Annotated in this window: 49 protein-coding genes (2 of these 49 only partly in view); 25 read left to right on the forward strand and 24 right to left on the reverse strand. The window is 73.1% G+C overall.

Annotated features, from left to right (window positions below):
- Positions 1 to 730: the 5' portion of an SDR family oxidoreductase gene (locus ACFYUZ_RS25410; RefSeq protein WP_389312853.1), read on the reverse strand. It extends 47 nt beyond the left edge of the window; the window shows 730 of its 777 coding nt (coding positions 1–730); the start codon lies at positions 728 to 730; its stop codon lies off the left edge, out of view.
- Positions 731 to 808: 78 nt separating this feature from the next.
- Here ACFYUZ_RS25410 and ACFYUZ_RS25415 point away from each other — a divergent pair, with 78 nt between their 5' ends.
- The 5 genes from ACFYUZ_RS25415 to ACFYUZ_RS25435 all read left to right on the forward strand — a co-directional run bounded on the left by ACFYUZ_RS25415 (position 809) and on the right by ACFYUZ_RS25435 (position 4,921).
- Positions 809 to 1,588 (forward strand): enoyl-CoA hydratase family protein, encoded by a 780-nt coding sequence (locus tag ACFYUZ_RS25415; RefSeq protein WP_389312857.1) that lies wholly within the window; start codon positions 809 to 811, stop codon positions 1,586 to 1,588.
- A 14-nt stretch (positions 1,589 to 1,602) separates the two neighbouring features.
- Positions 1,603 to 2,451, forward strand: a complete 849-nt coding sequence (locus tag ACFYUZ_RS25420; protein WP_389313179.1) for a CoA transferase subunit A — start codon at positions 1,603 to 1,605, stop codon at positions 2,449 to 2,451.
- A complete protein-coding gene (locus tag ACFYUZ_RS25425; RefSeq protein ID WP_389312859.1) occupies positions 2,448 to 3,221 on the forward strand; it encodes a CoA-transferase subunit beta in 774 nt (257 codons plus the stop codon). The genes ACFYUZ_RS25420 and ACFYUZ_RS25425 overlap by 4 nt, the downstream gene beginning before the upstream one ends.
- An 11-nt stretch (positions 3,222 to 3,232) precedes the next feature.
- On the forward strand, positions 3,233 to 4,282 hold the full coding sequence (locus tag ACFYUZ_RS25430; RefSeq protein ID WP_389313181.1) for an NAD(P)H-dependent flavin oxidoreductase: 1,050 nt from the start codon (positions 3,233 to 3,235) through the stop codon (positions 4,280 to 4,282).
- A 93-nt stretch (positions 4,283 to 4,375) separates the two neighbouring features.
- Positions 4,376 to 4,921: a VOC family protein gene (locus ACFYUZ_RS25435; protein ID WP_389312861.1), complete on the forward strand. Its 546-nt coding sequence runs from the start codon at positions 4,376 to 4,378 to the stop codon at positions 4,919 to 4,921.
- 150 nt (positions 4,922 to 5,071) lie between these two features.
- Here ACFYUZ_RS25435 and ACFYUZ_RS25440 read toward each other — a convergent pair whose 3' ends face one another.
- From ACFYUZ_RS25440 to ACFYUZ_RS25455, 4 genes are read right to left on the reverse strand one after another with little or no spacing between them, the layout of a single operon-like run.
- On the reverse strand, positions 5,072 to 6,229 hold the full coding sequence (locus tag ACFYUZ_RS25440) for an acetyl-CoA C-acetyltransferase (RefSeq protein ID WP_389312863.1): 1,158 nt from the start codon (positions 6,227 to 6,229) through the stop codon (positions 5,072 to 5,074).
- Between the two features lie 33 nt (positions 6,230 to 6,262).
- Positions 6,263 to 6,856: a TetR/AcrR family transcriptional regulator gene (locus tag ACFYUZ_RS25445; RefSeq protein ID WP_389312865.1), complete on the reverse strand. Its 594-nt coding sequence runs from the start codon at positions 6,854 to 6,856 to the stop codon at positions 6,263 to 6,265.
- Positions 6,853 to 7,641 (reverse strand): SDR family oxidoreductase, encoded by a 789-nt coding sequence (locus ACFYUZ_RS25450; protein ID WP_389312867.1) that lies wholly within the window; start codon positions 7,639 to 7,641, stop codon positions 6,853 to 6,855. Before ACFYUZ_RS25450 ends, ACFYUZ_RS25445 begins: the two co-directional genes overlap by 4 nt.
- Positions 7,638 to 8,804: an acyl-CoA dehydrogenase family protein gene (locus ACFYUZ_RS25455; RefSeq protein WP_389312869.1), complete on the reverse strand. Its 1,167-nt coding sequence runs from the start codon at positions 8,802 to 8,804 to the stop codon at positions 7,638 to 7,640. The genes ACFYUZ_RS25450 and ACFYUZ_RS25455 overlap by 4 nt, the downstream gene beginning before the upstream one ends.
- Positions 8,805 to 8,849: 45 nt before the next feature.
- On the opposite strand from ACFYUZ_RS25455, the gene ACFYUZ_RS25460 reads away from it, so the two are divergent.
- From ACFYUZ_RS25460 to ACFYUZ_RS25480, 5 genes are all read left to right on the forward strand, one after another.
- The gene (locus ACFYUZ_RS25460) at positions 8,850 to 9,707 is read left to right on the forward strand and encodes an enoyl-CoA hydratase (protein ID WP_389312871.1); all 858 of its coding nucleotides are present in this window, start codon (positions 8,850 to 8,852) and stop codon (positions 9,705 to 9,707) included.
- Entirely contained in the window at positions 9,707 to 10,876 is a 1,170-nt protein-coding gene (locus tag ACFYUZ_RS25465; RefSeq protein ID WP_389312873.1) for an acyl-CoA dehydrogenase family protein, read from the forward strand. The genes ACFYUZ_RS25460 and ACFYUZ_RS25465 overlap by 1 nt, the downstream gene beginning before the upstream one ends.
- The gene (locus ACFYUZ_RS25470; protein WP_389313183.1) at positions 10,876 to 11,862 is read left to right on the forward strand and encodes an acyl-CoA dehydrogenase family protein; all 987 of its coding nucleotides are present in this window, start codon (positions 10,876 to 10,878) and stop codon (positions 11,860 to 11,862) included. The genes ACFYUZ_RS25465 and ACFYUZ_RS25470 overlap by 1 nt, the downstream gene beginning before the upstream one ends.
- Before the next feature lie 102 nt (positions 11,863 to 11,964).
- Positions 11,965 to 13,338, forward strand: coding sequence for an MFS transporter (locus ACFYUZ_RS25475; RefSeq protein ID WP_389312874.1), 1,374 nt, complete (start codon positions 11,965 to 11,967; stop codon positions 13,336 to 13,338).
- Positions 13,335 to 14,411 (forward strand): acyl-CoA dehydrogenase family protein, encoded by a 1,077-nt coding sequence (locus tag ACFYUZ_RS25480; protein WP_389312876.1) that lies wholly within the window; start codon positions 13,335 to 13,337, stop codon positions 14,409 to 14,411. Before ACFYUZ_RS25475 ends, ACFYUZ_RS25480 begins: the two co-directional genes overlap by 4 nt.
- 327 nt (positions 14,412 to 14,738) lie before the next feature.
- On the opposite strand, the gene ACFYUZ_RS25485 is transcribed toward ACFYUZ_RS25480, so the two are convergent.
- From ACFYUZ_RS25485 to ACFYUZ_RS25495, 3 genes are all read right to left on the reverse strand, one after another.
- Entirely contained in the window at positions 14,739 to 15,344 is a 606-nt protein-coding gene (locus ACFYUZ_RS25485; RefSeq protein ID WP_389312878.1) for a SpvB/TcaC N-terminal domain-containing protein, read from the reverse strand.
- A gap of 129 nt (positions 15,345 to 15,473) precedes the next feature.
- A complete protein-coding gene (locus ACFYUZ_RS25490; protein WP_389312880.1) occupies positions 15,474 to 16,688 on the reverse strand; it encodes a glycosyltransferase in 1,215 nt (404 codons plus the stop codon).
- A gap of 81 nt (positions 16,689 to 16,769) precedes the next feature.
- Positions 16,770 to 17,705: a zinc-binding dehydrogenase gene (locus ACFYUZ_RS25495; protein WP_389312882.1), complete on the reverse strand. Its 936-nt coding sequence runs from the start codon at positions 17,703 to 17,705 to the stop codon at positions 16,770 to 16,772.
- A gap of 76 nt (positions 17,706 to 17,781) precedes the next feature.
- Here ACFYUZ_RS25495 and ACFYUZ_RS25500 point away from each other — a divergent pair, with 76 nt between their 5' ends.
- Entirely contained in the window at positions 17,782 to 18,429 is a 648-nt protein-coding gene (locus tag ACFYUZ_RS25500; protein ID WP_389312884.1) for a TetR/AcrR family transcriptional regulator, read from the forward strand.
- A gap of 310 nt (positions 18,430 to 18,739) precedes the next feature.
- Positions 18,740 to 19,168 carry a hypothetical protein gene (locus ACFYUZ_RS25505; protein ID WP_389312885.1) on the forward strand — a complete coding sequence of 143 codons (429 nt, stop codon included), beginning with the start codon at positions 18,740 to 18,742 and terminating at the stop codon, positions 19,166 to 19,168.
- Positions 19,169 to 19,252: 84 nt separating this feature from the next.
- On the opposite strand, the gene ACFYUZ_RS25510 is transcribed toward ACFYUZ_RS25505, so the two are convergent.
- Positions 19,253 to 19,888, reverse strand: a complete 636-nt coding sequence (locus ACFYUZ_RS25510; protein WP_389312887.1) for a hypothetical protein — start codon at positions 19,886 to 19,888, stop codon at positions 19,253 to 19,255.
- Positions 19,889 to 19,898: 10 nt separating this feature from the next.
- The gene (locus ACFYUZ_RS25515; RefSeq protein WP_389312888.1) at positions 19,899 to 20,588 is read right to left on the reverse strand and encodes a class I SAM-dependent methyltransferase; all 690 of its coding nucleotides are present in this window, start codon (positions 20,586 to 20,588) and stop codon (positions 19,899 to 19,901) included.
- A gap of 299 nt (positions 20,589 to 20,887) precedes the next feature.
- Between ACFYUZ_RS25515 and ACFYUZ_RS25520 the strand changes: the two genes are divergently transcribed.
- Positions 20,888 to 22,486 (forward strand): hypothetical protein, encoded by a 1,599-nt coding sequence (locus ACFYUZ_RS25520; RefSeq protein ID WP_389312890.1) that lies wholly within the window; start codon positions 20,888 to 20,890, stop codon positions 22,484 to 22,486.
- A 392-nt stretch (positions 22,487 to 22,878) separates the two neighbouring features.
- Positions 22,879 to 26,238 carry a S8 family serine peptidase gene (locus ACFYUZ_RS25525; RefSeq protein ID WP_389312892.1) on the forward strand — a complete coding sequence of 1,120 codons (3,360 nt, stop codon included), beginning with the start codon at positions 22,879 to 22,881 and terminating at the stop codon, positions 26,236 to 26,238.
- A gap of 56 nt (positions 26,239 to 26,294) precedes the next feature.
- Here the strand turns inward: ACFYUZ_RS25525 and eno are convergent, their stop codons facing one another.
- Positions 26,295 to 27,602 carry a phosphopyruvate hydratase gene (gene eno / locus ACFYUZ_RS25530; RefSeq protein ID WP_389312894.1) on the reverse strand — a complete coding sequence of 436 codons (1,308 nt, stop codon included), beginning with the start codon at positions 27,600 to 27,602 and terminating at the stop codon, positions 26,295 to 26,297.
- 173 nt (positions 27,603 to 27,775) lie between these two features.
- Between eno and ACFYUZ_RS25535 the strand changes: the two genes are divergently transcribed.
- Positions 27,776 to 28,198 carry a MarR family winged helix-turn-helix transcriptional regulator gene (locus ACFYUZ_RS25535; protein ID WP_389312895.1) on the forward strand — a complete coding sequence of 141 codons (423 nt, stop codon included), beginning with the start codon at positions 27,776 to 27,778 and terminating at the stop codon, positions 28,196 to 28,198.
- Here ACFYUZ_RS25535 and ACFYUZ_RS25540 read toward each other — a convergent pair.
- The 5 genes from ACFYUZ_RS25540 to ACFYUZ_RS25560 form a co-directional block, all read right to left on the reverse strand.
- Positions 28,195 to 29,145: a nucleoside hydrolase gene (locus ACFYUZ_RS25540; RefSeq protein ID WP_389312897.1), complete on the reverse strand. Its 951-nt coding sequence runs from the start codon at positions 29,143 to 29,145 to the stop codon at positions 28,195 to 28,197. The two genes, ACFYUZ_RS25535 and ACFYUZ_RS25540, sit on opposite strands and share 4 nt — an antisense overlap.
- A gap of 269 nt (positions 29,146 to 29,414) precedes the next feature.
- Positions 29,415 to 30,605 carry a cytochrome P450 gene (locus tag ACFYUZ_RS25545; RefSeq protein WP_389312899.1) on the reverse strand — a complete coding sequence of 397 codons (1,191 nt, stop codon included), beginning with the start codon at positions 30,603 to 30,605 and terminating at the stop codon, positions 29,415 to 29,417.
- A gap of 160 nt (positions 30,606 to 30,765) precedes the next feature.
- On the reverse strand, positions 30,766 to 32,244 hold the full coding sequence (locus tag ACFYUZ_RS25550; protein ID WP_389312901.1) for an APC family permease: 1,479 nt from the start codon (positions 32,242 to 32,244) through the stop codon (positions 30,766 to 30,768).
- Between the two features lie 111 nt (positions 32,245 to 32,355).
- A complete protein-coding gene (locus ACFYUZ_RS25555) occupies positions 32,356 to 33,723 on the reverse strand; it encodes an aspartate aminotransferase family protein (RefSeq protein ID WP_389312903.1) in 1,368 nt (455 codons plus the stop codon).
- Between the two features lie 54 nt (positions 33,724 to 33,777).
- Positions 33,778 to 35,250 carry an aldehyde dehydrogenase family protein gene (locus tag ACFYUZ_RS25560; protein WP_389312905.1) on the reverse strand — a complete coding sequence of 491 codons (1,473 nt, stop codon included), beginning with the start codon at positions 35,248 to 35,250 and terminating at the stop codon, positions 33,778 to 33,780.
- A gap of 244 nt (positions 35,251 to 35,494) precedes the next feature.
- Here ACFYUZ_RS25560 and ACFYUZ_RS25565 point away from each other — a divergent pair, with 244 nt between their 5' ends.
- Positions 35,495 to 36,112, forward strand: coding sequence for a TetR/AcrR family transcriptional regulator (locus tag ACFYUZ_RS25565; protein ID WP_389312907.1), 618 nt, complete (start codon positions 35,495 to 35,497; stop codon positions 36,110 to 36,112).
- Between the two features lie 39 nt (positions 36,113 to 36,151).
- On the opposite strand, the gene ACFYUZ_RS25570 is transcribed toward ACFYUZ_RS25565, so the two are convergent.
- The 6 genes from ACFYUZ_RS25570 to ACFYUZ_RS25595 all read right to left on the reverse strand — a co-directional run bounded on the left by ACFYUZ_RS25570 (position 36,152) and on the right by ACFYUZ_RS25595 (position 42,201).
- The gene (locus ACFYUZ_RS25570) at positions 36,152 to 37,078 is read right to left on the reverse strand and encodes a LysR family transcriptional regulator (protein WP_389312909.1); all 927 of its coding nucleotides are present in this window, start codon (positions 37,076 to 37,078) and stop codon (positions 36,152 to 36,154) included.
- A gap of 78 nt (positions 37,079 to 37,156) precedes the next feature.
- Positions 37,157 to 38,599 carry an aspartate ammonia-lyase gene (locus tag ACFYUZ_RS25575; protein WP_389312911.1) on the reverse strand — a complete coding sequence of 481 codons (1,443 nt, stop codon included), beginning with the start codon at positions 38,597 to 38,599 and terminating at the stop codon, positions 37,157 to 37,159.
- A gap of 30 nt (positions 38,600 to 38,629) precedes the next feature.
- Positions 38,630 to 39,781, reverse strand: coding sequence for a M20 family metallopeptidase (locus ACFYUZ_RS25580; protein ID WP_389312913.1), 1,152 nt, complete (start codon positions 39,779 to 39,781; stop codon positions 38,630 to 38,632).
- Between the two features lie 8 nt (positions 39,782 to 39,789).
- Positions 39,790 to 40,464, reverse strand: a complete 675-nt coding sequence (locus tag ACFYUZ_RS25585; protein ID WP_389312915.1) for a DUF1028 domain-containing protein — start codon at positions 40,462 to 40,464, stop codon at positions 39,790 to 39,792.
- Positions 40,461 to 40,928, reverse strand: coding sequence for a RidA family protein (locus tag ACFYUZ_RS25590; protein WP_389312917.1), 468 nt, complete (start codon positions 40,926 to 40,928; stop codon positions 40,461 to 40,463). The genes ACFYUZ_RS25585 and ACFYUZ_RS25590 overlap by 4 nt, the downstream gene beginning before the upstream one ends.
- Before the next feature lie 10 nt (positions 40,929 to 40,938).
- The gene (locus tag ACFYUZ_RS25595; RefSeq protein WP_389312919.1) at positions 40,939 to 42,201 is read right to left on the reverse strand and encodes a flavin-containing monooxygenase; all 1,263 of its coding nucleotides are present in this window, start codon (positions 42,199 to 42,201) and stop codon (positions 40,939 to 40,941) included.
- Between the two features lie 479 nt (positions 42,202 to 42,680).
- Between ACFYUZ_RS25595 and ACFYUZ_RS25600 the strand changes: the two genes are divergently transcribed.
- The 3 genes from ACFYUZ_RS25600 to xdhC are packed head-to-tail and all read left to right on the forward strand — an operon-like array spanning position 42,681 to position 47,333.
- Positions 42,681 to 44,150 (forward strand): xanthine dehydrogenase small subunit, encoded by a 1,470-nt coding sequence (locus tag ACFYUZ_RS25600; protein ID WP_389312920.1) that lies wholly within the window; start codon positions 42,681 to 42,683, stop codon positions 44,148 to 44,150.
- Positions 44,147 to 46,522 (forward strand): xanthine dehydrogenase molybdopterin binding subunit, encoded by a 2,376-nt coding sequence (xdhB, locus tag ACFYUZ_RS25605; protein ID WP_389312922.1) that lies wholly within the window; start codon positions 44,147 to 44,149, stop codon positions 46,520 to 46,522. Before ACFYUZ_RS25600 ends, xdhB begins: the two co-directional genes overlap by 4 nt.
- Position 46,523: 1 nt before the next feature.
- Entirely contained in the window at positions 46,524 to 47,333 is an 810-nt protein-coding gene (gene xdhC / locus ACFYUZ_RS25610) for a xanthine dehydrogenase accessory protein XdhC (RefSeq protein WP_389312925.1), read from the forward strand.
- Between the two features lie 436 nt (positions 47,334 to 47,769).
- On the opposite strand, the gene ACFYUZ_RS25615 is transcribed toward xdhC, so the two are convergent.
- Entirely contained in the window at positions 47,770 to 50,613 is a 2,844-nt protein-coding gene (locus tag ACFYUZ_RS25615; RefSeq protein WP_389312927.1) for a BTAD domain-containing putative transcriptional regulator, read from the reverse strand.
- A gap of 278 nt (positions 50,614 to 50,891) precedes the next feature.
- Here ACFYUZ_RS25615 and ACFYUZ_RS25620 point away from each other — a divergent pair, with 278 nt between their 5' ends.
- The 6 genes from ACFYUZ_RS25620 to ACFYUZ_RS25645 all read left to right on the forward strand — a co-directional run bounded on the left by ACFYUZ_RS25620 (position 50,892) and on the right by ACFYUZ_RS25645 (position 55,181).
- Positions 50,892 to 51,332 carry a VOC family protein gene (locus tag ACFYUZ_RS25620; RefSeq protein WP_389312928.1) on the forward strand — a complete coding sequence of 147 codons (441 nt, stop codon included), beginning with the start codon at positions 50,892 to 50,894 and terminating at the stop codon, positions 51,330 to 51,332.
- Positions 51,333 to 51,697: 365 nt separating this feature from the next.
- Entirely contained in the window at positions 51,698 to 52,573 is an 876-nt protein-coding gene (locus tag ACFYUZ_RS25625) for a DUF1684 domain-containing protein (protein WP_389312930.1), read from the forward strand.
- Positions 52,574 to 52,648: 75 nt separating this feature from the next.
- Positions 52,649 to 52,873: an e9imm peptide gene (locus tag ACFYUZ_RS25630; protein ID WP_389312932.1), complete on the forward strand. Its 225-nt coding sequence runs from the start codon at positions 52,649 to 52,651 to the stop codon at positions 52,871 to 52,873.
- Positions 52,874 to 53,286: 413 nt separating this feature from the next.
- Positions 53,287 to 53,523 carry a hypothetical protein gene (locus ACFYUZ_RS25635; RefSeq protein WP_389312934.1) on the forward strand — a complete coding sequence of 79 codons (237 nt, stop codon included), beginning with the start codon at positions 53,287 to 53,289 and terminating at the stop codon, positions 53,521 to 53,523.
- Between the two features lie 471 nt (positions 53,524 to 53,994).
- A complete protein-coding gene (locus ACFYUZ_RS25640; protein WP_389312936.1) occupies positions 53,995 to 54,576 on the forward strand; it encodes a hypothetical protein in 582 nt (193 codons plus the stop codon).
- 293 nt (positions 54,577 to 54,869) lie between these two features.
- Positions 54,870 to 55,181 (forward strand): hypothetical protein, encoded by a 312-nt coding sequence (locus tag ACFYUZ_RS25645; protein ID WP_389312938.1) that lies wholly within the window; start codon positions 54,870 to 54,872, stop codon positions 55,179 to 55,181.
- 181 nt (positions 55,182 to 55,362) lie between these two features.
- Here the strand turns inward: ACFYUZ_RS25645 and ACFYUZ_RS25650 are convergent, their stop codons facing one another.
- On the reverse strand, positions 55,363 to 56,054 hold the 3' portion of the coding sequence (locus ACFYUZ_RS25650) for a hypothetical protein (RefSeq protein WP_389312939.1). 385 nt of this gene lie beyond the right edge of the window; 692 of the gene's 1,077 nt are visible here — the last part of the coding sequence; its start codon lies beyond the right edge, outside the window; the stop codon is at positions 55,363 to 55,365.

Consider the following 56,054-nt stretch of genomic DNA (forward strand, 5'->3'; position numbering starts at 1 on the left):
CGCCGTGGACGAGCAGGCTGGCGCCGGTGATGTAGGCGGCCTTGTCGGAGGCGAGGAAGGCGCAGGCGTCCCCGATGTCGGCGGGTTCGGCGAGCCGGCCGAGCGGCACGGTGCGGCCGACGGAGGCGATGCCGTCCTCGTCGCCGTAGTGCAGGTGGGACAGTTCGGTGCGCACCATGCCGGGGACGAGCGTGTTGACCCGGACCAGCGGCGCCCATTCCACCGCCATGGACCGGGCGAGGTTGTCGAGGCCGGCCTTGGCGGCGCCGTAGGCCGCGCTGCCCGGTGAGGGACGGGTGCCGCTGACGCTGCCGATCATGATGATGGAACCGCCGCCGCGTTGGAGGCGCATCACCTCGTACGCGGCGAGGGAGGCGGTCAGCGGCGCGACGAGGTTCAGTTCGATGACGCGGGCCTGTTGCTCGGCGCTCCCGTCGCCGAGCATCCGGAACGGGGTTCCCCCGGCGTTGTTGACCAGGACGTCCAGCCTTCCGTGGTCGTCGCGGACCCGGGCGAAGAAGTCCGCGACGGCGGCCGGGTCGCGCAGGTCGACGGGGAGGAAGCGGGCCGTGCGCCCCGCCGCCTGGACGGGCTTCCCGGGGGCCCGTCGCGCGCAGGTCACGACCTCCGCGCCGGCTTCGAGCAGGGCTCGGGCGATTCCGGCGCCGACGCCCCGTGTGCCGCCGGTGACGACGGCGACGGTTCCCGACAGATCGATGGTGACTGCCAATGGACACCTCCCGCAGCGTGCGAACCGCTGCTATCTTCCACCTAACAAACGTTTGGTGGAAAGGTAGCTGATCTGCTCATGGGTGTCTCCACCTCCGCCCCCGACAAGGGCGTCGCCGTCGTCACCGTCGACTTCCCCCCGGTCAACGCCCTCCCCGTACGGGGCTGGTACGACCTCGCCGCGGCGGTGCGCGCCGCCGGCGCCGATCCCGAGGTGCGCTGCGTCGTGCTCACCGCGGAGGGCCGCGGCTTCAACGCCGGCGTCGACATCAAGGAGATCCAGCGCACGGCCGGACACGACGCCCTCCTGGGCGCCAACCGCGGCTGTTACGAGGCCTTCGCCGCCGTCTACGACTGCGAGGTGCCGGTGGTCGCCGCCGTGCACGGCTTCTGCCTCGGCGGCGGCATCGGCCTGGTCGGCAACGCCGACGCGATCGTCGCCTCCGAGGACGCGGCCTTCGGCCTGCCCGAGCTGGACCGGGGCGCGCTCGGCGCGGCCACGCACCTCGCCCGGCTCGTCCCGCAGCAGCTGATGCGGGCCCTCTACTACACCTCGCGCACGGTCACCGCCGAGGAGCTGCACCGGCACGGCTCGGTCTGGCGGGTCGTCCCGCGCGAGCGGCTGCTCGACGCGGCGCTCGAACTCGCGCGGGAGATCGCGGCCAAGGACGGACAGCTGATCCGGCTCGCCAAGGCCGCGATCAACGGCATCGACCCGGTGGACGTCCACCGCAGCTACCGCTTCGAACAGGGCTTCACCTTCGAGGCCAGTCTCAGCGGTGTCGCCGACCGGGTCCGCGACACCTTCGGCAAGGGCAGCACCGTCGACACGGACGACACGGACGAGGAGCAGTCGTGAGCAGGGACAAGACGATGACCGCCGAGGAGGTCGTGGGACGGCTCCGGAGCGGGATGACGATCGGCATCGGCGGCTGGGGCTCGCGCCGCAAGCCGATGGCGCTGGTACGGGCCCTGCTGCGGTCCGACGTCACCGACCTGACCGTGGTCTCGTACGGCGGCCCGGACATCGGGCTGCTCGCCGCGGCCGGGAAGATCCGCAAGCTGGTCGCGGCCTTCGCCACGCTCGACTCCGTGCCCCTGGAGCCGCACTTCGGCGCGGCCCGGCAGCGCGGCGCCTTCGAGCTGGTGGAGCTGGACGAGGCCATGCTCATGTGGGGCCTGACCGCCGCCGTGCACCGGCTGCCCTTCATGCCCATCCGGGCCGGACTCGCCTCGGACGTGATGACCGTCAACCCCTCGCTGCGGACCGTCACGTCCCCGTACGACGACCGCGAGGAGCTCGTCGCCGTCCCCGCGCTGCGGCTGGACGCCGCGCTCGTCCACCTCAACCGCGCCGACGCGCAGGGCAACGGCCAGTACCTGGGGCCCGACCCGTACTTCGACGACCTGTTCTGCGAGGCCGCCGACGCCGCGTACGTCTCCTGCGAGCGGATCGTGGAGACCTCGGAGCTGCTCAAGGACGCGGGACCCCAGTCGCTGCTGCTCAAGCGGGCCTTCGTCGACGGCGTCGTCGAGACGCCGAACGGCGCGCACTTCACCTCCTGCGCCCCCGACCACGACCGGGACGAGGCCTTCCAGCGCGCCTACGTGAAGGCGGCCCGGGACCCGGAGGCCTGGCGGGAGTTCACCGCCCGGTTCCTGTCCGGCGACGAGGACGCCTACCAGGCCGCGGTCGCGGCGTTCCACGAGGAGGAAGCATGAGCGGCACCGAGACCCCCACGACGGCGACCCGGGCCGAGTACTGCGTCGTCGCCTGTGCCGAGGCCTGGCGGGACGCGGGCGAGGTCCTGGCCAGCCCCATGGGCACCGTCCCGATGATCGGCGCCCGCCTCGCGAAGCTCACCTTCGCCCCCGAGCTGCTGCTGACCGACGGGGAGGCGCTGCTCATCGCCGACGTGCCGGCGGTCGGCGCCGCGCCCCGGGTGGTGGAGGGCTGGCTGCCGTACCGCCAGCACCTGGCCATGGTCGCCACCGGGCGCCGGCACGTGATGATGGGCGCGAGCCAGCTCGACCGGTACGGCAACCAGAACATCAGCTGCATCGGCGACTGGGCGCGGCCGAAGCGCCAGCTCCTCGGCGTGCGCGGCGCGCCGGTCAACACCCTTAACAATCCGACCAGTTACTGGGTCCCCAAGCACTCGACGCGCGTCTTCGTGGAGCGGGTCGACATGGTCTGCGGCGTCGGCTACGACCGGGCCGCCGCGGCGGGCCCCTCCGCGACCCGCTACCACCGCCTCCCGGACGTCATCAGCGACCTGGGCGTCTTCGACTTCGAGACCCCGGACCGCACCATGCGGCTGCGCTCGCTGCACCCCGGCGTCACCGTCGAGCGGGTTCGGGAGGCCACCGGCTTCGCGCTGACCGTCCCCGACGAGGTGCCGTACACCCGCGAGCCCACCGCCGAGGAACTGCGGCTGATCCGCGAGGAGATCGACCCGAAGGGGCTGCGCGACCGGGAGGTCCCCTCGTGAGCGACGCCACGATTCCCACCCGCCTCACCGAGCTCGTCGGGGTGCGCCACCCCGTCGTGCAGACCGGCATGGGGTGGGTGGCCGGTCCCCGCCTGGTCTCGGCCACCGCCGAGGCCGGGGCGCTCGGCATCCTGGCGTCGGCGACGATGACCGTCGACCAGCTCCGCTCGGCGGTGCGCGAGGTGAAGTCCCGCACGGACGCGCCCTTCGGCGTGAACCTGCGCGCGGACGCCGGGGACGCGGGCGAACGCGTCCGGATCATCATCGACGAGGGCGTGAAGGTCGCCTCGTTCGCGCTCGCGCCGTCCCGTGAGCTGATCGCCCGGCTCAAGGACGCGGGGGTCGTCGTCATCCCCTCCATCGGGGCCAGGCGGCACGCCGAGAAGGTCGCCGCGTGGGGCGCCGACGCGGTGATCGTGCAGGGCGGGGAGGGCGGCGGCCACACCGGCAGCGTCGCCACCACCGTCCTGCTCCCGCAGGTCGTGGACGCCGTGGACATCCCGGTCGTCGCGGCCGGCGGCTTCCACGACGGTCGCGGCCTGGTCGCGGCCCTCGCGTACGGCGCGGCCGGGATCGCCATGGGCACGCGCTTCCTGCTCACCTCCGACAGCACGGTCCCCGACGCGGTGAAGGCCCGCTACCTCGCGGCGGCCGTCACGGACGTCACCGTCACCACCAAGGTGGACGGACTGCCGCACCGGATGCTGCGCACGGAGCTGGTCGACGCGCTGGAGCGCTCGGGCCGGGCCGCCTCGCTGCTGCGGGCGGTCCGGCACGCCGCGGCCTTCCGGCGCGACTCCGGCATGAGCTGGGCGCAGATGGTCCGGGACGGCCTGGCGATGAAGCACGGCAAGGACCTGACGTGGAGCCAGGTCCTGCTGGCCGCCAACACCCCGATGCTGCTCAAGGCGTCCATGGTCGAGGGCCGCACCGACCTGGGCGTGATGGCCTCCGGTCAGGTCGCGGGGCTGATCGACGACCTGCCGTCCTGCGCCGAGCTCGTGGACCGGCTGATGAAGGAGGCCCGCGCCGCGCTCCAGGCGCTGCCCGCCCGGGACTGACCCGACGCACACGGGTCCGCCGGGGTGCTTTCACCCCGGCGGACCCGTGTCGCTCCACCCGAACCGCACCGCACCTATCCGAACGGAACCGCCATGCCGATCCAACGGCTGAACCACGCCGTCCTCTTCGTCTCCGACCTGGAGCGCAGCCTCGCCTTCTACCGCGACGTCCTCGGGTTCCGGCCGCTTCCGCAGGCGTTCCCCGGGGCGGCCTTCCTCCAGGCGGCGGGCTCCGCCAACGACCACGACCTCGGTCTGTTCCAGTCCCCGGAGCGCGGTCCCGGGCACGCCACCGGGCGGGTCGGCCTGTACCACCTGGCCTGGGAGGTGGACACCCTGGCCGAGCTGCGGCGCATGCGGACCCGCCTCGCGGAGGCGGGCGCCCTGACGGGGGCGAGCAACCACGCCTCCACCAAGGCGCTCTACGCCCGGGACCCGGACGGCATCGAGTTCGAGGTCTGCTGGCTGGTCCCGGACGCGGCCGTCGCCGGCGAGCTCTCGGCGATGACCTCGCCCACCCGGCCCCTCGACATCGAGGCGGAGATCGAGGCGTACGGCGCGGAGACCCCCGGCGGTCCCCGCACCGATCACACGGTCTGGCAGCGGCTCTTCGGCTCGGGCGTCACAGGCGCTCGATGATCGTCACGTTCGCCTGACCACCGCTCTCGCCCCTCGGCCCCTCCCCGACGGCCCCCTCGCGCCGCTCGGCCCCAGGGGGCCTCCCGGGCTTCGGGAGCCCGCGCCGGCCTCCGGCCGGACGGTCCGGGGCCGGCGCGGGGACCTCGTCCGTCAGAGGCGCTCGATGATCGTCACGTTCGCCTGACCACCGCCCTCGCACATCGTCTGGAGGCCGTAGCGGCCGCCGGTGCGCTCCAGTTCGTGGAGGAGGGTGGTGGTCAGCTTGGTGCCGGTGGCGCCGAGGGGGTGGCCCAGGGCGATGGCCCCGCCGTTGACGTTGACCTTCTCCGGGTCGGCGCCGGTCTCCTTCAGCCAGGCGAGGACGACCGAGGCGAAGGCCTCGTTGATCTCCACCAGGTCGATGTCGTCGAGCGTCATCCCGGCCTTCTTCAGCGCGTACGCCGTCGCCGGGATGGGGGCGGACAGCATCCGGATCGGGTCCTCGCCCCGCACCGACAGGTGGTGGACGCGGGCGCGCGGGGTCAGCCCGTGTTCGCGTACGGCGCGTTCCGAGGCGATCAGCATCGCCGAGGCCCCGTCGGAGACCTGCGAGGAGACCGCTGCGGTCAGCCGGCCGCCCTCGACCAGCGCCTTCAGGCCGGCCATCTTCTCCAGGGTGGTGTCGCGGCGCGGGCCCTCGTCGGTGGTGACGTCCCCGTACGGGACGATCTCGCGGTCGAAGCGGCCCTCGTCGATCGCGCGGGCGGCCCGCTGGTGCGAGCGCAGGGCGAACTCCTCCATGTCCCGGCGGGAGATGTCCCACTTGGCGGCGATGAGCTCGGCGCCGTGGAACTGGTTGACCGGCTGGTCGCCGTAGCGGGCGCGCCAGCCCTCGGAGCCGGCGTACGGGCCCTCGGTCAGGCCGAGCGGGTCGGCGGCCTGGCGGCTGGCGAAGGCGATCGGGATCATCGACATGTTCTGCACGCCGCCCGCGACCACCAGGTCCTGGGTGCCGGACAGGACGCCCTGCGCGGCGAAGTGCAGGGCCTGCTGGGAGGAGCCGCACTGCCGGTCCACGGTGGTGCCGGGCACCTCCTCGGGGAGTCCGGCGGCCAGCCAGCTGGTGCGGGCTATGTCGCCGGCCTGCGGGCCGACGGTGTCCAGGCAGCCGAAGACGACGTCCTCGACGGCGGCCGGGTCGGCGCCCGAACGCTCCATGAGCGCCTTCAGGACGTGTGCTCCGAGGTCGGCCGGGTGAACGGCGGACAGTCCGCCGTTCCGCCTGCCGACCGGGGTGCGGACCGCTTCGACGATGTAGGCCTCGGCCATGACGGCTCCTTCTTCTCTGTCCACGATGTCATGTCATGTACGGGTGGCGGGGGCGATGCCCTCCAGGACCATCGACAGGTACTGGCGGGCGATCTCCTCCGGGCTGTGCTGTCCGCCCGGCCGGTACCAGGACGCCGCGACCCAGACGGTGTCGCGCACGAAGCGGTAGGTGAGCCGGACGTCGAGGTCCGTGCGGAAGACCCCGGCGGCCACGCCGCGCTCCAGGGTCCTGAGCCAGGCCTCCTCGAACCTCCGCTGGGAGCCGGCGAGATAGCCGAAGCGCGGCTGCTCCCGCAGGTGCCCGGACTCCTTCTGGTAGATGGCGACGGCGGCGCGGTGCCGATCGATCTCCCGGAACGATTCGGTGACGAGGGCCTCCAGGGTCTCCCGGGGGCCGAGCAGGGCGGCGAGCACGGCGTCGTACCGGGCCCACAGCTCGTCCAGGAAGGCGCGGAGGATCTCGTCGAGCATCGACTCCTTGGAGTCGAAGTGGTAGTAGAGGCTGCCCGCGAGCAGGCCGGCCGCGTCGGCGATGCGGCGGACGGTGGTGGCGTCGTACCCCTGGGCGGCGAAGACCTCGGCCGCCGTGTCCAGGATCTCGCGGCGCCGCTCCGGCGCCGGTCTCACGGGTGCTGGCTGCTGACGGAGAGGACCTCGCCCGTCAGGTACGAGGAGTAGCCGCTGGCCAGGAAGACGATCACGTTGGCCACCTCCCACGGTTCGGCGTGGCGTCCGAAGGCCTCGCGGGAGGTCAGCTCCTCCAGGAGTTCGGGGGTGGTGACCTTCACCAGGTGGGGGTGCATGGCCAGGCTCGGGGAGACGGCGTTGACGCGCACGCCGTACTCGGCGGCCTCCAGGGCGGCGCAGCGGGTGAGCGCCATGACGCCGGCCTTGGCGGCGGCGTAGTGGGCCTGTCCCTTCTGGGCGCGCCAGCCGATCACCGAGGCGTTGTTGACGACGACTCCCCCGGCGCCCCCGGCCTTCATCCGGCGCAGCGCGGCGCGGGTGCAGCGGAAGGTGCCGTTGAGGGTGACGTCGAGGACCTTGTCCCACTGTTCGTCGGTCATGTCGACGAGGTCGGCGGTGCCGCCGAGGCCGGCGTTGTTGACGACGATGTCGAGGCGTCCGTGGCGTTCGGCGGCGAGGTCGAACAGGGCGGCGACCTGGGTCTCGTCGGTGACGTCGCAGGGCAGGGCGGCGACGCGGTCGGAGCCGAACTCGGCGGCCAGCTCGGCCTCGGACTCCTTGAGCCGGCGGGCGTGGGCGTCGGAGAGGACGACCCGCGCGCCCTCCTCCAGGAGCCGCCGGGCGGTCGCGCCGCCGATGCCGGCGCCGGCGGCGGCGGTCACGACGGCGCCGCGGCCGGCGAGCAGGCCGTGGCCCGGCACGTAGGGGGGTGGTGTGCCGGTCATGGGCGGACCTCCTTGGGCAGGCCGAGGACGCGCTCGGCGATGATGTTCCGCTGGATCTCGTTGGAGCCGGCGTAGATGGTGTCGGAGCGGGAGAAGAGGTAGAGCCGCTGCCAGTCGGTGAGGTCGTACGGCTCGCCGTCCGCCAGCATCCCCGCGGCTCCGCAGACGTCCATGGCGAGCTCGCCGAGCTCCCGGTGCCAGGTGGCCCAGAAGATCTTCCCGATGGAGGCCTCGGGGCCGGGGGCTCCGGCGGCGACGCCGTCGAGCATGCGCAGGGCGTTGAAGCGTATGGTCTCCAGGCCGATCCAGGCGCGGGCGATGCGGTCGCGGATCAGCGGGTCGGCGGCGGCGCCGTTGCGCTTGGCCAGTTCGACGACGGCTTCCAGCTCGCGGCGGAAGCCGACCTGCTGGCCGAGGGTGGACACGCCCCGCTCGAAGCCGAGGGTGGCCATGGCCACCCGCCAGCCGTCGCCGGGGGCGCCGACGACGTGGGAGGCGTGGGTGCGGGCCCCGTCGAAGAAGACCTCGTTGAACTCCGAGGTGCCGGTCAGCTGGACGATGGGCCTGATCTCGACTCCGGGCTGGTCCAGGGGGACGAGCAGGTAGGACAGGCCGTGGTGGCGGGTGGAGCCGGGTTCGGTGCGGGCGACGACGAAGCACCAGTCGGCCTCGTGCGCGAGTGAGGTCCAGACCTTCTGGCCGGTGACCACCCAGTCCTCGCCGTCCCGTTCGGCGCGGGTGCGCACGTTGGCCAGGTCGGAGCCGGCGTCCGGCTCCGAGTAGCCCTGGCACCACTGCTCCTCGACGGTGACGATCTTCGGGAGGAAGCGCTCGCGCTGTCCGGGCGTGCCGAAGGCGATGAGGGTGGGCCCCAGGAGCTGCTCGCCGATGTGGCTGACGCGGGCGGGGGCGTCGGCGAGGGCGTACTCCTCGTGGAAGGCGACCTGCTGTTCCAGGGTCGCGCCCCGTCCGCCGTACTCCTCGGGCCAGCCGACGCAGGTCCATCCCGCCGCGGCCATGTGCCGCTCCCAGGCGAGGCGTTCGGCGTGCGCCTCGTGCTCCCGTCCGGGGCCGCCGCGCCCGCGCAGGGCGGCGAACTCGCCCGTGAGGTTGGCGCCCAGCCAGCCGCGGACCTCTCTGCGGAACTCCTCGACGTTGCTCATGGCCGTACGTTAACCTACCAAACACTTGTTAGGGAAGGAGGGCGGATGTCCGCTGCCCGCACCGCATCCACGGCCCCGGTCCGCTACGAACGCCTCGGCCCGGTGGCCGTCGTCACGATGGACCGGCCCGATTACCGCAACGCCCAGAACTCCGCGATGACGTACGCCCTCGACCGCGCCTTCTACCGCGCGGCCGACGACGACGAGGTCAAGGTCGTCGTGCTCGCCGGAGCCGGGAGGCACTTCTCCGCCGGCCACGACATCGGCACCCCCGAGCGGGACGCCCACCTGCCGTTCGACCGGCGCGCCGGACTCTGGTGGGACCACTCGGACAAGCAGGGGGCGGAGAGCCGCTTCGCCCGCGAGTCCGAGGTCTACCTCGGCATGTGCCGCCGCTGGCGCGAACTGCCCAAGCCCATGATCGCGTCGGTGCAGGGCGCCTGCGTCGCGGGCGGCCTGATGCTCGCCTGGGTGTGCGACCTCATCGTCGCCGCCGAGGACGCGTTCTTCGCCGACCCCGTCGTCCGCATGGGCATCCCCGGCGTCGAGTACTTCGCCCACCCCTGGGTGATGCCGCCGCGCATCGCCAAGGAGTTCCTCTACACCGGAGACCGGATGGACGCCCGGCGCGCCTACGAGGTCGGCATGGTCAACCGGGTCGTCCCGCCCGGGGAGTTGGCGGAGCGGACCATGGAACTGGCCTCCCGGATCGCCGAGATGCCCCGCATGGGCCTGGCGCTCACCAAGCGCGCCGTCAACCAGGCCGAGGACCTCCAGGGCCTGCACACCGGCATGGACTCGGTCTTCGGGCTGCACCACCTCGCCCACGCGCACAACGCCGAGACCGCCCCCGACGCACTGGGCGGCATGGACATACGCGCGATGAAGGCGGCGGGTGCCTGATGGACCTCGACTTCACCGCGGCGGAGGACGCCTTCCGGGCCGAGGCCCGCGCCTGGCTCGCCGCCCACGTGCCCGACGTCCCGCTGCCCTCCCTGGAGACGGCGGAGGGCTTCGCCGCCCACCGGGAGTGGGAGCGGACCCTCTTCGCCGACCGCTGGTCGGTGGTCTCCTGGCCCGAGGAGTACGGCGGCCGGGGCGCCTCGCTCCTCCGGTGGCTGGTCTTCGAGGAGGAGTACTACGCGGCCGGCGCCCCCGGCCGGGTCAGCCAGAACGGCATCAACCTCCTCGCCCCCACCCTCTTCGAGCACGGCACCGCCGAACAGCGCGCCCGCGTCCTGCCCCCCATGGCGAGCGGCGAGGTCATCTGGGCGCAGGCCTGGTCCGAACCGGAGTCCGGCTCCGACCTCGCCTCGCTGCGCTCCACGGCCGAACGGACCGACGGCGGCTGGCTCCTGCGCGGCCAGAAGACCTGGTCGTCCCGGGCGGCCTTCGCCGACCGCGCCTTCGGCCTCTTCCGCAGCGACCCCGAGGCCGCGAAGCCGCACCAGGGCCTGACGTACCTGATGTTCCCGCTGGACGCCGACGGGGTGACCGTGCGGCCCATCGGGCGTCTCGACGGGAAGCCCGCCTTCGCCGAGCTCTTCCTCGACGACGTGTTCGTGCCCGACGAGGACGTCATCGGAACTCCCGGGCAGGGCTGGCGGGTCGCGATGAGCACCGTCGGCAACGAGCGGGGGCTCACCCTGCGCAGCCCCGGCCGGTTCACGGCCGCCGCCGAACGCCTCACGGCACTGTGGCGGGAGACCGCCGACCCCTCCGACACCGCGCTGCGCGACCGGGTCGCCGACGCGGTCATCGGCGCCCGCGCCTACCGGCTGTCCGCCTACGCGGGCGTCTCGCGGCTCGCCGCCGGAGGCTCGATCGGCGCCGAGTCCAGTCTCAACAAGGTCTTCTGGTCCGAGCTCGACATCGCGCTCCACGAGACCGCGCTCGACCTGCTCGGCCCGTACGGGGAGCTGGCCGACGACGCCGACGACGCGCCCGCGCACGGCGGCTGGGCCGAGGGCCACACCTTCTCCCTCGCCGGCCCCGTCTACGCCGGCACCAACGAGATCCAGCGCGACATCATCGCCGAGCGGCTGCTCGGCCTCCCGAAGGGACGCCGGTGATGCGGTTCCTCCTCGACGACGAGCAGCGGGAGTTCGCCCGCTCCCTCGACGGCATGCTCACCGCGGCCGACACCCCCGCGGCCGTACGGGCCTGGGCGGCGGGCGACACGGCACCCGGCCGTGCGCTGTGGGCGCGGCTCGCGGAGGCCGGCGTGTTCGCCCTCGCCGTGCCGGAGCGGCACGACGGACTCGGCCCGCTGCCGGTCGAACTGGCCGTCGCCTTCACCGAGCTGGGCCGCCACGCCGTGCCCGGCCCCGTGGTGGAGACGGTCGCCGCGGCGGCGCTCCTCGACCGGCTCGACGACGACGCGACCACGGCCCTGCTGCCGCGGATCGCCTCGGGAAAGACGGTCGTCTCCCTGTGCCTCCGGGCCGCCGGAAGCCCCTACGCCCTGGACGCGGACACGGCCGACGCCGTGCTCGTCGTCGAGGGCGACACCGTGCGCCTGGCGGAGACGGCCGGCCCCGTCCAGACCTCGGCCGACCCCGCGCGCCGCCTCGCCCGTCCGCTCGGCGGAGCCGTCCTGGCGCGGGGCCCGGCCGTGGCCGCCGCCGCCGCGCACGCCGCCGACGTCGCCGCCCTGGCCACCGCCGCCCAGTCCCTCGGCCTCGGCCGCGCCCTGCTCGACCGGACCGTGGAGTACGTGAAGCAGCGCACCCAGTTCGGGGTCGCCATCGGCTCCTTCCAGGCGCTGAAGCACCGTCTCGCCGACACGCTCATCGCGCTGGAGTTCGCCCGGCCGCTGCTCCACTCGGCCGCCCTGGCCCTGGCCGAGGGGGCGTCCCACGCCTCCGCCGAGACCGCCGCGGCGAAGGTCACGGCGGGCGAGGCCGCGTACGCCGCCGCCCGCACCGCCCTCCAGCTCCACGGGGCCGTCGGCTACACGGAGGAACTGGACCTCGCCCTGTGGATCCGCAAGGCCCGCCCCCTCCGCGACGCCTGGGGCACCCCCGCGGCCTGCCGCGCCCGCGTCCTCGCGTCCTGAACGGGGCCCGCTGCCCGGACCGGGCAGCGGGCCCCGGTTCCCCCTCCGCTCATCGGTCCCCCTTTCATCGGTCCCCCTTCCCCACCGCACCCGGGAGCCAGCGTGTCCCCCGCACCGTCCCCGCACACCCCCGAGAGATCCTCCGACCCCGCCCTGCTCCGCAGGGTGGCGCTGTCGAGTCTGCTCGGCACCGTCATCGAGTACTACGACTTCCTGCTCTACGGCACGATGGCCGCGCTCGTCTTCGGCGAGCTGTTCTTCCCCGAGTCCGATCCCGCCGTCGGCACGATCGCCGCCTTCGGGACGCTCGCCGCCGGCTATGTGGCGCGCCCGCTCGGCGGCGCCGTCTTCGGCCACTTCGGCGACCGGCTCGGCCGCAAGTCCATGCTCGTCCTCACCATGGCCCTCATGGGCGTGGCGAGCTTCCTGATCGGCGTCCTCCCCACGTACGGGACGATCGGCGTCGCCGCCCCCGTGCTCCTGGTGCTGTTCCGCGTCGTCCAGGGCGTCGCCATCGGCGGGGAATGGGCCGGCGCGACGCTCATGGTCGTCGAGCACGCCGCCCCCCGGCGCCGCGGCCTGTGGAGCGGCGTGATGCAGATGGGGTCCCCGATCGGCTTCCTGCTCTCCACGGTCGCCGTCACCCTCACCTCGCTGCTCCCCCGCGCGTCCTTCCTGACCTGGGGCTGGCGCGTCCCGTTCCTGTTCAGCGCGGTGCTCCTCGCCATCGGCCTCTACGTGCGCGTCAGCGTCACGGAGAGCCCGCTCTTCCAGCGGGCGGCACGGGAGCGCGAGACCGGGGCGGCTTCCGGCGTCCCGCTGGCACAGGTGCTGCGCGGGCCCCGCACCCTCGTCCTCGCGTGCGCCGTGGGCATCGGCCCCTTCGCCCTGACGGCGCTGATCAGCACGTTCATGCTCACCTACGCCACGACCATCGGATACGCCACCTCCGAGGTGATGACCGGGCTCCTCTTCACCTCGGTCACGGGCCTCGTGTCCATCCCGCTCTTCTCCGCGCTCTCCGACCGCGTCGGCCGCCGGGCCGTCGTCCTCGCCGGTGCGGCGGGCGTCGTGCTGCTCGCCTTCCCGGTCTACGCCCTGGTCGACACGCGCACCCCCGCGCTGCTGATCCTCGGCATGGTCCTCGGCCAGGTGGTGCAGTCCGCGATGTACGCCCCGCTCGGCCCGCTGCTCTCGGAGATGTTCGGCACCCGCGTCCGCTACACCGGCGCCTCGCTCGGCTACCAGCTGGCCGCGCTGATCGGGGGCGGATTCACCCCGGTGTTCGCCGGCGGCCTGCTCTCCGACGACGCCCGGAGCGCTCCCCTCGCGGTCCTCGCCGTCGTCTGCGGGCTCGTGACCGCGCTCGCCGTCTGGCGGACGGCCGAGACGCGCGGCCGGGACCTCTCGGCGGAGGACCCGGCGGCGGCCGAGCCGCCCCGCACCCGACCGGCATCGAGAGGAGCAGAGGCATGAGGCTGACGGAGGAACAGGAAGAACTGCGGTCCGCCGTACGGGCCGTGCTCGAACGCCACACGGGCGAGGCGGCCTGGCGGCCGCTGACCGAGCAGATCGGCGTCGCGGGGCTCGCCGTCCCCGAGGAGTACGGCGGCGCCGGGTACGGGGCCCGCGAGGTCCACGTGGTGCTGGAGGAGCTGGGACGGGAGCTGAGCCCCGTCCCGTACCTCGGCTCCGCGGTGCTCGTGGTGCAGGCGCTGCTCGCCTCCGGTGACGCGGCGGCGTGCGCGCGGCTGCTGCCGGACCTGGCCTCGGGGACCGTGGTGGGAGCCCTGGCGTGGGCCGAGCGCGGTTCCTGGGACCCGTCGGCCGTACGGGCCGAGGCCGCCCCCGGGCCCGGCGGGAGCTGGCGGATCACCGGGACCAAGGAGCACGTCCTCGACGGCGCGGAGGCCGGGATCCTGCTCGTGGCCGCCCGGTCGGGGGCGGGCGTCTCGCTCTTCGAGGTGCCGGTGGACGGCGCGGGCGTGGACCGGGGGGCGGCCGTGACGATGGACTCCACCAGGACGCAGGCGCGGGTGGTGCTGACGGCGGCGGAGGGCCGGCTCGTGGGGGCGGAGGGGGAGGGCGAGCGGGTGCTCGCGCACGTCCTCGACCTGGCGTGCGCGGCGCTCGCCGCCGAACAGGTCGGCGCCGCCGCGCGCTGCCTCGAGATCACGCTCGCCTATGCCGGGGAGCGGGTCCAGTTCGACCGGCCCATCGGCTCCTTCCAGGCGGTCAAGCACCGCCTGGCGGACGCGTACGTCCTGGTCGAGTCGGCGCGCTCGGCCGCGCTCGCCGCCTCCTTCGCCGCCGCCGGGGACGACCCGGAGCTCACCCGCCGCGCGGCCGCCGCCAAGTCCGCCTGCTCGGAGGCGTTCTCGGCGGTGGCGGGCGAGATGATCCAGTTGCACGGCGGCATCGGCATCACCTGGGAACACGACGCCCACCGCTACTTCAAGCGGGCGCACGGCGCGGCGCAGCTCTTCGGCCCCCCGGCCTGGCACCGTGCCCGCCTGGCGGCCGATCTGGGGCTGCCGGTGACGGGGTGACGTGAAGAGGCCCGCCGCGGCACCGCGGCTTCCGGGACGGGACGCCGCCCGCCACCGTGCCGGGGATCACCCCCGGCACGTGGCAACCGGCCCGGGACATGCCGTACGCGGGGTTCTGGGCCCAGCCGGCCGACGCGGCGGCCGTGCTCGGCGACGACGGGGTGCTGATCGCCGGCGGTGAGGACGGGCGGCGCCTGCCGACCGACAGCAGCACGGTCCTCACCCCGTCGACCGGCGTCTGGACGTCCGCGCCGCCGCTCCGGCAGGCCCGCCGCCTGCACACCCTGCCCCGGCTGGAGAGCGGCGGCATCCTGGCGGTCGGCGGCATCAGAGCGGGCCCCGGAGTCCCCCCGGTCGGCCTGGCCACGGCCGAGCTGTACGACCCCGACAGCCGGCGGTGGACGCGGGTGCGCGCCCCGATGACGGACGCCCGGTTCGGGCACCCGGCGGTGCGGCTGGAGGACGGCCGGGTCCTCCTGGTCGGCGGGGCGCTCGCGGTGGGGCGGGGCGGCTACGCGGCGCTCGGCCACTGCGAGCTGTTCCACCCGGGCGACGCGGCCTGGACGCCGACCGGCATCCAGGGAGCCCGAGGCTCCAGCCGAGGCCGAAGGGCCCGTTGCCCGCGCCCGAGTCGTAGCCGAGCGCCGGGTCCGGTCCGCATCCCGAACGCCCCGGGGTGGCCGCGACCGGCACGGTCAGGGCGCCCGCGCCGGTCACCGGATCGGCCGCGAACTTCTCGCCGATCCCCTTGATCGCCCCACCGCCCTTCGGCAGGGACACGGTGGGCGGGGACGGCGGTGCGGGGGCGGGCGAGGACGTGGATGCGGACGCGGATGCGGATGCGGGCACGGACGCGGGCGCCCTCGTGGGGCCGGGTCCGCCGGCGGCCGCGCCCGACACGGATGCGCTGCTGACGGCCACCACAACCCCCACGTGATCATCGGCCCAGGTGCACGGAAAGCCGGTACACCGATGCTTTCTTCCGCATCACCGACGTACACGTCATTCGAAGCACGCCCCGCACCCCGCACGCCGGAGTGCGCCGCACGCGCCCCGTCGGCTTCATCCGGCGCCTTCCGAGCCGAGGTGGGCGAGCAGGGCGGCGGCGCCGTCCTCCGCGGCGATCCCGTGGGCGAGTTCGGCCGCGCGGCGGCGGTGGGACGGCTCCGACAGACAGGCCGTGATCGCGTCGCCGAGGGCCTCGGCGGTCAGGGCGTCGAACGGCACGGGCCGCGGGGCGACCCCCAGGGCGTGCAGCCGGGCCGACCAGAACGGCTGGTCGTACAGGAAGGGGACGGGCACGGCGGGCACACCGGCCCGCAGTCCGGCCCCGGTGGTGCCCGCCCCGGCGTGGTGGACGACGGCGGCGGTGCGCGGGAACAGCCAGTCGTGCGGGACGTCGCCGACGGCGAGGACGTCGTCGCCGTACCCGTCCAGTTCGGCCCACCCCGCCTGCACCACCGCGCGCACGCCGGCACGCCGGACCGCCGCGGCCACCAGCTCGCTGAGCCGCTCCCCCCGGCCCGCCGCCATGCTGCCGAACCCGATGAACACCGGGGGCGGACCGGCCTGGAGGAAGTCGACCAGGTCGGCCGGGGGATGCCAGTGGTCCGGCCGCGCGGACCACCAGTAACCCGTGACGTCGACCCCGGACGGCCAGTCCGCGGGGCGGGGCACCACCAGCGGGCTGTAGCCGTGGAAGACCGGCCGGATGTCCCCCGGCGCCGAGGACGTGCCGGCGGGCAGTCCGAGGCGGTCGCGCAGCCGGGTCACGGCTCCCGCGAAGGCCCCGTCGGCGCGCTTCAGCACGTCCCGGCCGGCGGCGAGGTTGCCCTCCGGCCCCAGGTCGTCGGTGCTCCGCGCGTGGGGCAGCGGGAACTCCCGGGTGGCGAACGCCGGTACGAGGTAGGTGCCGACGACGGGGACGCCGAACGCCTCGCCGGCCGTGCGGGCCAGGGGCGCCGGGCCGGAGGGGGTGAGCAGCAGGTCGGCGCCGCCCGCCACGGCCTCCGCCACCCCGTCGGCGAGCCCCTCCGCGTACGCCCTGGTCAAGGCCCGGGCCTCCTCCCTGGAGGCCGCCCGGGCCCAGTCCCGGATCAGCGCCTGCGGGTCTCCCGGCACGATCCGGTGCTCGAGGCCGCACCCGCCGAGGAGCGCGGCGAAGGACGGGTGGGCGGCGACGGCGACCTGATGGCCGGCGTCGAGCAGGCGCCGCCCGAGGCCGGTGAAGGGTGCGACGTCGCCACGGGATCCGGCGGTGACGATCAGAATGCGCATGGGGCGATCTTCCTCCCGGCCGCCGCCGACGACGATCGCTTTTCAGCTCTGCTCCTCGGTTCTGCTCCTCGGTTCCGCTTCTCAGCTCTGGCCGAAGGTCAGGACCGCCTTGCCGTGGAGCTCTCCGGCGCGCAGGGCGGCGACCGCGTCGGCCGCGTCGGCCCAGTCGCCCCGCCAGGTGATGCCGGGGTCGAGGGTCCCGTCGGCGACGCGGTGGGCGAGCAGGCCGAGGTCGCGGTCGAGGCCGGTGCAGGAGAGCAGGAAGAAGGTGACGACGGACCGGTCGTGCCGCCCCTGGTCGCCGAACAGCGTCCCGAACGGGAAGTCCTCGCCCGTGCCGGCGGAGTGCCCGAGGGCGACCAACGTGCCGCCCTCGCCGAGGGTGTCGTACGCCTCCACCAGCAGCGGTCCGCCGACCAGGTCGATCACACCGTCCACGGGCCGGGAGGCCTCCTTCGGCGCTCCGACCACCTCGTGCGCCCCGAGGCCGCGCAGGAGTTCGCCGTTGGCGGCCGGGGAGCCCGTCGACGCCACGACGCGGGCGCCACCGGCGCGGGCCAGCTGGACGGCGTACCGCCCGACGCCTCCGGTCGCCCCGGTGATCAGGACGTCGCGGCCGAGGAGCGGGCCGAGGCGGTGCAGGGCACGCAGCGCGCTCGTGCCGGCGACGGGGACGGTGGCGAGGGCGGCCGGGTCGGCTCCGGCGGGGGCGACGCCGATCAGGGCGGTGTCCACCGCGCGGAGTTCGGCCCAGGCACCGTCGGGCATCAGGGTCACCACGGGGGTGCCGGGAGCGGGGCCCGAGCCATCCGCGGCGGCGCGTTCGACGATTCCGGCGGCGTCCCAGCCGAGGACCGCGCCCTTCGGGGCGGCGCCGAGGCCGAAGGTGATCTCGCCGGGGTTGAGCGAGGTCGCGGTCACCCTCACCAGGGCCTGGTGGGGCGCGGGTTCGGGGTCGGGGGCGGAGCCGAGCCGGAGACCGCCGGGGGCGGAGGGGTCGACGAGAAGCGCGCGCATGCAAGTCCTCCAAGATTCTGCCACTGAGTGGCAGAAGCCTATAGGTGGCGTTCGCCGCTCCGATACAGTGGTGCCGATGACCGCCGAGACCTCCCCCGCACTCCCGCTGCGCGAACGCAAGAAGCTGCGCACCCGACAGACGCTGATCGACACCGCCCTGGAGCTGTTCGGTGCCCGCGGCTTCGACGGCGTGACGCTGGACGGTCTCTGCGAGGCCGCCGAAGTGTCGAAGCGGACCTTCTTCCGCTACTTCGACAGCAAGGAGGACGTCGCCATGGCCCCCACTCAGGACCTGTGGGCGGCCTTCCTCGACGTCCTGGAGAACCGCCCGGCCGACGGACGGCGGCTTCTCACGCTGTTCGAGGACACCCTCGCCGAGGCCGTCGACCGGATGCCGGCCGACGGCTGGGCCGGGCGGGTCCTGGCCGCGCGCCGACTCGCGGCCCTCACACCCTCGATGGACGCGCACGGCCTCGCGTTCTGCGACCGCACCACACGGGCCGCGCTCGCCGTGGTCGAGCGCCGCTTCGCCCTCCCCGGCCCCACCGGACGGCTGCACGCCCGCCTGGCGCTCGACCTGCTCGTCGTGGCGTTCCACCGGGCCCTGGACGCCTGGGTGGCACAGCCGACCGGGCACTCCCCCGAGGACCTCGTGCGCCGGCTCCGCACCACCGCGGCCGAGCTGCCGGGGGCACTCGCCACGACGGCCGAACCGAACGACTGAACGGGGCGGCCGCGCACCCGCCGCACCGGTGCCCACCACCGTCGTGGGCGGACGAGCCGAGGATCGACGCCCTCGAAGAACTCGGCCTCGGTGTCAGCTCCGTCGGCAACCACGAGTTCGGCGAGGACCCGGCCGAGCTCCGGCGCGTCGTCGACGGCGGCTGCCACCCGGACGACGGCTGCGCCCCCGCCGCCCCGTACCGGGGTGCGGGATCCGTCCACCTCGCCGCGAACGTGACCGAACGCGGAAGCACGACCCCACTGTTGAAGCCGTAAGCGATCAAGACCCTGCCGAGCGGGCGGTGCCGGAGGTGGACCTGATCGTCAGCGGCCACTCCCACTCCTCCTACGAGTGCGCGGTGAACGACCCGAACGGGCGGCGGCGGCTCGTCACCCGGGCCGACTCCTTCGGCCGTTCCTTCACCGAGCTGCGCTTCGAGCTCAACCCCGCCGGCGACGTGGTGCGCAGCACCGTGCGGGCGCGGTACCGTCCGGTGCCCGTCGAGACCGCTCGGCAGCCGGCGACGGCGAAGCCGATCGACACCTGGCGGCCCCGCTCCGAGAGCGTGGCGAACCGGGTCGTCGGCCACATCTCGGCCGACGTGCCGGGCCGCGGCTCGACGCAGCCCGAGACGCCGCCGGGCAGCCGCCTCGCCGACGCGCAGGTCGCCGCCGGCCGGGCCCACGGAGCCGACCCGGCTCTGCCGGCCCCGGGACGGATCGCCTTCGTCGCCCGCTGAGCACGGCCGAGCACACCCCAGCACACGAGGGCTGACCCCCGCGGGCCGGATCACCGAAGACGGGTGGTCCGGCCCGCGCGGCCTTCAGCAGAGGTGCACGGCGACACCGCACAGGCCCAGCCCCTGGCGCGCGGCCGTACGCCAGACACGCAGGGGGCCGTCCAGAACGGACTCCTCGCCCTCGGCGTAGTCCAGCCAGTCCCGGTCCTCCACGGCCGCCCGTTCGGCCGGAGCGAAGGTCAGCGCGCGCTCGACGAGCGGCAGGCTCTCCCGCACCCGCGGGGCGGAGAGCAGGAAAGTGCCGCACCACCCCGGCAGCAGCGCCGCGCGCTGGGGACCGAGGGCGTGGAACAGGGACGAGACCGCGTACTCCTTGCGGTGGACGGAGAGGAACATGCCGTCCTCGTCCTGCCCTTCCCACACGTCGTCCAGCACGTGGAAGGAGGGGTCCACGCTCCCGTCGCACACCTCGTCGACCTGGCGACCGGGTGCGGTGAGGGCCCGGAACGACTCGACGGCGTCCCACGCTTCTCCGCCCCCGCCTCGGGGGGAGCACCAGGTCCGGTGGTCGGGAAGCGGTTCCCGCTGCCAGGCCGCCCGACGCCGTCCGGCATCCGGGTGGGCGCGGTCCGCCCGCATCGCGGGCAGGAGCCGTGGGCCGAGGGCGGTGACGACCTCGTCGGCGTGGCTGCTGATCGCCCACGCGCTCGTGAATCCCATGCCCCGGACGCTACCTCCCGTCACCGACACCGCCGCCGGGTCGCTTCGCCATGACGACCACGCCCGGGCCGATCTGCCCGTCCGCCGGGAGGCGGAGTTCGGCGACCGGGTGGAGGCCGGCCCGTTCGACGAGGTCGAGGAATCGTTCCGGGCGCCATTGGTGGGTCGTCCAGCGGATGGAGGCGGTTCCGTAGGCCTCGGTGCGCAGTACGTCCTCGTCGCCGACGTGCGTGGCGGCGATGAGGTGGCCGCCCGGCTTCAGGGCCCGCGCGAACATGGCGAGGACCTGGGGAAGGACCTCACGGGGGAGGTTGAACAGCGACCACCACCCGAGCACGCCGCCCAGGGACGCGTCCGCGAGGTCGAGTTCGGTGGCGGAGGCCACGTCGAAGCGGCATTCCGGGTGCAGACGGCGCGCGTTCTCGATCATGCGCGGGGAGAGGTCGACCCCGGACACGTCGAGTCCGCGCTCGGCGAGGTAGGCGGTCACCGTGCCGGGTCCGCAGCCGACGTCGAGTACGGGTCCGAGCCCGCCCACGGTGTCGGCGAAGGCGTCGATCGACGCCTTGAGCCACGGGTGGCGGCGGATGTCGCCCATTCCCGTCGTCGTCACCATGTGGGCGTAGTTGTCGGCCACTCGGTCATAGGACTCACGGACCACGTCGAGGTCCGCCGGCCGGTCGATACGGTGCGCACGCATCGGCCCATGCTAGGCCGTGCCCGGATCGTGCCGGGCTCGCGGTCCGGCGTGGGGATCCCGTGGGGATCGGTGGCGGGTCTCGCACCGAACGGCCTTCGGACCGTCGCCTTCCGACCCTCCGGGCATCCGGGTCCCGTCTTCGTGATCGGCGCGATTCGGGTGTTTCGCCATCAATCACCATTGATTCAGCGGATATTGTGGGCGAACCGGTCGCGCTTGCCTTTCGCCGGGGCCTTCTGGAACCCTCCGTTCGACTTGTTCGACTTGTCTGACACCCCAGCAGACGGAGGTAACCCCCCATGCCCTCAAGGCGGATACGGCGCGCCTGGCTCACGACGGCCGCCGCGGTCTCGCTCGCGTTCAGCGGTCTCGTGGCCCCGGCCCAGGCCGAGAACGTCCCGCCGGGAGGCTCGGACCCCACGGTCCAGGAGCCCCTCGCCGCCGAGGCCGCTCCCTCGCCTCTCACGGCCGGCGCCTGGTCCTCGCCCGGCGGCACGGCCTCGCCCGGGGACTTCACGATGTCGCCCGGCGCGCTGAACTCCGAGACCACCTCGCGGGTCGCCCGCCTGGACTCGGTGCTCCCCAAGTCGGGCGTGCAGAACCTCCTGGCCGGGGCCAACCGCACCGTGACTCCGTGGTGCTCCCGCGACCCGTTCGGCACCGCGTCCGACCCCGACCTCAAGTACTGCCTGCAGAGCGACGACTCCACCTCGCAGGAGTGGATCCCCCAGGGCTTCTCGGGCGTCTCCGACGCCCAGGACGACGAGCTGTGGGGCACGGCCGGGAACGTCCAGCTGTTCGCCTCGTACGACGGCTGGGACCCGGGCCGCGAGACCGACCCGAACCCGGCCACCGGCGACTGCACCACGGCCGAGCTGGAGGCCAACGACGCCTGCAACCAGAAGGGCGTCCGGATCACCTTCGTGCAGAGCCGCACCAACCCGGCCACCGGCAGCCCGGAGGTCAAGTACCGGCACGTCCTGCTGGGCTGGACGTACATCAACTCGGCCGACCACGTCTCCTTCGACGGGCTGCACGCCTCCGAGTACCCGATCCAGAAGGGCGTCCACGCCGGCGGGATCGTCTGGTACGGCAACTACCTGTACGTCGCCGACACCCGCAACGGCCTGCGCGTCTTCGACATGCGCTACATCATGGACCTGGACCCGGACGGCGACCCCAGCACGCACGACGCGATGGGCAGCGACACCGACGGGGTGAAGACCACCGCCGACACCCAGGACAAGACGAAGGTCGGCCGGCACGACAACGTCTGGTACAGCTTCGGCTACCGCTACGTCATGCCGCAGGTCGCCGCGTGGAAGTTCAAGGCGACGCAGAGCAACCCGGTGGGCTCCTACGCCTGCGTCTCGACCGGCGCGCCGAAGGCCTCGTACATCTCGCTCGACCGCAGCGCCACCCCGGACCGGCTGATCATGGGCGAGTACTGCCGTCCGCAGAGCGGCTACCCGTCCACCGGCCGCATCGCCTCGTTCCCCGTCGCGGCCCTGGAGGGACGCACCGCCGACGTGGCCGCCGAAGGCTGGGCCAACTACCTGCCGTTGACCAACGGCGGCGCGCAGGGCGCGGCGGCGAACAACGGCACGCTGTACGTGAACGAGTCGAAGGGCACGGACGAGCCCGGCAACCTCTGGCGCTACCACTGGGACGTCGACCAGCAGCTGGTCGCGAACGGCCAGCCCGTCAAGACCGCCCGTGGCGCCGAGGACCTCTACGTCGAGCGCGGCACGGGCCGGTTGTGGTCCCTCTCCGAGCACCGCCCGGGTTCGGCGTCCGACTGCACCGCGAACCGGGACGCCGCCGACCCGGTGGGCACGGACTACTGCCAGCGGGTGCTGTACGGGCACAAGTTGAGCTGGGTCGACAGCCGGCCGTAGTCGCGGGGGCCACCCCTGCCGCACCCGGACGGAGGGCCGTTCCCTCCGGGTGCGGATACGGCCAAGAGGAGGGACGCGCTCCGAGCACTCGGGGCGCGGCCTCCGAAAAGGCCGTGGGGCCTGCGTTCGCGCGGGGCCGGCGCGTACCGCCGTCGCGGAAGGATCGCCCCGCCGTCACGCTCCCGTCACACCGTCGTCGTCGCCCCATCGCACTCACGGACTTCAGGATGGCCTGAATCCATACGGCTCGCCCCCTCTCCCCCGAACCGTCGTTGATCACGTCCGTCTCGCTTCCCATACTGCGCTGACCGACGGCGGGCGCCTTGGCACCCCTGGCCGGAACCGACCACCCGACCTCATCCCGAGCTCCTGGGGGAGACTTGCGCGCACACGTGCACAGAGCACGCGCCTTCACCATCGCGGCGGCCACATCGGTGGCCCTCGCAGCAGGCACGACCGGCCCCGCGACGGCGACCGTCGCGATCGCGGCGGCCGCACCCGACACCGCCCCACGCGTCGGCGGCACCCAGCGGATCCCGCTCGTCACGGGCGACCGCGTGGTGGTGGACGCCGAGGGCCGGATGGTGGGCTTCGAGTCCGCCGAGGGCCGTGAGCACATACCCGTACAGGTGCAGCGCACCGGGGAGCACACCCTCGTGGTGCCCGCCGACGCGCGGCGCCTGATCGCCACGGGCCGCCTCGACCAGCGGCTCTTCGACCTCGACGTGCTCACCGACCCGCGACTGCGCGAGAGCCACGGCGCCGGGCTCAAGCTGATCGTGCGGTACGCGGGGAGCGCCGGCACCGCACGCGCCGAGATGCGCGCGGCCGGCGACACCCGGGTACGGCGCACGTTTCCGACGATCAACGCCGACGCGGTCCGTACGTCCCCGGAGGACGTGGCCCGGGTGTGGGAGGCGCTGACCGACCGTCAGGCCACCGGCGCACGCGTCGCCGCCTCCGGCATCGCCGGCGTGTGGCTGGACGGCGTACGCGGCGCGAGCCTGGACCGCAGCGTCCCGCAGATCGGCGCCGACAAGGCGTGGGCGTCCGGATTCGACGGCACGGGCGTGAAGATCGCCGTCCTCGACACCGGCGTCGACAGGACCCACGACGACCTGAGGACGCAGGTGGTCGGCGAGAAGAACTTCTCCTCCTCCGCCGACGCCGTGGACCGCGTCGGACACGGCACGCACGTCGCGTCGATCGCCGTGGGGACCGGCGCGAAGTCCGGCGGCCGGTTCAAGGGGGTCGCCCCCGGCGCCAAGGTGATCAGCGGGAAGGTCCTCGACGACGAGGGGTACGGGGACGACTCGGCCGTCATCGCGGGCATGGAGTGGGCCGCCGCCGAAGGCGCGGACGTGGTCAACCTCAGCCTCGGCGGGCCCGACAGCCCCGGCGTCGACCCGCTGGAGGCGACGGTCGACCGGCTGTCCGCCGAGAAGGGCATCCTGTTCGCGATCGCCGCGGGCAACGAGGGCGGGTCCGGTGCGTCGTCCGTGGGGTCGCCGGGCAGCGCGGACTCCGCGCTGACCGTCGGCGCCGTCGACCAGGACGACCGCCTCGCCCCCTTCTCCAGCACGGGCCCGCGCGTCGGCGACGGAGCCGTGAAGCCGGACCTGACCGCGCCCGGCGTCGCCATCACCGCGGCCGCCGCGGCCGGCAGCGCCATCGACACGCGCCCCGGCACGCCGCACCCCGCGCCGGGCTACCTCACGATCGACGGCACCTCCATGGCGACCCCCCACGTCGCGGGCGCCGCCGCGATCCTGAAGCAGCGGCACCCCGACTGGAAGTCCGCCGAGCTCAAGGGCGCGCTGACCGGCTCCACGAAGGGCGGCGCCTCCACCGCCTTCCAGCAGGGCTCGGGCCGCGTCCAGGTCGACAAGGCGCTCGCCCAGAGCGTCGTCGCCGAGCCGGTGTCGCTGAACTACGGCACGGCGCTGTGGCCGCACGCCGACGACGAGCCCGTCACCAGGAAGGTGTCCTACCGCAACCTCGGTACCGCGGACGTCACCCTCGACCTGTCGGTGTCCACCCTGGACCCGGCGGGCAAGCCCGCCCCGGCCGGTTTCTTCGCGCTCGGCGCCTCGAAGGTGACCGTGCCCGCCGGCGGCACCGCCGAGGTGGACCTGACCGCCGACACCCGTGTCGGCGAAGCCGACGGCGCCTACTCCGGTTACGTGACCGCCACCGGCGCGGGCCAGTCCGTCCGCACGGCCGCCGTGGCCGTCCGGGAGGCCGAGTCGTACGACCTCACGGTCCGCACCCTGGGCCGGGACGGCACCGACGCCCAGGACTTCTCCAGCCTCCTGACCGGCGTCGGCGGACCCGCCGCGGGCTTCCAGGCCCGCGTCGACAACGAGCCGGGCGCCCACACGATCCGGGTCCCCAAGGGCACGTACACCTTCAACTCGGCCGTCTACCAGGACCCGACGGACTACACGGCGGGCACCGACTGGATCGCCCAGCCGAGGCTGGACGTCTCCGCCGACACCACGGTCGTCGCCGACGCCCGCACCACCAAGCCGGTGGACCTCACCGTCCCCGGCATCACCACGGCGGACTACGCGGGGACGTACTACGAGGTGGCGACCGGCATCGGCCGCGTCGGCAACGGCTGGGTCCTGCGGGGCTTCACCGGATTCCGCACCGCGCACATGGGTCCGGCCGTCACCGACGGCTCCCTCCTGCAGACGTGGGACGCGCACTTCCTGAAGGACGCCACCAGCCAGTACTCGGTGGCCTTCGGCGGGAAGGCGAGCACGGTCGCGACCGGCTACACCCGGCACGTGAAGACGACCGAGCTGGCCACCCTCAAGGTCGGTCTGGGCGCCTCCGCCCCCGGCAAGACGGCACTCGCCTCGCCGTACGCCCATCTGCCGGGCGCGCCGGAGGGCAACGGCTTCTCCGCGCCGCAGCCGGCGCCGGGCACGCGTACCTTCTACGTCTCGACCGCCGACGGCGCCACGTGGCTGACCCGGTTCAACCAGCTGGGCGAGAAGGACGAGTGGGGCTACCCGGCCTTCGAGGGCGCCTACGAGATGGTGCGGCCGAAGCGCTACGAGGCCGGCCGGACGTACCGGGAGACCTTCGCCACGGGCGTCGTGGGTCCCCTCCTGGGCGAGGGCATGGGCGTCTTCCGCACCGCTCCCGACCCGGTGACGGGTGAGCAGCAGCTCGTCGGGGCGCTCCCGCTGTTCGCCGACGGCGAGGGGCACGTCGGGACCGTCCCGTCCTCGGCCACGTCGACGCTCTACCGCGACGGCGTGAAGGTCGCGGAGAACGACGACCCGCTGAGCGGCTCGGCGCCGTTCACGGTCGACGCCGCCGACGCCGAGTACCGGCTGACGGCCTCCGTGGAGCGTCCGGCGACGGCCGGTGCGGCCTCCACCCGGATCGAGACCGGCTTCACGTTCCGTTCGCGGCAGGTCGCGGCCACCACGGCGCTGCCGGTCTCCACGGTCCGCTTCGCGGCCCCCGTCGACCTCGCCTCGCGCGTACCCGAGCGCGCGACGGTCCTGGTGCCGGTGACCGTGCAGGGCGCGGCGGCCGGCGCGAACCTGAGGTCGCTCGCCGTGTCGGTGAGCTACGACGGCGGGAGCAGCTGGCAGTCCGTGAAGGTCGTGGGCGGCCTGATCGCGGTGAAGAGCCCGGCGAAGGACGCCGGCGTCTCGCTCTCCGCCGAGGTGACGGACAAGCAGGGCAACACGTCGACGGTGACCGTCCACAACGCGTGGCTCGGCAAGTGACCTCGTGCGACTGACGCGGCGTCACCACCTCCGGGTGGTGACGCCGCTTCGGCGCGTCAGGCCCGGCGCAGCGCGGAGCGGCCCGCGAAGCGTGCGGAGTCGCCCAGCTCCTCCTCGATGCGGATCAGCTGGTTGTACTTGGCCGTGCGGTCGGAGCGGGAGAGCGATCCGGTCTTGATCTGGCCGCAGCCGGTGGCGACGGCGAGGTCCGCGATGGTGGTGTCCTCCGTCTCTCCGGAGCGGTGCGACATGACGGCCGTCCAGCCCGCCCGGTGGGCGGTGGCCACGGTGGCGAGCGCCTCGGTCAGGGTCCCGATCTGGTTGACCTTGACGAGGACCGAGTTGCCGACGCCGGTACGGATGCCCTCGCGCAGCAGCTTCTCGTCGGTGCAGAACACGTCGTCGCCGGTGAGCTGGCAGCGGTCGCCGACGCGGGCGGTGAGCTCGCGCCAGCCGTCCAGGTCGTTCTCCGCCATCGGGTCCTCGATGGAGACGACGGGGTAGGCGTCGATGAGCTTGGCCAGGTAGTCGGCGTTCTCGGAGGGGGTGCGGCGCACGCCTTCGCCCGCGTAGTCGTACACGCCGTCGCGGAAGAACTCGGAGGAGGCCGGGTCCATGATGAGGGCGATGTCCGTGCCGGGGCGGTAGCCGGTCCGCTCGACGGCGGACATCACGAAGTCGAGCGCCTCCTCGGCGGTGCGCAGCGCCGGTGCGAAGCCGCCCTCGTCGCCGACGCCCGTGGAGTGCCCGGCGGCCAGGAGGTCGCGGCGCAGGGTGTGGAAGACCTCGCTGCCCATGCGGACGGCTTCGGCGAAGGTGTCCGCGCCGACGGGCGCGATCATGAACTCCTGGAAGTCCAGCGGATTGTCGGCGTGGGCGCCGCCGTTGAGGATGTTCATCATCGGCAGCGGCAGGAGGTGGGCGTCGGGTCCGCCGAGGTAGCGGTAGAGGGGCAGGCCGTGGGCGGTCGCGGCGGCCCTGGCGGTGGCGAGGGAGACGCCGAGGATCGCGTTGGCACCGAGCCGGGACTTCGTGGCGGTGCCGTCGAGGGCGACCAGCGCGGCGTCGAGTCCCGCCTGGTCGGCCGCGTCCCGGCCGCGCACGGCGGCCGCGATCTCGCCGTCGACGTGGGCGACCGCGCGGTCGACGCCCTTGCCGTGCCAGCGCGCGGGGTCCCCGTCCCGCAGTTCCACGGCCTCGCGGGCTCCGGTGGAGGCACCGGAGGGAACCGCCGCGCGCCCCAGGGACCCGTCCGTGAGGACGACGTCGACCTCGACGGTCGGGTTGCCGCGGCTGTCGATGATCCGGCGGGCGGTGACGGTCTCGATGGTGGCGTCGACGGTCCCGGCTTCGTGGGTGGTCATGGTGGTGGTCCTCCCCGTGGTGGTGTGCCGCGGCTCCGGCTGCGACGACGACGGCGCTGAGCCCGACGAGCCAGACTCTACAGCAATGCTGTGCAGTTTTGCTGCACAGTTCTGCTGTACAGCATTGCTGTAGAGATCTGCGGTACGGCGGACCCGACGAGGTAAAGTGCCGTATGCCCACCCCGGAAGCCGCCGCCATCGCCGCCGAACTGCGCACCGCGATGGGCAAGCTCACCCGACGCGTCAAGGACGAGGACCGCATCCCGCTCGGCCAGGCCGCCGTGCTCGGCGCCCTCGACCGGAACGGCGCGATGACCACCAGCGACCTCGCCGCCGATCAGCGCGTGCGCCCCCAGTCGATGGCCCGTGCGGTGGGGTTGCTGATGGAACAGGACCTGGTCACGCGCCGGGCCCACCCCACGGACGGACGCAAGTCACTGGTCGAGCTGTCGGACGCGGGCCGGTCCGCGCTCGAGGCCGAGCGCGGCCGCAGGGCCGGCTGGCTCGCGCAGGCCATCCAGGCCGAACTCACCGACGAGGAGAGGGCGCTGCTCGCACGGAGCACCGCTCTCCTCGAACGGCTCGCCGCGCACTAACGCCGGGGCGCGCCGAGCACCCGTACGGCCTCGACGATCAGGTCCCAGAAGCCGTCCGCGTCGACCTCCATGCCGACCTCGGTGTCGGCGGGCCGGCCGGTCACGCCGTGCAGGTCCACCACGGTCGCGCCCCGGGTGTGCGTGCCGTGCAGCTCCACGCTCACCGCCGCCCGCGCCAGGGAGACCAGGGACGGATCGATCAGGTGGGCGACGGTGAGCGGATCGTGCAGCGGGGGCGCGTCGAAGCCGTACACCTCGCGGTAGGTGGACGCGAAGTAGGTGAGCAGGTCGACGCAGAGCGCGCTGAGCGGGGTGCCGAGCGCGGCGATCCGGGCGACGACCTCGGCGGTGGCCCGGACCTGGTGGGTCGCGTTGAGGCCGAACATCGTGACCGGGAGGCCGCTGCGGAAGACGATGTCGGCCGCTTCCGGATCGCAGAGGACGTTGAACTCGGCGGCGGGCGTGGTGTTGCCCCGGTCCGCCGAGCCGCCCATGAGGACGATCCGCTCGATCCGCCCGGCGAGCTCGGGGTGGGCGAGCAGGAGGACCGCGATGTTGGTGAGCGGGCCGGTCGGGACGAGGGTGACCGGCGTCGGGTGCGCGAGGAGGACGTCCCGGACGAGGGTGAGGGCGTCCCGCGGGTCCTGCGGCACGTCCGGCTCGCCCCGGGCGAAGCCGGGCCCGTCCAGGCCGGAGTCGCCGTGGATGTTCTCGGCGATCCTGCGCGGCCCGTGCAGCGGCCGGTCGCGGCCCGCCGCGACCGGCACGCCCCGGATCCCGGCCACCGAGCAGACCCGGCGGGCGTTGAGCGTGGTCTTCTCCAGCGTCTGGTTGCCCGCGACGGTGGTGATCGCGAGCAGGTCGATCGCGGGATGCGCGGCGGCCAGGAGGATGTTGAAGGCGTCGTCGTGACCGGGGTCGCAGTCGAGAATCACGGGGACCGGCATGCCCCCACCGTCCCACACGGGGCCCGGCGGGCGAAGGACGCGCTCTCCCCCGCGCCGCGGGCGTCGTCGGCGACGACCGGTTCACGACTCCCTGGCCGCACGTCCGGGGCGTCCACGGACGCGGGGCCCGCGCCCCGCACGATCTGGAGCGCCTCCCGGGCGGCCCGGCGACGGCGACGACGCCCCCCTGGGCGGAGCACCGGATCGGCCGACGGCGGGACGGACCGCGGTCGGGGACGGGCTCCTCGCGGGCCCGTCCCCGTGCGCGGTCAGGCGTCCCAGGCGACCGGGAGGCTCTTCACCCCGTAGATGTCCGCGGTCTCCGGGCGCAGGGCGACCTCCTCGGCCGGGACGGCCAGGCGCAGCGTGGGGAAGCGCTTGAGGAGCGCGGCGAAGGCGACCCGCATCTCGACGCGGGCCAGTTGCGCCCCGAGGCACAGGTGGATGCCGTGGCCGAAGGCCAGGTGCCCGCCGGCGTCCCTCGTGACGTCGAGCGCGTGGGGGTCGTCGAAGCGCTCGGGGTCGCGGTTGGCGGTGTGGTACGAGAGGACGACCGTCGTGCCCGCCTCGATGACCTGGCCGCCGACCTCGACGTCCTCCAGGGCGGTGCGCATGAAGGACTTGGCGACGGTCAGGTACCGCAGCAGCTCCTCCACGGCCCGGTCGGTGAGCGACGGGTCGGCGCGCAGGGCGTCCAGCTGGTCGGGGTTCCGCAGGAGGGCGAAGGTGCCGAGGGACAGCATGTTGGCGGTGGTGTCGAAACCGGCCGCCAGCAGGATCAGGCTGATCCCCTTCAGTTCCTCGTCGGTCAGGTCGCTGTCCGTGAGTTCGCTGAGGATGTCGTCGGTGGGGTTCGCGCGCTTGGCGGCCACGAGCCGGGCGAGGTAGTCCTGGGTGGCGGTGTAGGCCGCGATCAGGTCCTCGTCGCTCGTCTCCCCGTTCATGAACGTGTCGATCTGCTCCTGGAAGGAGGCGCGGTCCTCGTAGGGCACTCCGAGGATCTCGCAGATGATGATGGTGGGGATGGGCTTGGCGAACGCGGTCACGAGGTCCGCCGTCGGCCCGGCCGCCTCCATGGCGTCCAGACAGTCGGCGGTGATCTGCTCGACGCGCTCGGCGAGCAGGCGCATCCGCCGCGCGGTGAACTTGCCCACGAGGGGCTTCCGGTAGCGCCCGTGCTGCGGTTCGTCCATGAGGAGGAACTCACCGGGCGGCGCCGGCGGCAGCTCGAAGTCGACCACGTTCATGAGGTCCTTGCGCGAGCTGAACCTCGGGTCGGCCAGGACCGACCTGACCAGGTCGTACCCGGTGATCATCCAGCCGGGCTTCCCGCCGGGGTGGGTGTAGCGGCTGATCGGGCCGTGCTCGCGGGCCTCGGTCAGCTCCGCCGGCGGGTCGAAGGGGCAGCCGGACGGGCGCTCGGTCGGCAGCGTGGTGACGGTGTGGACGGACTCGCTCATGGCCATTCCTCGATCTCGCGGCGGCAGGTGGTTGACGCATCCCGAAAGCTACGTTGCGTTCACCATTCCGTCAATGATCCAAAATGCAGAACCCCAGCTCACCGCCGCGAAATTGATGCAATGACACTGCCACTTAATGCAACACCACGTTGCAATGGATCTACTTCGCGGGATCCTCCCGGCGGGCGATCAGCAGACCGAGCGCCCCGACCAGGAGCAGGACGGCGACCGTGCCGAGGGTGAACGCCTCGAACGCGCCCCGGGACATGCCCCAGACGTCCTCGAAGGCGTACTCGATGCCGAGGAGCGCTTCCAGGGTCCCGGGGAAGAGGGCGCACCAGGAGCCGACGAGGATCCAGGCGTAGACCAGTGCCGCGCAGCCCATGAAGCCGCGGTGGCCGAAGGGGACCCGGTAGGGCCGTACGACGTCGGGCCGGCGCAGACGGAGCAGGACGAGGGCGGGGACGATGACGAGGTAGGACAGCAGCAGCGTGGTGACGGCCACGGTGAGGACCACGGCGAAGACGGCGCCCGCGTCGCCCTCGGCGACCCGCATGGCCACGATCATGAACACGGTGGCGACCGCTCCGGAGAGCAGGTTGGTCCGCACGGGCGTGCCGAGCCGGGGGTGGAAGGCCCCGAGCGCGCGGCTGAAGGAGCCGCCGTCGGCGGCGGCCATCGCCTGCATGCGGTCGCTGACGATCATCCACGCGCTGCCCTGGGTGAGGAGGGCGAAGACGAACATGACGGCGGTGAGCGTCAGGAGCGGGCCGGCCGCGTCGCCGTAGACGCCGAAGACGAGGCGGGCGCCTTCCATGAAGCCGCCGATGCCGGTGACCTGGTGGGCGGGGACGACGGCGAGCAGCGCGAGGACCGGCAGCAGGTAGCAGCAGGCGGCGACGGTCGCGGAGCGTCCGAGTGCGGCGGGGACGTCGCGCTGGGGGTCGTGCATCTCCTCGCCGGCGGCGTTGGGGGCCTCGAAGCCGACGTAGGCGAAGAGCAGGATCGGCACGAGGGCGAGGAATCCGGCGGTGGTCGGGGTGAAACGGGCCTCGGTGAGGCCGTGGAAGCCGTGCTCCATCCCGTAGAGCAGCGCGGTGAGGGTGAAGACCGCGAGGGTGAGGACCTTCACCGCGGCGCCGAGGGTGGTGATCCATTTGCCGCGGCGCAGGGAGACGACGGCGGTGAGGATGGCGGTCCAGACGAACAGCAGCTTGAACACGTAGTCGGCGGCGGTCCCCGAGCCCAGGGGGAAGACGAAGCCGTCCCAGGTCTCGGCGGCGAGGAAGACCAGGGAGCCGCCCAGCCAGATCGGGTTGGTCACCCAGTAGAACAGGACGGTGAGCGCGGCCGCGGTGCGGCCCAGGGTGAGCTTGACCCAGACGTACGGGCCGCCCTCCTGCGGGAACGCGGCGCCGGTCTCGGCGAACAGCAGGGCGTACGGGACGAGGAAGAAGAGCGCGAGGGCCGCCGTCCAGGTGGCGGCCTCGCCGCCGCCGGTGGCGATCTGCCCGACGGTGTCGAAGGAGATGACGGCGGCGATGGCCAGGGCGGTGATGTCGAGCCGCTTCAGGCTGCGCCGCAGGCCGGTCGTGGTGTGGGGAGCGCGCGATTCGGTGGAGGAGTGTGCGGAGGACACGGGCAGTTCCTAGCGGGGAGAGGGGTACTGCGAGCAGGCGCGCGAGCGCGGTGACGGCGTGGCGTCCGTGTCGGGGAGGCCCGGCGGGGCACCGGGCCTCCCTGGAGGGGGTCAGGCGGGGCGGATCTCACCGGTGGGTTCGGTGCGCTCCAGGACGCCGCGCAGCGCGGTGGCCGCTTCCTTCGCCTCGGTCTCGGTCATGACGAGCGGCGGGGAGAGGACCAGGCTGTGGGCGGAGTCGCGGACGATCACGCCGGCTTCACGGCGGACGACGTCGTGGGGCATGCGGTCCGGGTCGAGGGGCAGGGGGGCACGGGTGGCGCGGTCCCGGACCAGCTCGACGGCCAGCATCATGCCGACGGAGCGGATCTCGCCGACGATCGGCAGGTCGCCCAGCTGCGCCTTCAGCTCGTCGTGGAGGAAGGAGCCCAGACTCGTGGCGCGGGCGAGCAGTCCCTCCCTCTCGATGATGTCGAGGTTGGCGGTGGCGACGGCGGCGGCGACGGGGTGGCCGTTGTAGGTGTAGCCCATGGGGAATCCGTGGTCGCGCAGGAGCACCTCGGCGAGGTGGTCGCCGACCAGGAGGGCGCCGAGGGGGACGTAGCCGGAGGTGATGCCCTTGGCGGTGACGATGATGTCGGGGGTGACGTCGAAGTACTGGGCGGCGAACCACTCGCCGACGCGGCCGTACGCGGTGACGACCTCGTCGAAGATCAGCAGGATGCCGTGCCGGTCGAGGACCTCCCGCACCCGGGGCCAGTAGTCGGCCGGCGGGACGAGCATGCCGCCGACGCCCATGATGGGCTCGCCGATCATCGCGGCGATGTTCTTCGGGCCGATCTCGGCGATGCGCTCCTCCAGCTCGCGGACGAGGAAGTCGGTGACCTGCTCGGGACCGAGCGGCTCGTCGCCGTACAGCTCGCTGCGGTACGGCCACGGGGGCGTGAGGTGGGAGACGTGCGGCATCATCGGTGCGAAGCCCTCGTGGTAGAGGGGGAAGCCGGTGGCCGAGCCGCCGCCGTACCCGATGCCGTGGTAGGCCTTGCTGCGCGCCAGGATCCACGTCCGGCCGCCCTCGCCGCGCCGGTGGTGGTAGTAGCGGGCCATCTTGATGGCCGCCTCGTTGCCCTCGGAGCCGCCGGAGGTGAAGTAGACGTGGTTGAGCGGCTCGGGGGCGATGTCGGCGAGGCGGGCGGCGAGCTCGATGGCCCGCTCGTTGGAGAACTCCCAGAAGCTGGTGAAGTACTCCAGCTTCTTCATCTGCTCGTGGGCGACGTCGGCGACCTCCGTGCGGCCGTGGCCGATCTGGGCGAGCCAGAGGCCGCCGGTGGCGTCGAGGTAGTCGCGGCCCTCGGTGTCGGTGAGGCGGCAGCCGGAGCCGGAGGCCATGACGACGCGCTCGGTGGCGCTGCCCGGCAGGTAGGGGTGGATGATGTGCGCCCGGTCGAGGCGGATCAGGTCTGCGGTGTCGCTGGTCATGGTGGGAGTCCCTTGCTGGGGTGGGGGTGTCGGGTCGGGTGCCGCGCCGGCGGGTCAGCCGTACGCGATCCAGGTCGTCTTCAGGCCGGTGTACTTGTCGAAGGAGTGCAGGGAGAGGTCACGGCCGTGGCCGGACTGCTTGAACCCGCCGAAGGGGGTGTACGGGCTGAGCGCGTCGACCGTGTTGACGGACACGGTCCCGGCGCGCAGGGCGTCGGCCACGCGGTGGGCGCGGCCGAGGTCCCGGGTCCACACGGAGGCGGCCAGCCCGTAGGCGGAGTCGTCGGCGAGGCGGATCGCCTCGGCCTCGTCCCGGAAGGGGAGCACCGTCAGCACGGGGCCGAACAGTTCCTCCCGTGCGAGCGGGGCGTCGGGGCCGAGGCCGGCGACGACGGTGGGGTCCAGGTAGGCGCCGTCGCGGTCGGGGCGCGTGCCGCCGCAGACGACGGTGCCGCCCGATGACCGCACGGCTGTGAGGACGCGGTCGGCCTGGGCCTCGTCGACGAGCGGTCCGAGTCGGGTGGCGGGGTCGAGGGGGTCGCCCGGCAGCCAGGTGCGGGCGTGCTCGGCGACGCGGGCCGTGAACTCCTCGGCGACGGAGGCCTCGACGAGGAGGCGGGTGTTCGCGGAGCACACCTGCCCGGCGTTGTAGACGAAGCCCCAGGCCGCGCGCTCCGCCGCCGCGTCCAGGTCGGCGTCGGCGAAGACCACGTTGGGGCTCTTGCCGCCGGCCTCGGGCCAGACCTGCTTCATGTTGGACTCGGCGGAGTAGGCGAGGAAGCGCTTGGCCACGGCGGTGGAGCCGGTGAAGACCAGGGTGTCGACGTCCGGGTGGAGGCCGAGGGCCCGCCCGGTGGTCTCCCCCGGGCCGGGCACGACGTTCAGCACGCCGTCGGGCAGTCCGGCCTCCGCGGCGAGTTCCGCGAGGAGCAGTGCGGAGAGCGGGGACTGCTCGGCCGGCTTCAGCACGACGCTGTTGCCGGCGGCCAGGGCGGGCGCCAGCTTCCAGCTCGCGAGGTCGAGGGGGAAGTTCCAGGGGACCACCGCGCCGACCACCCCGAGCGGGGCGCGGCGCACGAGGGCGAGGTTGCCCGGCGGGGCCGGGGCGACCTCGTCGTAGAGCTTGTCGACGGCCTCGGCGTACCAGGTGAAGACGCCGACGGCGCCGGGGACGTCGGTGCCGTGGGACTCCGCGATGGGCTTGCCCATGTCGAGGGTGTCGCAGAGGGCGAGCTCCTCGCCGTGCTCCTCGACGAGGCGGGCGAGGGCGAGCAGGACCCGCCTGCGCTCCGCGGGGGCGGTGCGCGACCAGCGGCCGTCCTCGAAGGAGGCGCGGGCCGCGGCCACGGCCCGGTCGACGTCCGCCGCGGAGCCGGCCGCCACCTGGGCGGTGGTCTTGCCGGTCGCGGGGTTCACGGTCGGGATCCACCGGTCCTCGGCGGGATCGGTCCACGCTCCGTCGATGAACAGGCGCGTGCGGGGCGTGAGGTCGGCGGCGCGCTGCCGCCAGTGGGCGTACGTCTGCATTGCTGTGGCCTTCGCTTGCGTCGTGGGACGTGGGATGAGCCGGTGCCCCTGGGGGATGCGGCCTGGCCGTTTCGGGGAGGGAGCGCCGCCCGGAGACGGCGGGGCGGTGAGGGGGAGGGGAGCCCGGCGGCGGCGTCCGCACCGAGTTCTTTGAGTTGGGATTCAAACAATTGGTGAACCGGCCGTCAATGCCCTGGACCAGAACTTCTTGCACGATCTGATACCGGCATCAGAGAATGAGTCCATGAGGAAAGTCGGCAGACCACGCGACCAGACGGCACGCAGGGAGGCCCTCGTCTCCGCCGCGGGGCGGGCCATCGCGGAGCGCGGGCTCGAAGCCCTGCGCATCAAGGACATCGCGGAGGCCGCGGGCGTCTCCCAGGGCTCGGTCCTGTACTACTACCCCGAGCTCGACGACCTCGTCCTGGAGGTGCACCGGGGCGCGGTGGAGGGCTATCTCGCGTCCCGGCAGCAGGCCTACGACGAGGCGGCCCCCGACGATCCCGCCGCGCGGCTGCGGGCCCTCGTGGACAGCGGTCTGCCGAGCATGACGGACGACCCGGTCCACGGCCTGCTGTACGAGCTGCACCGGCGCGCCGGCCGCAGCCCGGGCCACGCCGAGCTGATGGCCTCGCTCTTCGCGCGGGAGGTCGCGCTCTACACGACCGCCCTCGCGGTGGGCGCCGCGACCGGCGGGTTCACGCTCGCCGCGCCCGCGCCCGACCTGGCGCACGGACTGGTGGCCCTGGAGGACGGCTACGGCCTGCACATCGTCAGCCGCAACGCGGCCCTGCGCCCCGACAGGGCCCGTGAGCTGCTCCTGGCCCACGCCCGGACGGTGACGGGCCGGGCCGATCTGTAGGACGGTGCGCCCCTCCCCCGCCGGACGGGAGGTCGCCGCTCAGCCCTCGGCGGGCCGGGGGGCGACCTCCCGCAGTACGTCCATGACCGCTCGGGCGCGGGCCGTCGGGGTCACGCTCGCCACCGAGGCGATCTTGACTTCGAGCGGCGGTCCGCCGTCCCGGAGCCGGAGCTCCGCGATCTCTCCGCCGCCGTAGGTCTGGCTGGTCGCCGGGCGCTGGTTGAGGACGGAGTAGCCGAGGCCGCGCGCCACCAGGGAGCGCACCGTCTCGTAGCTCCGCGTGCGGTAGCGCACGTCGGGTGCGGTGCCGGTGGCGGCGAGCAGGGAGCGGAAGTAGTCGCGGCTGTGGGGGAGGTCGAGGAGGACGAGCGGCTCCGCCGACAGTTCGGCCAGATCGACGGCGTCCCGGCCGGCCAGGGGGTGGTCGGCCGGGACGATGACGTACGCCGGGGCGCGGGCGACGGTCTCGGCGCGCAGGTCCGGCTCGGCCGACAGACCGAGGTCGTAGGTGAGCGCGAAGTCGAGGCGTCCCGCCGCCAGGGCCTGGACGAGCTGGTCCGACTCCCCCTCCATCACGTCGAGTTCGATGCCGGGGTGGCGTCGGGTGCATTCGCTGAACAGCGCCGGCAGGTAGTACGGGGCCAGGGTCACGAAGCAGCCGACGGCCACCGGTCCGGAGAGGGACCCGCCCCCTCCCCTGGCCTCCCGTTCGACCTCGCGGGCGCGGGCGAGGAGGTCCTGGGCCTGCTGCCGGAGCCGTTCCCCGGCGGGTGTGAGCGTCAGCCCACGGCCGCGCCGGCGGATGAACAGCTGCGCCTGCAGGTCCTGCTCCAGGTTGTGGACGGCCGTGGACACGGCGGACTGCGCGATGTGCAGCTCCGCCGCCGCCTCCGTCATCGAGCCGCGTTCGGCGGCGACGAGGAAGTAGCGGAGCTGGACGAGTGTGAAACCCACTGGTGACGTCATGCGTGGCCCTCGCGCCTGGTGATCCGGTCGGCTCCGACCCTATGCGGCACCGGCGGCGGACACGACGCCGTGGGGCGCTCAGGGGGCGCCCCGGCCGGTGAGGGCGGCGGGACCGGTGAGCTCGCGGAGTTCCGCCTCGGTCAGCAGCTCGCGCTCGCGCACGAGGTCGAGCGCGGGTCTGCCGGTGTGGTGGGCCTCCAGGGCGAGGGCGCAGGCGGTCTCGTAGCCGAGTGCGGGCCCGAGCGCGGTGACGAGGCCGGTGGAGGCGGCAACGGTCCTCGCGAGCCGGTCCCGGTTGGCGGTGATGCCCCGCACGCAGTGCTCGGTGAGGACGCGGACGCCCGCAGCGAGGTGGTCGAGGCCGGCGCCCAGGCTCCGGTGGATGACCGGTCCGAAGGCGTTGAGCTGGAGCTGGCCGCCCTCGGCGGCGAGGGTGACGGTCACGTCGTGGCCGATCACCTCGAAGGCGATCTGGTTGACCGCCTCCGGGATCACCGGGTTGACCTTGCCGGGCATGATGGACGAACCGGCCTGCCGCGGAGGGAGGTTGATCTCCCCGAGGCCGGCCTGCGGCCCCGAGGAGAGCAGCCGCAGGTCGTTGCAGATCTTGGACAGCTTCACGGCGATCCGCTTGAGCACTCCGGACAGGTGCACGAAGACGCCGACGTCCTGGGTGGCCTCGACGAGGTCGGGCGCGGAGACGAGCGTGGGGATGCCCGTCAGCCGGCGCAGCTCCTCCACCGCCCGCTCGCGATAGCCCGGGCGGGCGTTGAGTCCGGTGCCGATGGCCGTGCCGCCGAGGTTGAGCTCGTGCAGCAGGGGCCTGACCTCGGCGAGCCGCTGCTCGTCCTCGGCGAGGGTGGCGGCGTACGCCCCGAACTCCTGGCCCAGCGTCATGGGGACGGCGTCCTGCAGCTGGGTGCGGCCCATCTTCAGGACGTCGGCGAACTCGGCGGCCTTGCTCCCGAAGGCGTCGCGCAGTCCGGCCAGGGCGGCGAGCAGATCGGCGACGTGCGCGTCCAGGGCCAGTCTCAGGGCCGTCGGATAGACGTCGTTGGTGCTCTGGCCGAGGTTGACGTGGTCGAGGGGGTGCAGGACCGCGTACTCCCCGCGGGAGCGGCCGAGCAGTTCCAGGGCGCGGTTGGCGATCACCTCGTTGGCGTTCATGTTGGTGGAGGTGCCCGCGCCGCCCTGGATGAGGTCGACCACGAACTGGTCCCGCAGGGCTCCGCCGCGGATCTCGGCGCAGGCGGTCTCGATGGCCGAGGCGAGCGGGGCGTCCAGGGCTCCGATCTCGGCGTTGGCGCGGGCCGCCGCGCACTTGACCGCCGCCAGGGCGTCGATCAGGTGCGGCCGGGTGGCGAGGGTCTCCCCGGTGAGGGGGAAGTTGACCACCGCACGGACGGTGTGCGCTCCGTAGTAGGCGTCCGCCGGGACGTCGACGTCGCCGAGCATGTCGTGCTCCGTGCGGTGGCCGGGGGGCGGCGGGGCGGTGCGCCGGGGGGCGGGGGCCGGGGTCATCGGGTTCCTCCGGTCATCGGATTCCTCCGGTCATCGGGTTCCTCCGGTCGTCGGGGTGCCTCCGGTGGGCCCGGCGCGGTCCACGCCGGTCCAGGCCAGTGCGACGGCCCCGTCGAGCAGGGCCTTCTGGGCCGTTCCGCCCACGCAGTACGCGGCGAACTCGTGCTGGTGGTTGGTGGCGGGCAGGGAGCCGATGCCGATGTACGGGTGGATGGCCGGCACCACCTGGGAGACGTTGCCCATGTCGGTGGAGGCGCGGTTCATCCGTGCGGCCTGTCCCGGCGGTGCGAACTCCCTGCCCAGCGCGAGGGCGTTCGCACGGTAGTGGCCGAGGGCGGTCCCGTCCGTGCGGAACTCCGCGTACGGCCTGCTCTCCGGCTCGATCCGGAGCTCGCAGCCCGTGGCGAGAGCGCCGGCCTCGAAGGCCCGCATCACGCGCGGTTCGAGGGCGGCCAGTTCGGCGAGCGTCTCCGCCCGTACGTACCACCGTCCGGTCGAGCGCTCCGGGATGGCGTTGGGGGCGTCTCCGGCGTGGGTCACCACGCCGTGCACCCGGGTCGAGGCCGGCAGCTGCTGGCGGAGCAGGCCGATCGCGACCTGGGCCACCGTGAAGGCGTCGGCCGCGTTCACGCCGGCCTCCGGATAGGCCGCGGCGTGCGCTGACCTCCCGGTGTAGGAGATCTTGGAGTGGCTGACGGCGAACGGGCGGGCCTCGGCGACGTCGACCGGCGCCGGATGCACCATCATCGCGAGGTCCACGCCGGCGAAGGCGCCCCGGTCGAGCAGCTCGATCTTGCCGCCGCCGCCCTCCTCGGCCGGGGTGCCGTAGACCTCGACGGTCAGGCCGGCGTCGTCGGCGACGGCCGCGAGGCCGAGCGCGGCCCCGACCGAGCTCGCCGCGATGAGGTTGTGCCCGCAGGCGTGTCCGAGGCCGGGCAGCGCGTCGTACTCGGCGCAGAGGGCGATCCGGACGGGCCCGCTGCCGGTCCGGGCGTGGAACGCCGTCTCCAGGCCCAGGTAGGACGAGGTGACGTCGAATCCGGCCCGGTCCAGGAGGTCCGGGACGGCGGCCGCGGCCCGGTGCTCCTCCCAGGCCGTCTCCGGATCGGCGTGCAGCCGCTCGGAGAGGCCGATCAGCTCCTCGGCCCGGCGGTCGACCGCCTGCCGGGCCGCCCGCTTCATGTCCCCCGTCACAGGTCCCCCGGGACGCCGTACGAGGGTGCGCCGGCGGGGTCGAGTCCGCGCCGCACGTAGTCGTCGCGCTGCGGCAGCCAGACGTCGAGGAGTTCGCCGAGCCGGTCCACGGGCTCGTCGGCCCAGTCGACCCGCAGGTCGGTCACGCGCCAGTCGACGTCCGCGACGACCGCCAGGCCGGCGGAGCGCACCGGGCCCTCCTCGCCGCCGGCCGCGACGGCGGCCCTGAGGGCGGCGAGGAGGCGCTCTTCGAGTTCTCCGCCGGCCTCGGCGTAGGCGTCGAGGAGCACGCCGGGGATGTGCGCGCCGGACAGCATGTTGCCGGCGGCCACCGCGCCGTCCGCGGTGGCCGAGGCGTACGTGCCGAGCGTCCGCGCGCCGCTGTGGACGAAGCCGGGGCCGGAACGGCCGAGGACGGTCAGCTGCCGGTACGCGATGGTCCCGGCGTTGCGGGCGGCGCCGGTGACGCCGGCCAGGGCGCGTTCCGCGTCCGAGTGCTCCGCGAGGCCCGCGAGGAGGCTCGTGCCGAGGGTGGGGTCGGTGATGTTCTGCGAGGTGGCGGCGCCGACACCGGGCCGCAGATGGGCGACGCGGGCGAAGACCGCCGGGCTCGACGAGCTCGCCACGACGCCGAACCGCTCACCGTCGCGCACGACGAGGGAGAAGGTCATGCCGGGCCCCCCTCGGCGGGCGCGGGGACGACGGCGATCGCGTCGATCTCGCACAGCCACTCCGGGCGGGCGAGCGCGGACACCACCAGGCCCGTGGAGATGGGGTGCACGCCCTTGGTCCAGCGGCCCACCGTGCGGTAGACCGCCTCGCGGTAGCGCGGGTCGACCAGATAGACCGTCAGCTTGACCAGGTGCTCCATGCGGCTGCCCGCCTCTTCGAGCAGCATCTTGATGTTGGCCATGGCCCGCTCGGCCTGGGCCTCGGCGTCGCCGATGCCCACGGACTCGCTGGTGTCGAGGTCCTGGCCGATCTGGCCCCGGACGTACACCGTGTTCCCGGCGACGACGGCCTGGCAGAGGTCGTTGTCGAGGTTCTGCTCGGGATAGGTCTCGCGGGTGTTGAACGGGCGGACACGGGTGTGTCCGCCGGCGACGATCGGGGCCTTCGGGGTCCTGGAGGTCATGATCCGCTCCTCAGTTCTTCCGGTCGGTGGGGTCGTACGCGAGATAGCCGCGCTGCCGCGCGATGTGGTCGGCGACGTACCGGGCGTCGTGCCAGACGCCCCAGATGAAGCTCGATCCGCGGCGGGACAGCCAGGGCAGTCCCAGGAAGTAGACGCCGGGTTCGGCGGACACTCCGCGTCGCTGGTCCGGGCGGCCGTTCTCGTCGAACGCGTCGACGTCGAGCCAGCCGTAGTCGCTCGCGAAGCCCGTCGCCCAGACGATGGAGGTGACGCCGGCTTCGGCGAGGTCGAGCTCCTGTCGGGGTTCGGTCACGCACTCCGGGTCCGGCCCGAGGACGTGGGCCTCCGGCTCCTCGGGGAGGTCGAGCCCGTTGCGCTCGACGTAGGCGTCGGCGGTCCGGAGGAACTCCAGGTACTGGGCGTCGCCGAAGGCGATGTGGGCGGCGAGGTCCGGCGCGAAGCGCAGGACGCCGTCGTCGTAGGACGTGGTCATGCCGACGAGTTCGATGCCGGAGGCGGCCAGGTCCCGGAAGTCCACGGTGTGACCGCCGCGCGCGCCGCTCACCGCGATGGTGACGTGCTCGGCGCCCTGGGGAGGGGTCTGCGCGTCCCAGGTCCCGAGGACGCCGAGCCACCAGCAGAAGTCGCGCCCCCGGTACGCGCGGGGCGGGCGGTCGTGCGGGCCGACGGAGAGGAACACCCGGCGCCCGGACCGGCGCAGTTCGTCGGCGATCTGGACCCCGGAGGAACCGGCCCCGACGACGAGGACCGCTCCCTCGGGCAGCTGTCCCGGATTGCGGTAGCCGCTGGAGTGGATCTGCGTGGGGACGGCGCCGTCCGGCACGACGGGCGGGATCACGGGCCGTTGGAACGCCCCGGTCGCGGCCACGACGAAGCGCGCGTCGATCGTGCCCTGCGGCGTCTCGACGCGGAAGCCGGACCGGCCGGAGAGCCTGCGCACCGAGGTCACCTCGACACCGCTGCGGACCGGGGCGCCGATCTTCTCGGCGTACGCGACGAAGTAGTCGGCGACCTGCTCCTTCGGGGCGAAGGCGTCGGGGGCGACGTCGGCGAACTCCAGGCCGGGGAAGCGGTCGTGCCACGCGGGCCCGTTCGCGACCAGGGAGTCCCAGCGCTCGGAGCGCCACCGCTCGGCGATCCGGTGCCGCTCCAGGACGAGGTGCGGTATGCCGTGGGCGCCCAGGTGCTCGCTCATCGCGACGCCCGCCTGGCCCGCCCCGACGACGACTACTTCGGTCTCTTCATGCGGCATGTGTGCCTCCGCTCTCGTGGACTGTGCAACCGCACGGCACATCCTTGGAGCGACCCGTGGAACTGTCCAACAGATGTTTCAGTTGTGAGCCATCTGATTTATAGATGCACGCAGCTCGGACGGCTCTTGACCTCGGTGATCGCCGGGCATTAATTTGCAGCCTCGACCCATGACGACCGAGAGGAGGCGACCGGCGGATGAACACCAGCTCCGACCTGAGCCGCCTCGCCCACACCACGGTCTGGGTTCCGGGTCGCATCGCCCACGGCTGCTGACGACGCCGTTCCGCCGTGCCCGGCCATGGGCACGCCGCTGGTTCCCCCGGTTTTCCCGGATTCCCCTCACCGCTTCCCGGCACGCCGCCGTCGCGTGCCGTTCCGCGCCCGCTTCACCGACGTGGCGCGTCTGAACACAGAAAGCTGCCCGACATTGGCGAACATGATGAATCGACCCATCGCGCACGGAATCGAGGGCCCGTCATGGTAGCGGCGCGCATCACCGTCAACGGAGAAGAAGCACCCATCGCACCGGCCCCGGCCCACACCACGGTGCTGGACTTCCTGCGCGAGCGGGGACTCACCGGCACCAAGGAGGGCTGCGCCGAGGGTGAGTGCGGCGCCTGTTCGATCCTGGTGGCCCGCCCCGGCGTGGACAAGCCCACCGACTGGGTGGCGGTCAACGCCTGCCTGGTCCCGGTCGCGGCTCTCGACGGCCAGGAGGTCGTCACCTCCGAGGGCCTCGCCGCCACGGACGCGCCCGGCGCGCCGTCCGCCCTGCACCCCGTGCAGAAGGAGATGGCGGTCCGCGGCGGCTCCCAATGCGGCTACTGCACACCGGGGTTCGTGTGCAGCATGGCCGCCGAGTACTACCGGCCCGACCGCTGCGCCCACGCGGACGCGGACGTGGACGGCGGACCCGACGCCGAGCACGGTCCGAACGGCTTCGACCTGCACGCGCTGAGCGGGAACCTGTGCCGCTGTACGGGCTACCGCCCGATCCGCGACGCCGCGTTCGCCGTCGGTACGCCCACCGACGAAGATCCGCTGGCGCGGCGCCGCGAGCAGGCCCCGCCCGCACCGGTCGCCACCGCGTACGTCCAGGACGACAGCGCGTTCCTGCGGAAGGGCACCCTGGCCGAGACGCTGCGGCTGCTGCGCGAGCGGCCCGACGCGGTGGTGGTGGCCGGCTCCACCGACTGGGGCGTGGAGGTCAACATCCGTTCCCGGCGGGCCGGTTGCGTGGTCGCCGTCGACCGGCTCCCCGAACTGCGGGAGCTGCGCGTCGATTCCGACGCCGTCGAGATCGGGGCGGCGCTGACCCTCACCGAGATCGAGCGCCGCCTCGACGGCGAAGTCCCGCTGCTCGCCGAGCTGTTCCCCCAGTTCGCCTCCCGTCTCATCCGCAACGGAGCGACCCTCGGCGGCAATCTGGGCACCGGCTCCCCCATCGGCGACAGCCCGCCGGCGCTGCTCGCGCTGGAGGCGTCGGTGGTCCTCGCCGACGCCGACGGCGAGCGCGAGGTCCCCCTCTCCGAGTACTTCACCGGCTACCGGCAGAGCGTGCGCCGGCCCGGCGAGCTGATCCGCTCGGTGCGGATCCCGCTGCCCCTGTCGCCGGTCACGGCCTTCCACAAGATCGCCAAGCGGCGCTTCGACGACATCTCCAGCGTCGCCGTCGCCTTCGCGCTCGACGTCCGGGACGGGATCGTCCGCAAGGCGCGCATCGGCCTGGGCGGTGTCGCCGCCACCCCGATCCGCGCCCTCGCCACCGAGGCCGCCCTGGAGGGCCGGCCGTGGACGGCGGAGACCGTCGAGGCCGTGGCGCCGCTGCTGCGGGACGAGGGCACGCCGATGGACGACCACCGGGCCAGCGCCGCCTACCGCTCCGCGATGCTCGGCCGGAGCCTGCAGAAGCTGTACACGCGAACCACCGAGGCGGTGTCGTCATGAGCCAGTTGTCCGAACGCCCCGAGAAGCCCGTCGTCGGCCTTCCGCTGCCGCACGAGAGCGCGGTCCAGCACGTCACCGGCACCGCGCTCTACACCGACGACCTGATCCACCGCACCAAGGACGTGCTGCACGCCTACCCGGTCCAGGTCATGAAGGCCCACGGCCGGATCACCGCGCTGCGCACCGAGGCGGCGCTCGCCGTGCCCGGTGTGGTCCGGGTGCTGACCGGCGCCGACGTGCCCGGCGTCAACGACGCCGGGATGAAGCACGACGAACCGCTCTTCCCCGACGTGGTCATGTTCCACGGGCACGCGGTCGCCTGGGTGCTCGGCGAGACGCTGGAGGCGGCCCGGCTCGGCGCGGCGGCCGTCGAGGTGGAACTCGACGAACTGCCCTCCCTGATCACGCTGCCGGAGGCGATCGCGGCCGACAGCTTCCACGGCGCCCGGCCCGTGATGGTGACGGGTGACGTCGACGCCGGCTTCGCCGACTCCGCGCACGTGTTCACCGGCGAGCTGCACTTCTCCGACCAGGAGCACTTCTACCTGGAGACGCACGCGGCACTGGCCTACGTCGACGAGGCCGAGCAGGTGTTCGTGCAGAGCAGCACCCAGCACCCCTCCGAGACCCAGGAGATCGTCGCCCACGTGCTCGGCCTGCACAGTCACGAGGTGACCGTGCAGTGCCTGCGGATGGGCGGCGGCTTCGGCGGCAAGGAGATGCAGCCGCACGGCTTCGCGGCCGTCGCCGCGCTCGGTGCCAGGCTGACCGGCCGGCCGGTCCGGGTGCGGCTCAACCGGACCCAGGACCTGACCATGTCCGGCAAGCGGCACGGCTTCCACGCCCGGTGGCGGATCGGCTTCGACGCCGACGGCCGGATCCAGGCCCTCGACGCCACCCTCACGGCGGACGGCGGCTGGAGCCTGGACCTGTCCGAGCCGGTGGTGGCCCGCGCGCTGTGCCACATCGACAACACGTACTGGATCCCCAACGCCCGCGTCACCGGCCGCATCGCCAGGACCAACAAGGTCTCCAACACCGCCTTCCGCGGCTTCGGCGGCCCCCAGGGCATGCTGGTGATCGAGGACATCATGGGCCGGTGCGCGCCGCTGCTCGGCCTGGACCCGGCGGAGCTGCGGGAGCGCAACTTCTACGGGCGGGGGCAGACCACGCCGTACGGACAGCCGGTCGTGCAGCCGGAGCGGATCTCCGCCGTCTGGGAGCAGGTCAAGGAGAACGGCGGGATCGACGTGCGCCGGCGCGAGATCGCCGCCTTCAACGCCGCGCACCCGCACACCAAGCGGGCCCTCGCACTCACCGGTCTCAAGTTCGGCATCTCCTTCAACCTGACCGCCTTCAACCAGGGCGGCGCGCTGGTGCTGATCTACAAGGACGGCTCCGTCCTGATCAACCACGGCGGCACCGAGATGGGCCAGGGCCTGCACACCAAGATGCTCCAGGTGGCCGCGACCACGCTGGGCATCCCGCTGCACAAGGTGCGCCTCGCCCCGACGCGCACCGACAAGGTGCCCAACACCTCCGCCACCGCCGCGAGCGCGGGGACGGACCTCAACGGCGCGGCGGTGAAGAACGCCTGCGAGCAGCTGCGCGGTCGGCTGCTGCAGGTGGCCGCGACCCAGCTGGGGTCGAGCGCCTCGGACGTGCGCATCGTCGAGGGCGTCGCGCGCGCCCTGGGCAGCGACAGGGAGCTGGCCTGGGACGACCTGGTGCGCACCGCGTACTTCCAGCGGGTGCAGCTGTCGGCGGCCGGCTTCTACCGGACCGAGGGGCTCCACTGGGACGCGAAGACGTTCCACGGCTCGCCGTTCAAGTACTTCGCCCACGGCGCCGCCGCGGCCGAGGTGGAGGTGGACGGGTTCACCGGCGCGTACCGCGTCCGGCGGGTGGACATCGTGCACGACGTCGGCGACAGCCTCTCCCCGATGATCGACATCGGTCAGGTCGAGGGCGGCTTCGTGCAGGGCGCGGGGTGGCTGACCCTGGAGGACCTGCGCTGGGACGCCGGTGACGGCCCGAACCGGGGCAGGCTGCTGACGCAGGCGGCGAGCACCTACAAGCTGCCGAGCTTCTCGGAGATGCCCGAGGAGTTCAACGTCAAGCTGCTCGAGAACGCCGGCGAGGAGGGCGCGGTCTACGGCTCCAAGGCGGTGGGCGAGCCCCCGCTGATGCTGGCCTTCTCGGTGCGGGAGGCGCTGCGGCAGGCCGCCGCCGCGTTCGGACCGGCCGGGACCAGCGTCGAACTGGCCTCGCCGGCGACGCCGGAGGCGGTGTACTGGGCGATCGAGGCGGCCCGCCGAGCCGGTGCGTCCCCCGTCCGCGCCGATGTCGCGGAAGCGTTGAGCGGTGCCTGACATGACGTGGTTCGCCGCGGTCGCGCGGCTGCGGGAACGCCGGGAGTCCGGCGTCCTCGTGACCGTCGCGGCCGTGCGCGGCCATGCCCCGCGCGACGCCGGCGCGAAACTCGTGGTCGGCCGGACCGAGACCTGGGGCTCGATCGGCGGCGGCAACGTGGAGGCCGTCGCGATCGACCGGGCCCGGGAGATGATCGACGCGTCCCGGCCGGAACCGGAGCTGCTCGATTTCGCGCTGAACGACAAGGTGACCAACCAGCACGGTGTGCAGTGCTGCGGCGGCACGGTGTCGGTGCTGCTCGAACCGCTGCCGGTGGTACGGGCGGTGGCGATCTTCGGGGTCGGGCACGTCGGACTCGAACTGGCGCGCGTCCTGGCCCGCCAGGACCTCGACCTCCATCTGATCGACACGCGTGCCGAGACCCTCGCCGAGCGGCGGCTCGACGTCCTCGCGGACGCGGTGGCGCGGGTGCGCGTGCACCACACGCCGCTGCTGCCGGAGGAGGTGCTGGAGGAGCTCCCGCACGGCACCCACGTCCTGATCATGACCCATGACCACGCCGAGGACGCCGCCCTGTGCGACGCCGCCCTGCGCACGCCGCACCTCGGCTCCATCGGGCTGATCGGGTCGGCGGCCAAGTGGGGGCGGTTCCGCAAGCGCCTCGCCACCGAGGGCGGTCACGACGAGGCCGTCATCGACCGGATCAAGACCCCGATCGGTCTTGCCGACATCACCGGAAAGGAACCCGCGACGATCGCCGTGAGCGTCGCCGCGGATCTGCTGCGCGCCTTCGAGTCCGAAGGCGCCTGAGGCACCCGCGCGAGTCCGTCCCGAAGGGGGCGGACTCGCGCGGACGGCCCTCGGCGCGGGAGCTACAGACCGCCGGTGAACAGCAGCTTGTTGGGCGTGCCCGGGCTGACGCTGGTCAGCAGGCCCTTCGTGGCGTTGTCGTCGAGCCGCTCGGCGACCTCGGCCGGGGCGGCCGCGGGGTGCTCCGCCTTGTAGAGCGCGGCGACGCCGGTGACGTTCGGACGCCCTCGCCGTCGCCGTCGGGGCGGTGACGGCGAGCGCGGTCAGGGCGGCGCTCGCGAGAGCGAGTCTGGTACGTGTGTTCATGCCGGGGAGGGCATCATGCAGAAACGATCACGCCCCACGACATTTCCCCGTGGTTCCCACGAATGCCCCGGACGTCACCGCAATGCGCTCCGGTGATCACCGCCCCCCAGGACACCAGGGCCGGGGTGGGTCACCGCCGCAGCTTGAGCCGGACCCCCTCCGCGTCGTCGTGCCGGAGCCCGTCGAACAGCTCCCAGGACCGCTGCCACGCCTCCCGGGCACGTTCCGGCCGTCCGGCCGCCGACTCGGCGTCGCCGAGGTGGTCGAGCGAGACGGCCTCGTGGTAGAGCGAACCGACCTCGCGCAGGATCTCCGCCGAGACCCGGAAGCAGTGCGCCGCCTGCTCCAGGTCCCCCGTCTCCTGGTGCACGACGCCCAGGCTGTCCCAGGTGAGGGCCAGACTGCGCCGGTCCCCGAGCTCCTCGAAGGCCAGGCGGGCCGCGTCGCACATGGTCAGCGCCTCGGCGTGGTTGCCGAGGAGCGCCTGGAAGTAGCCCACGTTGTTGAGGGCCTTGGCCTCTCCGCTCCGGTGGCCGAGCTCCCGGAAGATCTCCAGGGCCCGCTCGTTGTGGTGCAGCGCCTGCTCGGAACGCTCCTGCTGCTCGTACCGGCCCGCGAGGTCGAGGTGGACGTCCGCCTGGCCGAACAGGTCCCCCTCGGCCGTGAACAGGTCGAGCGCCCGGCGCAGATGCGTCCCGGCCTCGGTGTCCCGGCCGCTCCAGCGCAGCACCACGGCCAGACTCCGGTGGGCCCCCGCCCGGGCCGTCGGGTCGTCCAGGCGCTCCGCCGCCTCCAGAGCGGCGGTCTGGACGGTCGCCGCGTCCGCCCAGTGGCCGCCCCAGTTGAGGTACGTCTTCAGCACGTGGGCCAGCTGCCAGCACTCCCGGTCGAGACCGGCCGCACCGGCCCGGACGACGGTCTCCACGAGGGCCGCGCGTTCGCCGCTGAACCACTCCCGGGCCTCTCCCAGGTCCGCGAGGTCCTCGGGGCGCACGCCCCTCCCCGCCCTCGCGGGCAGGTCCACGGGCGGCAGCTGGGGGTCCATGAGCAGCGCGCCCCGTTGCGCGGTGTGGAGGTAGTGCTCGGTCACCCGTCTCAGGGCCGTCCCGCGGCTCGGGGCGGGGTCGACCTGTTCGCCGAGCTCCACCGCGTAGGTGCGCAGGAGGTCGTGGAAGGCGTATCTGCCGTCCTCGCCCTCCGTGACCAGGTTGGCCTCGGCCAGTTCGGTCAGCAGGACGTGCGCCCGGGGCGGCGGGAGCGCCGAGAGGCTGCCGGCCACGGCGGCGGTGATCCCGGGCCCGGGGTGGACGGCGAGCAGCCGGAAGAGGCGTGCGGCGTCGGTGCTCAGCGTCTCGTACGACCAGGAGAGCACCGCGCGGACGTCGCTCCAGGCGTCGCTGCCGGTGAAGGCGTCGAGGCCGCGGGCGCGGCGCAGTCGTTCGACGAGCCGGGTCAGGCCGAGGGCGGGGGTGACCGCCGCCCGGGCGCCCACGACGGCCAGGGCCAGGGGGAGGCGCGCGGTCAGCTCGACGACCTCGTCGACGGCGCGGGGGTCGGCCGTGACGCGGGCGTGCCCGACGCGCGCCGTGAGGAGTTCTCGTGCCTCGTCGTGCGACAGCACGTCGAGCGCCACGGGCTGGGCGTCCTCGACGGCGACGAGACCGAGGAGCTGGTCCCTGCTCGTCACGAGGGTGAGGCTGGTCGCGGACCCGGTCAGCAGCGGCCGCACGTGCGCGGCGTCACGGGCGTTGTCCAGCAGGATCAGGTACCGGCGTCCGTCGGTCAGCGTGCGGTAGAGGGCGGTCCTGGCCTCCTGGGAGGCGGGGACGCGTGCGCGCGGCACGCCCAGGCCTTCGAGGAGGCTGCGCAGGGCGCTGTCCGGTGTGACGGCGGATCCGTCCGGCGCGAAGCCGCGCAGGTTCAGATGGAGCTGTCCGTCGGGGAAGTCCGCGCGGACGCGGTGTGCCCAGTGGACCGCGAGGGTCGTCTTGCCCACGCCGCCGGGGCCGGAGAGGACGATCGGGCCCGTTCCGGCGTGCCGGCGGGCGTCCTCGAGGAGGCCGTCGAGTCGTGCGAGCGCCGTCCGTCGGCCCGCGAAGTAGCGTGATACGGGTGGGAGTTGGGCCGGTACGTGGGCGTCGCCGGACTTCGGCGCGCCGTCTCCGGCCGCCTTTCCCGGGGCCGGTACGGGACCGGGCGGGGACGCCTGGGCCTGTCGCGCGGGCTCGGTGTGGCCCCGCAGGATGTCCGCCAGCGCCTCCTGCACGGCGCGGCCGGGCGAGACGCCGAGCTCGTCCGCCAGGATCTTGCGGAGCCGGTGGAAGACCGCCAGGGCCTCGGCCTGACGGTCGGTGCGGTGCAGGGCCACCATGAGGTGGCGGTGGAACCCCTCGCGCAGGGGGTGCTGTTCGGTCAGCGCGTACAGTTCCGCGGCCAGGCCGTCGTACCGGCCGAGCCGCAGGTCGGCCTCGCAGCGCCACTCCAGGGCGACGAGCCTCGCCTCGTCGAGGGCCTGGAGGCCGGGGCCGTACAGCAGGCTGTGGCCGAGTCCGGGCAGGTCCGCGAGGGGGCTCCCCCGCCAGAGCCCGAGCGCCGTCGCGCACGCCCGCCGTACGGTCTCCCAGTCCTCGCGGAGCCGTGCGGTGCGGGCGGTGCCCAGGAGTTCCTCGTGCCGGTCGCTGTCGAGGGCGCCGCGGTCCACCTCCAGGAGGTATCCGGGCGGCACCGAGCGGAGGCGGCCGGCGCCTTCGGGACCGAGGGCCCTGCGCAGGCGCGTCACGTGGTTGTGCAGGGAGCTGGAGGCCGTCGCGGGCAGGTCCGTTCCCCACAGGGCGGCCTTGAGCTCGTCGGAGGAGACCACCTGGCCGCGTTTCAGGAGCAGGATGCCGAGGAGGAGCCGGACCTTCGCGCTGCCTATGACGAGAGGGCCGGCGGCGTCCTGCGCCGTGAGAGGGCCGAGCAGGCCGAAACGCATCTGTGTGACTCCAGGGCTCGGTGGATCGGACGGCCGCGTACGTCGGTGGACGGGCCGGTCACCGGTTGTACGCCACACCTCGCGCCCCAGGCGAACAGGACACGCGTTCACGTCGGGAACTTCTTTTCGGGGACGAGAGGTCGGGCGACACGACGGCGCGCCTGTCCGTCCGTCGCCGCCCGGCGGCGACGATCGTGCGGCGGGGGTGGACCCGCGGGCGCCGCCCGCCACCGCCGTACGGCCTTGTCCGTGTGTCACGAGATGCCAGGAGACCCAGCATGACGATCCAGCGGATGGACAACGTCCTCATCGTGGTCGAGGACCTCGACGCCGTCGTGGCGTTCTTCGTCGGGCTCGGCATGGAACCGGAAGGCAGGATGCCCGTCGAGGGGCGGTGGGTGGACCATGTGATCGGGATCGAAGGATCCCGGCAGGAGGTCGCCATGCTGCGGACCCCGGACGGTCACGGCCGGATCGAGCTGGCGAAGTTCCACACGCCGAAGGCGGTCGACGCCGGGATGCGGGACGCGCCGGTGAACGCGCTGGGGCTCCGGCGGGTCATGTTCGCCGTCGACGACATCGACGCCACCGTCGCCCGCCTGCGCGCCCACGGCGGCGAACTCGTCGGCGAGGTGGTGCGGTACGAGGACGCCTACCGGCTCTGCTACCTCCGCGGCCCCGAGGGCATCGTCGTCGGACTGGCCGAGCAGCTCGGCTGAGGCGGGCCGCTCGGACGGACGCCCGCCGTGCGGCCCGGTGCGTTTCCCCGGCTCGGTCGGCCATCACTGGCGCCGCGCACCGGAGTTGTGTTTTCCTGAACCCATGAGCCTTCTCGTGACGCGCCGACACGTGGACTACGTGCGCGTCACGACCATGGCGTGTTTCCGCTGACACCGAGGCCTCGACCCGGCGTCCGGACACCGACGCGCTCGCCCCGACGGCTCCTGGGCGCCTCCTGACGGCCTCGTTCCGCCCGCGGTCCGTTCCCTCCGCCCTCCCCGCCCCCGCCTCCGGGCCCGGCGGCCCCCGGCGACGGACACGCGACCGCGCCCGTCCCACCGTCCCTCACCGCAGGAGGAGAAGCATGAGCGTCCGCGACACGTCCGTATCCGACCCGTCCGAACTGGAGGTCTTCGCCAAGGAGTGGGAGGCCTGGCACCGGGACAAGGACGCCCGGCTCGCCTCGGAACACGGCTTCCTCGCGATCACCGGCCTCCACTGGCTCTCCGACGAGCCCCAGGCGTTCACCGGCGTGCCCGGAACCTGGTCGACGGGGCCCGAGGGCGTCGTCGTGGAACTCGACGAGGGCACGGAACTCGTCGTCGACGGCACGGTGGTGCGGGGCCGGTACCTCTTCGGCGTCGTCCCGGAGCGCGGCGGCGTCGACGCCGTCTGGGGCGACACCGTGATCGAGGTCGCCAAGCGCGGCGGCCACGACGTGGTCCGGCCGCGCCATCCCGGCCACCCGCTGCGGGTCGCCTTCGCCGGCACGCCCGCCTACGAGCCCGACCCGCGCTGGGTGGTCACGGGCCGGTACGAGGCCTTCGACGAGCCGCGCCCGACCACGGTCGGCGCCTCCGTCGAAGGGCTCCGGCACGTGTACGACGCCCCCGGCCGCGTCGTCTTCCGGCTGGACGGAAGGGAGTTGAGCCTGACCGCCTTCAACGGGCACGCGCCCGGCACCCTCACGGTGCTCTTCACCGACGAGACCTCGGGCGTCACCACGTACGCGGCCAACCGGAACCTCGGGGTGGCGGCCCCGGGACCCGACGGCACGGTCGTGCTCGACTTCAACCGCGCGACCAATCTGCCCTGCGCCTACACCGACTTCGCGACCTGCCCGCTGCCGCCGGCCGAGAACCGGCTGCCCGTCGCGGTCGAGGCCGGGGAGAAGATCCCCCACGAGCGCCTTTCCCAGGAGGTGCCCGCCGGCCAGGCCGGGCTCCCTGGTCCGGCCTGACCGAAAGACAGGTTCCAGGAGCTGTCCGGCCTATCATGTGACTCTCCAGGCCGGTCCCTTCTGGAAGGGGTGGCTGTGACGGAGGTGGCTCGTGAAGCGGCCATTGCATGGGTGCAGAAGATCATGGACGCGGACCACGTTGGCGATGCCGAGATGTGCGGTGTGATGGAAGCGTTGGGCAAGGCCCTTGGCTGTCCGAGCGGCTACGTAAGCGACTTGGTCTTTTGGCCCAAGGGGCGGGAGCTGACAGCACCCGAGGTCGTCGATCAGGCTCTGAAGTACCGGCCCTTCGCCTTGTGAGGGGGCCTCGACCCCGTAGCCGAATGACCAGGGCGGCCTCGGTGACAGTGCCGGGGAAGACGTAGCCGCGCTGGTCGTGACGGGTCGCGACGGCACGGAAGTCCTTCAGCCTGTTCACGGCCCTCTCGGCGGTGTCGCGTTTCTTGTACCGCTCCCCGTCGAACCCCGGTGGCCGTCCGCCTCGCAGTCCCCTGCGCAGGCGGACGGCCCGGCGGTCGGCCCTCTCCGGGATCGCGTGCCGGACGCCCCGCCGCCGCGGGCACCCGCGGCAGGGGCCGTTGCGGTAGCCCTTGTCCGTGGCGACGCTGTCCGGCTTCTTGCGGGGCCGGGTGGGGAGCCTTCGTGTCGAACGGCTACAGCGTCGCGTCGAACGTGTGGGCCACGGGTGTTTTCCCTGCGGGCGGAGGGTGGGAATGGCCTGGTGCAGGCGCATTCCGGCGGAGTCGATGCCGAAGATGGCGACCTCTTCGAGCGCGCAGGTCGCGGAGTGCCGCGCCGAGTTCCATGAGCGCTGCACCCGGACCGGAGACCTCGGTCGTGATCTCGCCGTTGTCGTCGATGTGAGGGGCGGTGCAGTGGTCGATGCAGCCGCGCTTGCCGACACGGTCGGCGAGTACTGGCAGGTTCGGACATTCGATTGTGCGGAATAGTGTTGGTGAGCCCACCGCGGGGCAGTCCGACGACGCGGAGGCGGTTCCTGGTCCTGGCGTCAATACACTCCCCTCATCAGCACTTACGTTCGGGTGCTGCGGCCGAAGCAGGGGGATGTGATGTCGACGGTCGACGCGCAGAGGGTCTGGAAGCCGTCCGTGACGGACCTCTGGGCGGGACGACGCCCTCTGTGGTGGACCGTCGGTCCCTCGGGGGAGCTGGCTGTTCTGCTCGTCCACCGGCAGTGCCTACGCCGAAGCCGTTACGTGAAGGGTTGGGTGGGCTGGGGCCCGCAGGTCCCCTTCGATGCGGTGCTCGTGATTCGCCGGGCTGACGGGTCGCTTCAACGTCGACCGATCAGGGACGTGCCGGTCAGGCCGAGCCACATCGCTCTTCTCCCGAATTCCCGACTCGTCCTAGCAAGCGGTCGAGCGGGTAAGGACGAGTCGGGAGCATGGAGCCCGAACGCCGTGGTGTTCTCTCTGGAAAGTGGTGACCAAGAGGCCACCTTCTGCATCGGCGACGACATTCCTGCTCTGGTGACCGATCGCGGGGGATCGATCTGGACGGCTTACGGAGACGAAGGCATCTACGGAGGGCATCCGCAGTCTGCAGCCGGTCTTGCCGGCTGGAGTGCCGATGGTCGGTCAACCTGGGCTCCGGGAGGTCGCCTTCCTGACGTGCCTTTGGAGGGATGCACCGCTGCCACCGAGGGGGACCGAGTCTGGCTGGTCTGGTATTCCGGCAGTCGACGGGGCGGCACGTTCTTGACGCGGATCACCCCGTCGACCGGTGAGGTGACCAGTTGGCCCAGCCCCGTCCGTGACCCGGACGGGTTCGCCGTGCGCGACCATCGAGCGGTCCTGACCAAGCGCGTTCACAACCAGCGGTCAACCGAAGTAGTGCGAGCCGAGTTGAATGGTGATACCTGGGGTGTGACCGAGCGGCGCAAGATTCGAGTGCCCGGACGGGTGGTCATGCGCTGCGGTCAGGGGCGCGACGGTCTTCTGTGGCTTCGCGCCGGCGACACGTGGCTTCGCATCGAAGCCTGAGAGCGGCCGAGACGTGCAACTCACGATCGACGGGCTGCCTCAACTGCGTAGGCCATTCTGATGTGACGCGCTGAGGGCGTGCAGATCGGCGTTGGCGGCGTCGAGGCTCACCTGGAGCCCCTTGACCTCCCCGAGCCAGCCCTTGTCGGCACACGACCTCAGCTCCCCCTCACGTACGGATGAACCTCCCCAGCCGACGGGGCGTGTTCTTGGCCGGACCAGGTCAAGAACACAAGCCGGAGCCACCGACCGATGCCCGGCTTGACCCGTACCGCCGAGCTGCCGCACGTCTCATGGACGGAGACGAACAGATCGGCGTGCTCGTGATCCGAGTCACCACCTGGTGGTGGGGAGAAGGGCCCTTCTGGCGAAGGCGGTGGAGCAATCCGCAAGAGCTTCCCGAGTGGGCGTCGTCCTGCGTCGACCCGCTCCAGCAGCTGCCCGACTTCGACGACGGGATCATCTCCGCTGACCAACTCGACGAGGAGCTTGCCAACTGGTCAGAGGGGATCCTTCGACTGCTGGGCCGACAGTTCAGCGTCGCCTGGCTTGGCGAAGAAGAAGTCGACACCGCCCACAAGGAGCACGGCTGGGCGATCGACTGATCATCCTTACCTTCACCGCAACGGAACTCGTGACGTTCTTCCATACGCAGCTGGGGAGGAAGTCCGTACGCCGACAGTTGGGGCCGCGTTCCGGTTCCGGCTCTAGTTCCATGAAGTCCGCACCATGAGCGAGAGTTGGGCGCCGCTTCCGCCGTCCCGATACAGCCAGGTGCCGGGTGGTTCAGGACTGCGTCGCGTTCTGGCTGGCGCTACGGTCAGCAACCAGCGGCGGTGAGCTTTCAGGCGGCTTCTCTCGGAAAGCGTCCAGGCCTGCAGCACGTTCGTGATGCGGCAGCCTCGACATCTTGGAGACCAGTGCCCACATCTCGCGTTCGCCGGCCAGCTCGCCCGGCAGGAGGAGGCCGAGTGATTCGGCGAGCGGTTTACGTCCCGTGTTCACGAGTGCTCTTACGGCCGCGGACCATTCGTCGGTCGCCGACACGGCCGCGCGGTACCACACCGGAGTCAGGACGCTTGGCACGGCGATGGCCACGAGCAGCAGTGGGACATCCGGGTCGGCCGTGGTCAGGGCCGCTGCCGCACAGAGGGCAACGGCGCAGTGGCCGTAGAGCAGGGCTACGAAGAAGTCGACATTCGCGCGGGCGAGGTCGACCTGTCGGCGGACCTGCTCCGGCGCGTTCCCGGTCAGTTCGTTCCACAACACTTGAGTGTCGAGGCGGAACCGGTCGTAGCCGTACTCCTCGAAGCGCCGGATGGCATTACCCAGTCTCGTGGGTGCCAACTGCGCGTCGTCGACGGGATAGCGAGCGAGGCGTTCGCGGAGCAGCGCACGTTGCACAGCAGTACGCCGCCGATCCCTGGGAACGGCCCGGGCGATCCGCGGATTGGCGCGCAAGGTCGTCAACCGGGCGG

The sequence above is a fragment of the Streptomyces sp. NPDC004266 genome (assembly GCF_042874095.1).
Classification (GTDB): Bacteria; Actinomycetota; Actinomycetes; order Streptomycetales; family Streptomycetaceae; genus Streptomyces.

Coding starts and splice junctions, on each gene's coding strand:
- eno (WP_389312894.1), bottom strand. CDS start 27,602: ATGACCACCCACGAAGCCGGGACCGTCGACGCCACCATCGAGACCGTC.
- ACFYUZ_RS25560 (WP_389312905.1), bottom strand. CDS start 35,250: ATGCAGACGTACGCCCACTGGCGGCAGCGCGCCGCCGACCTCACGCCC.
- ACFYUZ_RS25575 (WP_389312911.1), bottom strand. CDS start 38,599: ATGACCCCGGCCCCCGCCCCCCGGCGCACCGCCCCGCCGCCCCCCGGC.
- ACFYUZ_RS25510 (WP_389312887.1), bottom strand. CDS start 19,888: ATGGGATTCACGAGCGCGTGGGCGATCAGCAGCCACGCCGACGAGGTC.
- ACFYUZ_RS25500 (WP_389312884.1), top strand. CDS start 17,782: ATGACCGCCGAGACCTCCCCCGCACTCCCGCTGCGCGAACGCAAGAAG.
- ACFYUZ_RS25540 (WP_389312897.1), bottom strand. CDS start 29,145: ATGCCGGTCCCCGTGATTCTCGACTGCGACCCCGGTCACGACGACGCC.
- ACFYUZ_RS25435 (WP_389312861.1), top strand. CDS start 4,376: ATGCCGATCCAACGGCTGAACCACGCCGTCCTCTTCGTCTCCGACCTG.
- ACFYUZ_RS25415 (WP_389312857.1), top strand. CDS start 809: ATGGGTGTCTCCACCTCCGCCCCCGACAAGGGCGTCGCCGTCGTCACC.
- ACFYUZ_RS25645 (WP_389312938.1), top strand. CDS start 54,870: ATGGACGGAGACGAACAGATCGGCGTGCTCGTGATCCGAGTCACCACC.
- ACFYUZ_RS25465 (WP_389312873.1), top strand. CDS start 9,707: ATGGACCTCGACTTCACCGCGGCGGAGGACGCCTTCCGGGCCGAGGCC.
- ACFYUZ_RS25570 (WP_389312909.1), bottom strand. CDS start 37,078: ATGACGTCACCAGTGGGTTTCACACTCGTCCAGCTCCGCTACTTCCTC.
- ACFYUZ_RS25615 (WP_389312927.1), bottom strand. CDS start 50,613: ATGCGTTTCGGCCTGCTCGGCCCTCTCACGGCGCAGGACGCCGCCGGC.
- ACFYUZ_RS25440 (WP_389312863.1), bottom strand. CDS start 6,229: ATGGCCGAGGCCTACATCGTCGAAGCGGTCCGCACCCCGGTCGGCAGG.
- ACFYUZ_RS25635 (WP_389312934.1), top strand. CDS start 53,287: ATGGCCTGGTGCAGGCGCATTCCGGCGGAGTCGATGCCGAAGATGGCG.
- ACFYUZ_RS25455 (WP_389312869.1), bottom strand. CDS start 8,804: ATGAGCAACGTCGAGGAGTTCCGCAGAGAGGTCCGCGGCTGGCTGGGC.
- ACFYUZ_RS25535 (WP_389312895.1), top strand. CDS start 27,776: ATGCCCACCCCGGAAGCCGCCGCCATCGCCGCCGAACTGCGCACCGCG.
- ACFYUZ_RS25520 (WP_389312890.1), top strand. CDS start 20,888: ATGCCCTCAAGGCGGATACGGCGCGCCTGGCTCACGACGGCCGCCGCG.
- ACFYUZ_RS25620 (WP_389312928.1), top strand. CDS start 50,892: ATGACGATCCAGCGGATGGACAACGTCCTCATCGTGGTCGAGGACCTC.
- ACFYUZ_RS25625 (WP_389312930.1), top strand. CDS start 51,698: ATGAGCGTCCGCGACACGTCCGTATCCGACCCGTCCGAACTGGAGGTC.
- ACFYUZ_RS25470 (WP_389313183.1), top strand. CDS start 10,876: ATGCGGTTCCTCCTCGACGACGAGCAGCGGGAGTTCGCCCGCTCCCTC.
- ACFYUZ_RS25420 (WP_389313179.1), top strand. CDS start 1,603: ATGACCGCCGAGGAGGTCGTGGGACGGCTCCGGAGCGGGATGACGATC.
- ACFYUZ_RS25425 (WP_389312859.1), top strand. CDS start 2,448: ATGAGCGGCACCGAGACCCCCACGACGGCGACCCGGGCCGAGTACTGC.
- ACFYUZ_RS25450 (WP_389312867.1), bottom strand. CDS start 7,641: ATGACCGGCACACCACCCCCCTACGTGCCGGGCCACGGCCTGCTCGCC.
- ACFYUZ_RS25565 (WP_389312907.1), top strand. CDS start 35,495: ATGAGGAAAGTCGGCAGACCACGCGACCAGACGGCACGCAGGGAGGCC.
- ACFYUZ_RS25555 (WP_389312903.1), bottom strand. CDS start 33,723: ATGACCAGCGACACCGCAGACCTGATCCGCCTCGACCGGGCGCACATC.
- ACFYUZ_RS25545 (WP_389312899.1), bottom strand. CDS start 30,605: ATGAGCGAGTCCGTCCACACCGTCACCACGCTGCCGACCGAGCGCCCG.
- ACFYUZ_RS25515 (WP_389312888.1), bottom strand. CDS start 20,588: ATGCGTGCGCACCGTATCGACCGGCCGGCGGACCTCGACGTGGTCCGT.
- xdhC (WP_389312925.1), top strand. CDS start 46,524: ATGACGTGGTTCGCCGCGGTCGCGCGGCTGCGGGAACGCCGGGAGTCC.
- ACFYUZ_RS25495 (WP_389312882.1), bottom strand. CDS start 17,705: ATGCGCGCGCTTCTCGTCGACCCCTCCGCCCCCGGCGGTCTCCGGCTC.
- ACFYUZ_RS25590 (WP_389312917.1), bottom strand. CDS start 40,928: ATGACCTCCAGGACCCCGAAGGCCCCGATCGTCGCCGGCGGACACACC.
- ACFYUZ_RS25490 (WP_389312880.1), bottom strand. CDS start 16,688: ATGCGCATTCTGATCGTCACCGCCGGATCCCGTGGCGACGTCGCACCC.
- ACFYUZ_RS25460 (WP_389312871.1), top strand. CDS start 8,850: ATGTCCGCTGCCCGCACCGCATCCACGGCCCCGGTCCGCTACGAACGC.
- ACFYUZ_RS25600 (WP_389312920.1), top strand. CDS start 42,681: ATGGTAGCGGCGCGCATCACCGTCAACGGAGAAGAAGCACCCATCGCA.
- ACFYUZ_RS25580 (WP_389312913.1), bottom strand. CDS start 39,781: ATGAAGCGGGCGGCCCGGCAGGCGGTCGACCGCCGGGCCGAGGAGCTG.
- xdhB (WP_389312922.1), top strand. CDS start 44,147: ATGAGCCAGTTGTCCGAACGCCCCGAGAAGCCCGTCGTCGGCCTTCCG.
- ACFYUZ_RS25595 (WP_389312919.1), bottom strand. CDS start 42,201: ATGCCGCATGAAGAGACCGAAGTAGTCGTCGTCGGGGCGGGCCAGGCG.
- ACFYUZ_RS25585 (WP_389312915.1), bottom strand. CDS start 40,464: ATGACCTTCTCCCTCGTCGTGCGCGACGGTGAGCGGTTCGGCGTCGTG.
- ACFYUZ_RS25480 (WP_389312876.1), top strand. CDS start 13,335: ATGAGGCTGACGGAGGAACAGGAAGAACTGCGGTCCGCCGTACGGGCC.